Raw genomic sequence first — 56,989 nt, forward strand, 5'->3', positions numbered from 1 at the left:
CGGCTCCGCCCTAACTGTGGCGCAGGCCAACTATTAATAAGGAATCAAAACATCTGCTGAGTCGGCCGAAATCGGCGCCCCCGGCTCGTCGACGAACTCGACGGTCACGCCGGGGCTGACCATCTTGCCGAGCTCGGTCGCGTCCCAGTTGGTCAGCCGGATGCAGCCGTGGCTCTGGGTCTTGCCGATCTTCGATGGGTCCGGGGTTCCGTGGATACCGTAGGTCGGCCGCGAAAGCGCAATCCAGACCGTACCAACCGGACCGTTCGGTCCCGGCTGCAGTTGCAGGATCTTGTCGTTTGCGCCCTGCTTGAAATTGATCTTCGGATTGTAGGTGTAACCCGGATCGAAGGCTATCCGCTCGACCGCAACTGTACCCGACGGTGAAGGCGTATCGGCCGAACCGATGGTCGATGGGTAGGCGGCGATGAGCTTGCCTGTGTCGTCATAGGCGAAGACCTGCTTGCGACCCTTGTCGGCGATGATCCGCGCCACCTTGCCCGCTTTGTTCGGGCCGGGGTTGATGACCTTGATCGTGGTGCCCGGGATGGAGAAGTCGACGCCCGGGTTGAGCTCGCGCAAATAGCCCTCGTCCATGTGGAATTTCTCGCCGAGCATCTCGGCGGTGGACGTGAAGGAAAGATGCGGAAGCTGCGCCTTGTGGGCATAGTCTTCAGGGATCGAGGCGACGTAAGGCCCGGCCGCGTCGGCGGCGGTGATCGTATAGGTGGTGATCGGCAGTCCGCCATTGAAGCGCAGCCGCTCGAGAATGTCCTCGGTATTGTTCGGGTCGAGCTTCTCTCCGGTCGCCTGCTGCCAGGCCTCGATCGCCTTGGTGACGTTCGAGCCCATCTTGCCATCGATGACGCCGGGCGAGAAACCTTCGCGGTCGAGGAAGACCTGAAGCGCGGTAATTTCGGCGCGCGACTTGCCCTTCATCTCGATCGCCGGCGGCATCGGCTGGCCCAGCGGGTCCTGGGACTGCGGATCATAGGCGGCCTGCTCTTCGCCGAGCGTCGGCAGGCTGTTCGGAAGTTCTTCGCGCTCCACCGGGGCAGGCGTAGCGTCACGGTAACCCGGAACAGTGCCGGTGAATTCGCCGGGCTCGGAATAGCCGTAGCCGCGCTCGCGGCGCTTGGAATAGCTGTCGTCCTCGTATTCGCGGCGGCGCACGCCATAGCCTTCGTTCGGCACGACCATGGCGACGACATTGCCCCACGGATCCACGAGCACCGTCCGGCCACGGCGGTCGCGCACCGCGTGAACCTCGTCCGGTCCGGGCATATAATCGAGAATATCGCCCTCGGGAGTAACCAGCATCACATCGCCGTCTCCCCAATAGCCTCCATAGCCCTCCTGGGCGCGTGCGGGCGCGAGCTCCACGGAGAAAAGGCCGAGTGCGGCGAGAAGCGAAAGTCCGGTGCGGGTCGCTGACACGAGAGAACCTGTTTTCATGGTGGCTGCCTTGCGGCGGTACATACCGATTTCGACGTTAATGTGGAAAAAATGAATTCATTATGAACGATCCCTTAAAATCTCGCTAGGCGAGCTTCCGAGCCGTTGCAACACCTACCCCTGGAAGACGGGAACTGCCTTTCCACTCCTTGAATCATAACGCTTTTCTTTCCGGATGGTTCAATTCGGAGGATCGTGTCCCAGGGGAAGGGGCTGCGCTATCATACCCTCGCGATCCGTGATTCTGGGGGCGAACTGGAGACGAGAATGCAGACCTTCCTAGGCCCCGATAGTGGCGTGGAGAGCCATCTTCTGTTTGACCGTTCCTCGGCGCTCGACATTGCCGCCTTCGTCACGGCGGGCATTGACCTGTCCCCGGGGGACGCGATCCCCTCCGACGGCGACGCACGGATCGATCGTGCGCTGGCGGGGTTTCTTTTCACCTGTGGTCCCGACCATATCCGCCATCCGGAGCCGGTGGAGGGGCGTGGCGATCACGTGTGCTATCCATTGCACGGTTCCCTTTCGGGTACGCCGGTCACTCGGGCGGAGATGTCCCCTGATGGTTTGCGCTGCTCGGCGTTCACGGAAGTCGATCTCGCATGCGGCGGCAGGGCGGCGATCGAGCGGGTTTGGCAAGTCGACGAGAATGGGCATGGCGTGATGCTCAAGGACCGCGTCGTCAACATCGGCGCTTCCGCCTTCGCGCCGATGATGATGTATCACATGAACATCGCCGGCCGACTGGTCGGCGATGAAACACGGATCGAAAGCCTTTCGCTTGAAGACGGATCGCTTGCCTGGCGCTTTGGCGAGGGGCAGAGCGCACATTTCTGCCTTCCAGCCTTCGCCGGCGCCGACCGATGGTCGGAGGTTTCGCTTTGCTCGCTGCCGGGCCTTCGGGGACGCTCCCTCCATGTCCGGTTCCGAGCCGACACGCTGCCGTTCCTGCAGATGTGGCGCTGCCAGCGCGGCGGTGCGGACGTCATCAGCATCGAGCCGGCATCGCATCGCCTGGCGCGGCGGACGGAGCTTTCCGCGAGAGGCGAGCTCGATTTCATGGAGCCCGGTCAGTCACGCAATTACGCGCTCGCCTTCCAGGCCGCCTGAAGTGCTCGGCAATTGACGTGGCCGGGCGTGCGGCCTACACCAAGACAAAGTTACTCGTGAGGAAACGTCACCATGGACATTCGCCAGATCAACGATGAGTACTCGGTCTCCGGCCAGATCACGGTCGAAGACCTCGACGAGATCAAGGCGCTCGGCTTCAAGTCCATCGTCTGCCACCGTCCGGATTTCGAGGCTCCCGACCAGCCGACTTTCGACGCGATCGCCGCACGCGCCGAGGAACTCGGCCTGGATATTGCTCATATCCCGGTCGGCCCCATGGGTGTGACGGCCGACGCCGTTACCCGCATGGTCGACGCACTCGACGAATTCCAGCGCCCGATGCTCGGCTATTGCCGTTCCGGCGCTCGCTCCACTGCCGTCTACCAGCAGACACAGCACATTCGCAGCTAGGCCCGCCCGGCGATCGATCGTTCGTTTGGCGGCAAAAGTCGGACAGGCGAATGGCCGCTTTTCACTGTCTCCCACCCATATTTGGTGCTATATTGAATCTGTTCGATCGAGGGCGCCGGCGCCCTGTGAAGATCGTTCGCTTGGAGCGCGCTTGGCCCAAACAAGCGCGCTTTCGCATTTCAGACGCCGTTCCCGCTTGTCGCGCAAATGTTTGACGTCGCCGTCCCGTCGGAGGTGCGAGCTCTCGGCGGGCAGCTTTTGAGGACATCGGCCATGGATCCCTTCAATAGCTTCAGAGACTATCCGATCCTTCCCGGCCACGTAGCGATGCTTGAGGGCCTTTTGAACAGGGCGCTGGCAGAGCGCAATGTGTCGATCGGCAGCGAGGAGGCCGACCAACTCGCCAGGAAGATCGTCAAGCTTTATCAGATCGGGGTCAAAGAGCCGGACCAGCTTTGGGAGATGATCCGGACAGTCTAAAAGCGCCAGGAAGTGCCGGCGCCCGCTCCGCGCCGGGCTCCATTTTTGGACCCCCGTCTTTTCCCCTCAGCCCTTGCGTATTTCACTCAGCGTCCGCGTCGGCGTGATCGCCTCCCGGTCGAGCTTGATCTCGACGATCGCCGGTTTGCCGCTGGCACGCGCTCTCAGGAAAGCGTCCGCGAACTCTTCCGTGCGCTCGACTGTCTCGCCATGGCCGCCATAGGCGCGGGCAAGCGACGCAAAATCTGGATTTGTCAGGTCCGTGGCGCTGACGCGGCCGGGATATTCCCGCTCCTGATGCATGCGGATCGTGCCGTAGATGCCGTTGTTGATGACGAGCACGATGATCGGCAGGTTGTAGCGGATTGCTGTGGCGAATTCCTGGCCATGCATGAGGAAACAGCCGTCACCGGCAAAGCAGATGACTTCACGGTCTCGGTGGAGGTGTTTCGCCGCGACCGCGGCCGGCAGGCCGTAGCCCATCGAGCCGGATGCAGGCGCGGCTTGCGTGCCGTAGCGGCGGAAGCGGTGGAAGCGATGCAGCCATGTGGCGTAATTGCCGGCGCCGTTGGTAAAGATCGTGTCCGGTGCGGTATGGGCCTCGATCCAGTTCATGATCGGTCCCATCTGCACCTCGCCCGGTCCCGTCTCCGGCGGTGTCGACCACTTGACATAGGTTTCGTGCATGGCGGCCGTGCGTTGCGCCCAGACCGGCTTGGCGGCGGGCTCTACGTCGGCCAGCGCCGCGACGAAATCGCGCGGGCTCGCGACGATCGCCAGGTCCGGCCGATAGACGCGGCCGAGTTCCGACGGATCGGGATGAACATGCACCAGCGTCTGCTTCGGATAGGGCACGTCGAGGAGGGTGTAGGAGGAGGAGGGCATCTCCGAGAAGCGCCCGCCCAGAAGCAGGACGAGATCGGCCTCCGTGATTTCCTTCGCCAGCGCTGGATTGACGCCGATGCCGACATCGCCGGCATACATCGGATGCAGGTGGTCGAAGAGCATTTGGCGGCGGAAGGAGCAGCCGACCGGAAGATGCCAGCGTTCGGCGAAACGCTGGAGATCGGCAACGCTTTCGACCGACCAGCGCGTGCCGCCGAGAATCGCGATCGGCCGTTTGGCGTCCGAGAGGAGCGCCGCAAAGCGGGCGATCTGGCTTGGCCCCGGATGGCCTTCGACGGGCTGGTAGGGGCGTGCGGCGGGGGCTTCCGTGTTCTCGGTGAGCATGTCCTCTGGCAGCGTCAGCACCACCGGGCCGGGACGGCCGGAGGTCGCGACGGCAAAGGCACGTGTCACGAATTCAGGGATCCGGGCCGGATCGTCGATCTCGCCCATCCATTTTGCCACCTCGGTCAGGGCGCGGCGATATTCGATCTCCTGAAAAGCCTCGCGTTCGCGGGCGTCGCGCTGCACCTGGCCGATGAAGAGGATCATCGGCACCGAATCCTGGCGGGCAACATGGAGCCCGGCCGAGGCATTGGTGGCGCCGGGGCCACGCGTGACCATGCAGATACCCGGTTCGCCCGTCAGCCGGCCCCAGGTATCCGCCATCATCGCCGCACCGCCTTCCTGGCGGCAGACGACGATGTCGATGTCGGTGTCGTAGAGCGCATCGAGAACGGCCAGATAGCTTTCGCCCGGCACGCAGGAGATGCGCCTCACACCGTTTGCGACCAGCGCCTCGACCACCAGTTGCCCACCCGTTTTCATGCCGGCACCTCCCAATGCTTATCCGCGTTTCGGAATTCAGATCGCCCCCGGCACCAGTGCTTGCCGTGTTCGCGAGGCGGCCATTCCGCAACTCCACTCCGTCATGATCGTTCGCTTGCGCGACTTTCGGCCCCGATCGCTTTCAGGCACCAGCGGGCGAAATCGTCCGTCGCCATCTCGCGACCGATCTCGTTCAGGGTTTCGTGGCGCATTCCCTGATAGATTGTCACGGTCACATCAGTCATGCCACGCGCCTTCATCCGCCGGCCGAGCCAACTGATCGCGTCCCCATTCTCAGTCGAAGGATCGGCGCTGCCACCGACCAGATGGACCGGCAATTTGGCGGGCAGGCGGGCAAGCCGCTCTGGGCGGGCGCCGGCAAAGGCAAATTCGAAAACATCGGTCCAGAGCGACACGCTGGCATCGAAGCCGCAAAGCGGATCGGCGATATATTTGGCGACTTCATCCTCGTCGCGCGAAAGCCAGTCGAAATCGGTCTTCCGAGCGGCAACGGCCTTGCACCAGGCGCCGAAGGTGAGCTTCGACAGCAGCGGGCTCGGTACGTCCGAGCCCTTCAGCATTCGTTCGATCGCGAGGATGACCTGGCCGCCCCGGCCGGCAAGTCCGGGGCGGAAGTTGGAGTTCCAGACGGCCAGCGCGTCATAGAGTTCGGGATCCGCCTCGGCGGCATTGAGGGCGATCAGTCCGCCCATCGAGTGGCCGAAGAGCAGGACCGGCAGGCCGGGATGATTGGCGACGGCCATCTCGCGAATGCAGCGCAGGTCGGCGATCACCTTCTCGAAGCCGCCGCGCGGGGAGAATTGGCCGAGCAGCGCATCCGGCGCGCGGCTTACCCCGTGGCCGCGATGGTCGTGTGCGTAGACATGGAAACCATGCTTGGCCATGGCTTCGGCAAAGCGGGCGTAGCGGCCGGAATGCTCGGCAAGCCCATGGCTGATCAGCAGAATGCCTCGCGCAGCATCTGGCGCCGGCCAGTGGCGCCAGGCGAGCGTCGCGCCCGTCGGGCTCTGCAGCGTCCTTACCTCACCGAACATGCCTCGCTCCAACATATCCTCAGATCCAAAATGCACTCGCCAACCCGGCATTTGCGGTGGACGGGCGACTCTCATCCGCTCAACAGACCGCGAGATTTCAAATCGATTTGGCTGACAAAGGCAATCGCTGCTTGTTGCTTCTTGCGCATGAGATCAGAACGAATCCGGACAGGCATATTAGGGGTTGCAAGTTTCCCGCTTTTGTTATTAGTTTGTTCCTGTTTTGTTTTGACGGAGGCCATTATGGCAGTGCGGTCTATGGTGCAGGTGCTGAGAGTTGCGACGCTTGCCGTGGGGTTGGGGCTGTCGTCCCTCGCCGCGGCAGAGGAGGCGCCGGGTGAAGAGGCGACGACAGCTTCGGAAATCGGAACGACGCAATATGTGCTGGCGGTCAGCTGGCAGCCAGGCTTTTGCGAGACGCGTCCGACGCGCAAGGAGTGCGTGGACCAGACTTCCGACCGGTTCGACGCGACGCATTTCTCGCTCCACGGCCTTTGGCCCTTGAAGAAGAGCTATTGCGGCGTCGAGGCGGAGTTGAAGACCCAGGACCGCAAGGGCGCCTGGCTCGATCTGCCGAAGCTTGCCATGGCCGACGAGACCGCCGCGCGTCTCATCGTCGCCATGCCGGGTGTGAAGTCCGGCCTCGACCGGCACCAATGGCTGCGCAGCGGCACCTGCCAGACCGACAACGCCGAGGACTATTTCACGCTGCAGCTTCGTCTTCTCGACGAGCTGAACGCATCGGCGGTGAGAGCGCTCTTTGCCGACAAGATCGGTTCGGAGATTGGCGAGCAGCAGATCAAGGCGGCCTTCGACCGGAGCTTCGGGGCAGGGGCCGGTGATCGGGTGCGCATGCGCTGCCAGACCGTCGGCGGCCGCAGCGTGATCACCGGACTGACCATCGGACTTTCCGGCGACCTCTCGGGCAAGGCTGATCTCGCGGGCCTCATAAAGGCGGCTGGGCCGACCGAGTTCAAATGTGCCAAGGGGATCGCCGACGCAGCCGGGCGAGGCTAAACGGGAGGCTTATCGCAGCGAAGGGACGGCGCGGGCGAGGCCTTTGGCGATTGCCCCGCCACCATAATTCGCCTACATAGCGGGCAAATTTTCCCTTCCGATGCGGAGCATTCCTTTATGGCACGTCAGTTTATCTACCACATGGCCGGGCTCAACAAGGCCTACGGCAACAAGAAGGTGCTGGAGAACATCCATCTGTCGTTCTACCCGGACGCCAAGATCGGCATTCTCGGCCCCAACGGCGCCGGTAAGTCGACCGTTCTCAGGATCATGGCCGGGCTCGACCACGAATATACCGGCGAAGCCTGGGTCGCCGAAGGCGCGACCGTCGGCTATCTGCCGCAGGAGCCGCAGCTCGATGCGCAGAAGAACGTGCTCGAGAACGTCATGGAAGGGGTTGCCGCGAAAAAGGCGATCATCGACCGCTACAACGAACTGATGATGAACTATTCCGACGAGACGGCGGAAGAGGGCGCGAAGCTCCAGGACATCATCGACAGCCAGAACCTCTGGGACCTTGACAGCCAGGTCGAGATGGCGATGGACGCGCTACGCTGCCCGCCGGGCGACGCCGAGGTCACCAATCTGTCGGGCGGTGAGAAGCGCCGCGTCGCCCTCTGCAAGCTGCTCTTGTCGCAGCCGGACCTGCTGCTCCTCGACGAACCGACCAACCATCTCGATGCCGAGACGATCGCGTGGCTCGAAAAGCACCTGCGCGAATATCCGGGCGCCGTGCTGATGATCACGCACGACCGCTACTTCCTCGACAACGTCACGGGCTGGATTCTCGAGCTCGACCGCGGCCGCGGCATTCCCTATGAGGGCAACTATTCCGCCTACCTGCAGGCAAAAGCCAAGCGCATGGCTCAGGAGGGCCGGGAAGAGGCGACCCGCCAGAAAGCCATCAGCCGCGAGCAGGAGTGGATCGCCTCGAGCCCCAAGGCCCGTCAGGCGAAGTCGAAGGCGCGTATCCGCGCCTATGACGAGCTGGTCAAGGCGGCGGCCGACCGGCGTCCGGGCGACGCGCAGATCATCATTCCGGTCGGCGAGCGGCTCGGCCAGGTGGTCATCGAAGCGGACAACATCTCCAAGGGCTATGACGATCAGTTGCTGATCGAGGGGCTGAGCTTCAAGCTGCCGCCGGGCGGCATCGTCGGCGTCATCGGCCCGAACGGCGCCGGCAAGACGACGCTTTTCCGGATGATCACCGGCCAGGAGCAGCCGGAAGAGGGCGCGTTCCGCATCGGCGAGAGCGTGCAGCTCGGCTATGTCGACCAGAGCCGCGATGCGCTCGATGGCAACAAGACGGTGTGGGAGGAGATCTCCGGCGGCAACGACGTCATCAAGCTCGGCAAGCACGAGGTCAATTCGCGGGCCTACTGCTCGTCCTTCAATTTCAAGGGCGGTGACCAGCAGCAGAAGGTCGGCACGCTCTCCGGCGGTCAGCGCAACCGCGTGCACCTCGCCAAGATGCTGAAGTCCGGCGGAAACGTCATCCTGCTCGACGAGCCGACCAACGACCTCGACACCGAGACGCTGGCCGCGCTCGAGGATGCGCTCGAAAACTTCGCCGGATGCGCGGTGATCATCAGCCACGACCGCATGTTCCTCGATCGGCTCGCGACCCACATCCTCTCCTTCGAGGGCGACAGCCACGTCGAGTGGTTCGAAGGCAACTTCGAGGACTACGAGAAGGACAAGATCCGCCGCCTCGGCCCGGACTCGGTCAACCCGAAGCGGGTGACGTACAAGCGCCTCACGCGGTAAGGCGGCCGCGGGGGCCTGCCGTCGCCATGGGGCGGGTCTTGACTGCGCAGCCGACCTTGCGCTTCATCCGCCCTCATTCCTGTGCCTGTCACAGGAATCCAGCGCGCCCAAGTCCTTGGGTGCAGGAAACGTGTTGCGCTCCGTACAGCACTCTCATTTCCCCGAGTCATTCACGGCGCCGACGCGCCGTGGTTGGATTCCTGTGACAAGCACAGGAATGAGGGCGAAAGGCGTACCTTCGGCCCCGAGAACCAGACGTGCGCCTCGCAGTCTTCGGCGACGCCTGAAATTTTCCGGCCGCCTATCTTCTCTCCGCCATCTCCTTGCCCTCCCGCGCAAATCCCGCTTGCGTGTCTTTCGCAAATCACATAAACATATCTTTATGTGTTGATGAGGATCGGCAATGACTACCCTGGGACTGCTTGGCTTGGATGCGCTGGTCGACGTCTTGAAGGCGGCGGGCGAGCCGACGCGGATGCGTCTTCTGGCGCTGCTTTCCGCCGGCGACCTCACCGTTACCGATCTGACCGAAATTCTCGGCCAGTCGCAGCCACGCATTTCGCGGCACTTGAAGCTGCTTGCCGAAGTGGGGCTGATCGATCGCTACCAGGAAGGCGCCTGGGCCTACTTCCGTCTGCGGCAGGAGGGCGGGCGGGTCGCGCTCGTGCGTGAACTGCTCGCTGCCGCGACGCCGGACGATGCGATCCTGGCGCGGGATTCGACCCGGCTTGCGGCCTTGAAGAAGGCGCGTGCCGAGAAAGCCCAGGCCTATTTCAGCCGCAATGCCGCCGAGTGGGACGAACTCAGGCGCCTTCACGTCAGCGAAGGCGATGTCGAGACGGCCTTGAAGGCGATGGTCGGCGACGAGCCGGTCGACAGCCTGCTCGATCTCGGCACCGGAACGGGTCGCATCCTGCAGCTCTTCGAGGGGCTTTATCGGCGCGGCATCGGTGTCGACGCCAGCCGCGACATGCTGGCGGTGGCGCGTTCCAATCTCGACAGGGCGGGCATCACCAAGGCTTCGATCCGCCACGGCGACATCTTCAACCTGCCGCTCGATGGCCAGTCCTTCGATCTCGTCACGATCCACCAGGTACTTCACTTCCTCGAGGATCCCGAGGCGGCGATTACTGAGGCGGCGCGCATGCTGGTGCCGGGAGGGCGGCTCGTGATCATCGACTTCGCCCCGCACGGCCTCGAATATCTGCGCAACGAGCATGCGCACGCCCGCCTCGGTTTCTCGCACCAGACGATGGCCGATTGGCTGCAGAAGGCCGGCCTGATGCTCGAGAAGACAACCGATCTAGCGCCGGAAGGCGAGGAGGAGGGGAAACTGACGGTTACGATATGGCTGGCGCGCGACCAGCGGGTTGCCGATACGGCCGACTTGCCGCGCCGGCGGCTGCAGGCAGGGGGAGTTTGAGTATGAACGCACGGACGCTTTATCCCGCCGAGCGCGGCAATCTCAGGCTTTCGTTCGAATATTTCCCGCCGAAAAACGAAGAGATGGAAACCCAACTCTTCCAGACCGTTGCGGATCTCTCGAGCTTTGCGCCGGCATTCCAGACGGTGACCTATGGTGCCGGCGGTTCGACCAAGGCGCGCTCGCTGACGACCGTCAAGCGCATGATCGGAGAGATGGGACTGAAGAACACGGCAGCGCACCTGACCTGCGTCGGCGCACCGAAGGCCGAGGTCGAGGCGGTGGTCGACGAATTCGTCGCCTGTGGCGTCCGGCATTTCGTAGCGCTCAGGGGCGATCCGCAGGGCGGCATCGGCAGCGCTTACGAGCCGTTTCCCGGCGGCTACGAGAATGCTGCTGCACTCGTCAAGGCGCTCCGTGCCCGTGGCGATTTCGAGATTTCCGTCTCCGCCTATCCGGAAAAGCACCCGGAGAGCCCTGATGTCGCGGCCGATATCGACATGCTGAAGCGCAAGGTCGACAGCGGCGCCACCCGCGCGATCACCCAGTTCTTCTTCGACAATGACGATTTCGAACGCTATCTCGAGCGGGTGCGGCGCGCCGGCGTGCAGATTCCTGTCGTGCCGGGCATCCTCCCGATCAACAATCTCACGCAGGTGATACGGTTTGCCGGACTCTGCGGTTCAAAGGTGCCGGAGGCGATCATCTCGCGGCTCGCTCATCTCGACGACCAGCCGGAGGAGCGCTTCAAGGAAGCAAGCCATATTGCGGCCGAACAGATCGTCGATCTTGCGCGTCGGGGCATACGCGACTTCCATCTCTACACGATGAACCGCTCGCCGCTCATCGCCGCCGTCTGCGACCTGGTCGGCTATGCGCGCCGACCGACCCAGCGTCGGGCCGCACCGTCCTATCAGGCGGTAGCCACGGCTTAGAGCCTTTCCTGGTTAAATGGAAGCATTCTGTTGACTCAAGCGGAGCGGAATGTTTGCTCGGCTGGCGCGCGACGTAGCCAAAGCTACGACGAAGCCAGCCGAGCAAACAGGCCGCCCGCTTCAGCCAACCCGAAGGGCCGGGCATCTTTCCGCCAGGATCAGAGGCGATCGCCTCGGCCGTACATTCGTGTACGACACTCGGCAATCGCCTCCGCCCTGTCGAAAACCTGCTCCGGCAGAATGCTTCCATTTATCCAGGAAAGGCTCTAGACCGGGCAACCTCGGACCCAAGAAAAGGGAAAGCCCACGAACGGCTCGTCGTTCATGGGCTTTTCTGATGTCGCAGCACAAGACCGGGTGTCGTACTGCATGTCTCCTTAAATCGACCTCGATATAAGGACAAAGACATGCAGCATTCACAGTACTACAGCGACCTTTGCGCGCCTGATAAGGCGCGCGGCGCTGTAGGAGCGGCCTGCCCTACCTGTTCTGCTGCAAATTGGACTTTTCCGGAATTTAAGTCCCTCGGTTTGGACTTTCAGCGGCTTCTCGTCAGACGAAGAGCATAACGGCCACGAATGCGAACGCTGCACCGATCATGAGGACATTCAACGAATGTGTAAGTCCCATGGGATCCTCCCTGCGTTGACGGGTAAAACATAGGGCGAAAAGGCGGCGCGTGAAAGCGAATCTTGTGCTGCAGCGCGAAAAGCGTGTCGCCTCGTTGGAATATTCACAGGCGTAACGGTCTGATTCTGCGGCAGAATTCAATGTGCCACATTTTTTTCACAATTGCTTCTGGGAGGTTAATATAAACGCCTGTAACGCTCCGTGAGCGGTCTCGGAGCCGTGCCGGAGGCTCTTGTTGATTCTCCGTCACGCCTATGAGCGCGGCCGCAGCACCCGCCCGTCAAGGACGGCGAGGCCTGCTGCGATCAAGGTCATGCCGGCAATGTCCATCGCGTTCAGCGTCTCGCCGAGGAAGAGATAGCCGAGGAGAATGGCGCTTGGCGGGACCAGCAGCGTGACCAGCGACGTGTTGGTTGCGCCGGCTTCCGCCATGATCCGGAAGAAGAGAATATAGGCATAGGCGGTGGAGACGAGCGCCAGCCCGAGGATCGCCAGCACGGCGGGGAGGGGCGGCATCGGCAAGGTCCAGGGCATGTCCGCGAAGGCCGCTACCGGCAGCATCACGATGGTCGATGCCGTTAGTTGTCCGGCGGCCGTCACTGGCGGTGCCAGGGCGCGAAAACGCTTCCCGTAGGTGGCGGAGAAGCCATAGCTGACTGCCGCCAGAACCGGCAGGACGAGCGCCCAGAGCGGAACATCGTCTGTGGCGCCGAAAAGACCGTCGAGCGCGCTCGGCCCGATGAGCACCACCGTGCCGGCAAGCCCGAGCAGACAGCCGCTGATCTTGGCTGTAGTCAGTTTCTCGTCTTCCGTCGCGATATTGGCAATGAGCACCGTCCAGACCGGCGTCGTCGCGTTGAGGATGGCAGCAAGCCCGGCGCCGATATGCGTCTGGCCAAGGAAGATGAAAGCATGCGGAATGGCGTTGTTGATGAGCCCCATGACGAGGAACTCCCGCCAGCGCCCGGCGAGGGCCGGATAGAGGCCGTGGTTGCCGCGCAAGTAGATATGCAGGGCGATCGCGGCAAGGCTCAGGCGCAAGAGCACCAGCGTGAAGGGCGGCACATGCGCAACCGCCACGCGGGCGAAAAAAAAAGAGCCGCCCCAGATCAGACCGAGCAGCATCAGCAGCAGCCAGAGGCGCAAAGTCATGTGCGGGGTGGCGGTTCTGGCGGATGAAAGCATTGGGCCCTGCTGCGATCGATGCCGCATTGGAATCGCGCGGCGTATCCAATCCAGCAATTTGCGATTGCACAAGCGTTAATGCGAAGAAGCGGGCTTTGCCACCCGCTTCTTGCAAAATTGCCCGGCCGTTTCCGAATTCGCGTCAGAGGGCCTGTAGCAGATCCGGCGTCGCCCAACCGTCTGCCGGCAAGCCGAGCTTCAACTGCTCTTTCTGCAGCGCCGTGCGCGTGCCGGAGCCGAGGATGCCGTCGATCTTTCCGACGTCGTGGCCGAGCGCCTGCAGCTTGGTCTGCAGGGCCCTCATTTCCGCGTCGCCAAGGCCGGGCTCCGGATTGCCGGCCTGGTAGGGCGGGGCACCGGCGAGGCGGGTCGCGAAATAAGCGGCCGACGTCGTATAGATGAACGACTGGTTCCATTCGAGATAAATCTTGAAATTTGGATAGGTCAGGAAGGCAACGCCCTTACGTCCCTGCGGCAGCACGAGCGAGGCTTCAAGCGCATTGTGTGAGGTGTTGCCATCGCGCGGCGTAACACCAAGAGCGAACCAGTCGCCAGCCGTCATACCGGGCTGAAGCCCGGTTTTTTCCCAGGGCAGTTGATCCGGCACGCTGACTTCCTGGATCCAGGGCTGCTCCGCGGTGAAGCCGAGGCTCTGGATGAACTTCGCCGCGGTGAGGATTGCGTCCGGTGCGCTCTTCTTCAGGTTGACGTGACCGTCGCCATCGCCGTCGACGCCATAGGCGATGATATCCTCCGGCAGCATCTGCACCTGGCCGATCTCGCCGGCCCAGGCGCCGGCGGTCGTCGCCGGGTCGAGGTCGCCGTGCTTCACCATTTCGATGGCGGCTAGCAGCTGCGGCCGGAACATTTCCGGCCGGCGGCAGTCATGCGCCAGCGTCACCAGAGCGTTGCGGGTGTTGAAATCGCCCTGAACGGCGCCGAAATCCGTTTCCATGGCCCAGAAAGCGGTGATTACCGGCGCCGGCACACCGAACTCGCTTTCGGCGCGGCCGAAGACGTCGGCATATTCCTTCATCTTCTGGGCACCGATATCGAGCCGTGCCTTGCTGACGGTGCGCTTCGAGAATTCGGTGAAGGTCTGCTTGAAGACTCCCTGGGCGCGGTCGCGGCTCAGGACCTTCTGGTCAATTGCAGCACCGGCGAGCGCCTGGTCCACGATATCGGCTGGGATGCCCTTGCCGACCGCCTCGGTCTTGACACCTTCCAGGAAAGCCGCGAGGTCGCCGCCGCAGGCAACCGACGGGCTCTGCGTCTGAGCCAGTGCGGAGGGGCTGGAGAGTGCGAGCAAGCCGAGAGTGAGAAGGGCGTTGCGGGCCTTGCCAATCATCATAAGTCCTTTCCATGGCCCGAGCGGCCTAGCTCGGGCTTGCGAGATGTCGCAGATCAATATGCCGGTGCTTTCTCAGAGCATTATGACCGAATGAAGAAATCGGTCCGCCACGCGTCGATGCGCGCGTCCTTCCCGCCTATTGCGAAACGGCCGCCACCCATTTCTTCCAATTCTTGGCGGAGCCCGCGAAGGCGTTGATGTCGGTGTGGCCTTCGATGCCCGGAATGACCCCGGTACTGGTGTATTGCCAGAAGGCCCAGCGCCGGTCGACGTAAATGTCCTTGGGATGCTTGGCGACGGAGCGCACCCAGAAGTGATAGTCGTTGAAAGCGCCGACGAGATTGTCGCGGTGGAAATCGACGGACGTGTAGATGATCGGCCGCTTGCCATAATGCGCTTCCAGGCGGTCCATGAACCGCTTCATCTCGAAGCGCACCGTCTCCGGCGACGGGCGGTAACGGCAGGTCTTCGATTCGCCGTTCCACTCGACGTCGAGAACAGGCGGCAGATGGACGGCGCTCTTCGGCACATTGGCGATGAACCAGTCGGCCTGTGCGTCGGCGCTCGAGCAGAAATAGTAGAAATGATAGGGGGCGTAGGCGATCCCGGCGGCGCGCGCCCGCGGCCAATATTCCGGGAAACGCGAATCGATCCGGTCCTTGCCTTCGGTCGCCTTGATGAAGGCGAAGGAGACGCCGGAGTTCTTGACCTTCATCCAGTCGATGTTGCCGTTCCATTTGGAAACGTCGATGCCGTGGATGCTGTGGTTGTGCGGCGTGCGGCCGCCGAAATCCTGCGGGTCGGTGTCCTGGAAACGCGGCGGTATCGAAGCCGTCCGCACGAGGTCGTAGTCGGTCGACGTGCAGGCGGAGAGAATGGTGGCGATGGGCAGCAAAGCCAGGAGAAGCCGGCGCATGAGGGTTCCGTTTGGAGACGAACGACGATCCTGCCTCACGCGGTGGTTTCCATGTGGTGATTTCCCCCAGGGAGGCGTTACCTCCTTTTCACCATATCATCGTAAAAATTGAGTTAGCTCAAGCGGCAATTGCATCGGCGCTGCGTCTGCGGATTACGGCACTCGCCCTGCGGCCGGGCGGCTATACACGGCGATCCATGCATAGCCCCGGACGATCGACTTGAGCTCGAGCGCTGCACCGTCGCGGTCGGCCCTGGCATGCACGACATCGAACAGCGATTCGCGTGGCGTCACGTGAAAGTGCTTCAGCCAGGCCTGGAGGAGGCGACGGAATCCTCCCGGCCATCCCTCCTGCTGGCCGAAATCCGCGATATGCAGCGAGCCGCCCGGGTTAAGCGCGTCGATCGCCGCGTCGATCGCCTTCTGCCAGTCGGGGATCATCGACAGCGCATAGGAGATGACGATGCGGTCAAAGCCTTTCTCACCGAAGGAAGCGGCAGTGAAGTTTGTGGCGTCGGCGATGCGCAGATTTGCATCAGCCCTGCCGCGGCGCCGGAGCTTCGCCCTTGCGGTTGCGAGCATTTCGGCGGATATGTCCAGACCGAAAAGCCGGGCGTCGGGGTAAAGCTCACCGATCATAGCCAGGTTGCGACCCGTGCCGCAGCCGACCTCGAGCACAGAACTGCCTGGCGGTGCGTCCAGTTCGCGGATCAGCGTGTCGCGCCCGAAGAGATAGTATTTTCGGGTGAAGTCGTAGATGTAACGCTGGTAGCGATACATCCGGTCCATGAGCCGGGCGTGGCTGTTGCCTGCGGACTGTGCGGCACTCATGCTTTCTTCCGGTAGACGTGGAAGCCACCGTAGATGGCCGACCGGTCCCTGGCGCCGAGTCTCGACGAGGTCTCGGCGTCGTAATGCCACTGGTCGAGCAGGGCCGGAGATAGGCGCCCGGGCAGAATGCTTGCTTCTGCCGCGGTGCGGAAGATCACCACGGCGTCCGACGCGGCGGTGCGGGTAATTTCGCTCCAGAGGTCGTTCAACTGCCGCTCGGTCATCCAGTCCTGCGCATCGAGGAGCACGTAGCGGTCAACGGAAGACGCCGGCTTGCGGCCGAGCAGGTCCGTGAAGCTTTCGTGGTGGACTGCGACGCGGTCGGTGTGGTTGCGGATCGCGTCGTAGGTCGATGCCTGCAGATAAGGCGGCAATTCGCCCTCGTGCGGGAGTGGGTAGCGGCGGCCGAAAGCCTGCCAGGCGAAGTAGTTCTCGCGCAGCGGAAAATGGCATGTCAGCTTCTCGAGGCGGTGGCGCAGCACCGCGGCGAGCGACTTCTCATCGCTCAGGCTGGCGAGTTCGTCGAATTGCTGCGGCGGGATGCCGAGCCCGAAAAGCGAACTCTTGCGGCCGGTGATCCAGCGGATGATGGGCCGGTCGAAGAGCGGCGCGAGCTTGTCGTCGAAGAACTGCCGCTGCTCGCGCATGGAGCGCGCCTGGACGAAGTCGGCGGGATTGACACCGTGGAGCCGCGCCAGAAGATGGCTGGCGGCGATGAAGCGGCCGAGTAGGCCAGTGCGATAGATATTGCGGCCGAACACGCCGATGCGGCGGCGGCCCGTCAGGTCGCGGCCGCTCCAGTAGGCGCGGGTGGCTTCATCCAACTTGGTCGCGATGAAGAGATCGAAGGCCTTTACGTTCGAGCGCGTGTCGCCACTGCCCAGGAACCGTACGACATCCTTATGGCTCGGCAGGTGACGGAAGACGGCGAGCTTCAGCCGGTTCAAGGCGATGTGGTGGGGATTGAGGTCGACGACGTCGATGCGCGCAGGGCTGGCGGAGAGATAGGCCAGCATGTTGCACCCGCCCGAGCCGATCGTCACGATGGTGTGGCCGGGCTCGATCTGCATTGCCTCCATGTCGACGACCGGATCTTCCCAGATCTGGGGGTAGACGAGTCCGGAGAAGAGGAGCCCGAACAGGCGCTCCGATAAGCCGGCAAAGGACAGGGCCTTGTGCTGGAGGAGCGCGCTCTTCAGCTTGGCATTCTTTCCGCCGAAGCCGGCATCGGGGGCGAGTTCTGTCATAGTCTGCCATCCAGTTGAAACTGGAGGCGCTTCTAGAGTGACTCGACTACACTTTGATGACGGGTTCCCACAGGTTTCCCGAGCACGGAAGAGGCTTTTCCTTTCTCTGGAAACCTGTTTTCCTGTCGTCGGCAGGAGGCGGCTATGAAGGCTTTGTTGCGGAAATCCGGTGGCTTGGCCGTTGCGATCGCGGCGGCGGTCGCCGGCTGGCTGGCCTTCTTTCCACCGGAGTTGCTCAAGGTCGGCGATGGCTATGCCGCCAAGATCGTCTGCTCCAACGTCTTCCTGGCGGGGCGTGACCCTGAGGTGGTACTCGCCGAGGACGTACAGGCGCCGGGTCATCCGCTGCTCAAGTTCGTCAGCGTGTCCGTCGATCCGGATCAGCAGGCGGTGACGGCGCGCATCTTCGGCTTTGCCGCGCCCGTCCGGGCAGTCTATCGCCCGGGAGTTGGCTGCACTGTCACCGCGGGCCGCACCATGCAGGCGCTCGCCGCGCCGGCACCCGAGAACGCGGCTGGCGGCACAGCGGCCGCTCCGCAGAGCCCGGACATTGCCTGGCCCGAGGGAAGCAAGGCGGAGATCGACCCGGCCTTCCAGAAACTGGCGGATGATCCAGGACTGGCCGGCCCAGGCATGCGGGCAGTTCTCGTCATCAAGAACGGCCGCCTGATAGCGGAGGCCTATGGCCGCGGTTTCGATCGCGGTACGCCTCTGCTCGGCTGGTCGATGACGAAATCCGTCACGGCGGTACTCGTAGGTCTGCGGATTGCCGACGGTCAGATGGATCCGGAAAAGGCCAATCTCGTTCCAGAATGGAGCGGCGATGAACGTGCGCGGATCAAGCTTGCCGATCTCCTGGCGATGCAGAGCGGGCTTTCATTCAACGAGGACTACGGTGACGTCACCGACGTCACGCGGATGCTCTTCCTCGAAAGCGACATGGCAAGTTTCGCCGCAGCTAAGCCGCTCGAATCGGCACCGGGCTCCCGGTTCAACTATTCGACCGGCACGACGAACCTTTTGTCACGCCTGTGGATGCAGACTTTCGACGGCCCCGCTGCCGCGCTCGCCTATCCGCGCCAGGCGCTCTTCGGTCCGCTCGGCATGAGCAGTGCCGTTATGGAGACGGATGCGAGCGGCACCTTCGTCGGCTCCTCATACATGTACGCCACGGCACAGGATTGGGGGCGCTTTGCGCAGTTTCTACTGTATGACGGCCATTGGAAAGGCAGGGCGCTCCTGCCGAAGGGGTTCGTGGAATACATGCGAACCCCGACTGCCGCTTCAGGCGGGGACTATGGGTCTGCCCAGGTCTGGCTCACGGAGAACGGCGTTCGCCCGGGAACGGGCAACTTCCCCCACGATACGTTCTGGATGCTCGGGCATGACGGGCAGTCGATCATGGTCGCTCCCTCGCTCCGCCTCGCGGTCGTCCGGCTGGGGCTCACGCCGGGAGGCAGCGGCTACGATGTCCTGAAGCTGCACACGGAAGTGATTGCAGCGCTCGACTGAGCGCCGCACCGTCCCGTGACGCTTGTGCGTTTCGGACGGCAGGACTCGCTTTTACTGCATGTCCAGCATGTCGAGCATGCCCTTGCGCTTGGCGTGATAATAATAGCCGCTGGCATAGAGCTTCACGGCGCCGTCGTGCTGGTTGTCGGCGACCATCCACGCACCGCGCAGATACTTGGTCGCGTATTTGAGGTTGGTCTCCGCATCGAAGAGGCCCTCGGCCGGTCCGTCATAGCCAAGGCCCCGCGCGGTGTTGTACCTGATCTGCATCAGGCCGTAATTGCCCCTGCTGTAGGCGTGAGGATTATAGTTGCTTTCGCGCTTTACGACCCGATGCACGAGTTCGATGGGGAGGCCGTTGAGCTCGGCATAGTGCTTGATCAGCCGGTCGAGTTCCGGCTTGGAACTGGTCGGGGCTTTCGTCAGCTTCAGCGAATCGGGAATGACGCTGGCGACCGCGCCGACGGCCGAGCCGATGACGCCGGTTTTCGGCCGCTCGGTCGGAACGATCATTCGCTTGGCCACCAGCGTTTCAAGGCCGACCGGTTCGCCGGTGTCGAAATCCGATTCCCACGAGGCGGCGATTGCGAGGGACGACGCGGCGGGCGGCTCGGCGCTTTCAACGGTGGTTGAAGTCGCGGCCGGCGAGGGGGCCGCCGAGGCGGGCGTCGCCATGGCCACTTCGAAGGCCTGGCCCGGCTTGGCGGCGGGCACTGCAACCGTCTGAGGAGCCGCGAAGGCGAGCGTCGCATCCGTCGCCGGCGTGATTCCGGCCTGGGTGATGGGTACGGTAGCGAGCGTGGCCGGTGCGGCTGTTGCGGCATCGGCCGGGGCGGTCGCGGCCGACGCCGTTTGCGTGTTGAGTGCGGCAGAGGTGCTTGATGCGACGCCGATTGGTGCCGGCAGAGCGTAAGCCGTCATCTCCGTTCCGGGTTTCGCGATGGGGGTGACCGTTTGCACGGCCGTCAGCTCTTCGAGAGAGGTACGCTCGACCGTGGAGCACCCCGAAGCAAGTGCCGATGTCAGTGCGATGGCGGTAAATACCTGTTTCGAAAGGGAGATACGGATCTTTGCCATGCGGTCACTTTCGTGCTTCTGGGCCCCGTAGCCCCCTTGCAAATCAGCGGCTGCCAACCGCTGCGCTTGAATCTCCATTAACCTATGCCGCCGGTTGCGGCAAGCGCGCGGCCGAATTTCACTTCGGTGGTCGCAAGAGACGAGAGAGGCTTCGCGCTTGAACAGCTCCAGCCGAGAGGTCGGGAGGAGCCATTCCAGCGCGAAGCCGTCAACGCTTTGGGCCCCTGGGAACGCCGGTCAGATCAGTCCGCGGCCTGCCACTTCTGGCCGATCACGTCCATCACTTCGCCGAACCACTTGACGGAGGTGTCGAAGTGCTTGCCGCCCTTGATGCGGGGGAACTCGATCGTGCGCAGCTTGCCGCCCTGGTCTTCGTCATGGCCGGTGACACCGGAGACCTTGTTCAGCGCGCTCTCGACCGCAAGGTCGACCATGCTCTGGATCAGGCGCAGGTCGTCGCCGTTCGCCGGCGCGGATCGGGCATAGTAGCCGGACTTCTGCACCATCGAACGCTCGGCGCCGAGCAGGGCGGCGAATTGCTTCGAGAACCAGTTGCCGACATTGATCGTATCGATCTTCACATGGCCGAAGGCGTCGCGCTTGATGGTTTCTCCCGCGGCCTCGCGCTCGGCGACGATCGCGTCAAGGCAGGCACCTTCGCTGACGAACAGCGAGACATAGCCATTCCGGTCCATGGTCTCGCGCAGACGTTCGGCCTCGGCTTCGAGATCGAACTTTACCTCAGGCACATAGAGGCCGTCGATGTTCTTCAACTGCGCGTCCATCATGAAGCCGTCGACATAGTCTTTGCCTGCGGCCAACTGAATGTAAGCGCGCGCTGTCGCTGCCGTCAGCCAGCCGCAGTGGCGGCCCATCACCTCGTGGACGACGAGCGTGCGCGGCGCAGCGCTCTGCTCGTTGCTGACATTGTCGAAAAAGCGTGCGCCGTATTCGGCCGCCGTCCAGGCGCCAAGAGTCTGGCGGATCGGCACCACGTCGTTGTCGACTGTCTTCGGCAGGCCGACAACGGTGAGGTCATAGCCGTTCGCGCCGAGATAGGCGGCCAGATCGGCGGCGGTCGTGTTGGTGTCGTCGCCGCCGATCGTGTGCAGGATGCTGATCCCATCGGCAGCGAGCCTTTCGGCGGCGACGCGAAGCGGATTTTCGCCTTCCTTCACAAGGCCGCGCTTGACGCAGTCGGCTGCGTTGGTGAGCTTCACGCGGCTGTTGCCGATCGGCGATCCGCCGTGGCGGTGAAGAACATGGGCCCGCTCGCGCATGTCTTTGGTGATCTCGATGCGATCGGCGAGAAGCAGGCCCTGATAGCCGGAACGGTAGGCCACGAGTTCGTAGTCGGGGGCGATATCCGTATAGCGTTCGATGAGTCCGCCGACAGCGGATGAAAGGCAGGGCGCGAGCCCGCCCGCCGTCAGCATTGCGACTTTCTTCTTGGCCATGTTTCCTCCTCGGATTTCGGCATCAGGCGATCGTTCGGGAGATCGCCCGCATTCTCAAATTTGCGCAGGTCAAAGACCGCGGGTGGTCTAACGCAATTCCGATGGAAATAAAATGACAGGGCTGTGGATGTCTGAAAAGGAGGGATCAGCCCGGCAAAACGCAGGATGAGTGTAATTCACTTGAGATTTGCGGCCACCTGATTTATTGAGGGGCCATCACAATTCCGTCATCCATGACGTTTGGCCCCCTCGGCCGCTTGCAATATGCCACCACATCGGGCCATGCTCGGTTGTGGGACAGGGAAAAATCGCACTTATGTCGTTCTGGGACAGCCTGCTGAAGATCGTGACGACCACCGGCAATGCGCTCGCCGGTGTGGTCGAGGCGGTCCGTACACTCTTCGAAGGGGATCCGGAAACGCGCCGCAAGGTGGCTTTCTCGGTGGCCATGATCGCCTTGTCGGCCAAGATGGCGAAGGCTGATGGCATCGTCAACGAAGCCGAAGTCGCGGCTTTCCGCGATATCTTCAAGTTCCCCCCGGACCAGGCGAAGAACGTCGCCCGGCTTTACAACCTCGCACGCCAGGACGTGGCGGGCTACGAGGCCTACGCGGAGAAGATGGCGTCGCTCTGCTCGTCCTGCGAGCGCAACTGCCCTATACTCGAAGACATCATCGACGGGCTCTTCCATATCGCGAAATCCGACGGTGCGGTTCACGACAAGGAACTCGCCTTCCTGATGCGTGTTGCGGAAATCTTCAACATGGACGAGGCACATTTCGAGCGCATCATGGCACGGCATGTCCAGGGCGACGACCGCGATCCCTATCAGGTTCTCGGCGTGTCGCCGAAGGACGATTTCTCCGATATTCGAAGGCGCTACCGGGTGCTCGTTTCCGAAAACCACCCTGACATGCTGGTTGCGCGCGGCGTGCCGGAGGAATTCCATGCGATCGCCAACGACCGCATGGCCGCCTTGAACGCAGCCTACGAGGCGATCGAGAGAGAACGCCGCGCCGCATGACCTCGAGGAGTTGCGACTTTCCGGGCGCAGTTTTCGTACCGTCGCCCAACCACGGCGAGCGAGCCGGCGGGCGCCGGCCGGACATGATCCTGCTTCACTATACCGGAATGGAAACATCGCTTGCAGCGCTCGATTGGCTCTGCCGCGAGGAAAGCCAGGTTTCCAGCCACTACTTCGTTCACGAGGACGGCAGCATCGACCAACTCGTGCCTGAAGAAAGACGTGCCTGGCACGCCGGCAAGAGCTTCTGGAAAGGCGAGACCGATATCAACTCCTGCTCCATCGGCATTGAAATCGCCAATGCGGGTCACCCCTTCGGGCTGCCGGACTTTCCTGAAGCACAGATCGAGGCCGTCGCCGAATTGTGTCGGGACTGTGGCGAGCGCTGGCAAATCGCCCCCGAAAGGGTGCTCGCGCACAGCGATGTGGCGCCGATTCGCAAGGTCGATCCGGGAGAAAAATTTCCCTGGAATGTGCTATTTCGCCGCGGGGTCGGCCACTGGGTCGAGCCGACGCCTGTCGGCGGCGGCCGCTTTTTTCAGCGTGGCGACCGCGGGCAGCCGGTCGAAGCCCTCCAGTCGATGCTTTTCCTCTATGGCTACAACATTGAAGTCACTGGCGATTTCTGCGAGAGGACGGAAGGCGTGGTGGCCGCTTTCCAGCGGCATTTCCGTCAATCGCGGGTAGACGGCATCGCCGACGTTTCCACCATCGATACGCTCCACCGACTGCTCTCGGCACTGCCGAATTTCGGTGCTTAGGCGGCAGTTTTCAAGCGCTCTGTTTTAGTGCCGCCGACGCTTTGCTGCGCGATTTTTTTGCGTTTGCCACATGTTTACCATGATAGGCCCTTCATTTCCGGTGCATCAACGCAGGAGATGCGGCGTCTAGTGCCCGTGCTCCTGTCAATGAAAACGATCGGGAAATCGACCGTGACGGTGGGGTGCGCCGTCCAGCCAGTTCCCCAGACCGGAGACTTCAAACTACATGAGAATATCGTTTGCTGCTGCGGTGGCGGCATGCCTTGGCATGTCCATCGCCGGGACGGGTACGTCGTATGCAGGGGGTGTCGACAAGACCATCAAGACTTCGGCGTTACCGACGGTAACCAGAACGACGGGCTATCCTGCTCCCCAATTTGACCTCACGCGCGGTTCCCAATTCACAATCCTCATCCAGTCCTACGCCAAGCAATACGGCGTTGCTGCCGATCTTGCGCATGCCATCGTCCAGGTCGAAAGCAATTTCAACTCAAAGGCCCGGGGCAAGGCCGGTGAAATCGGTCTCATGCAGATCAAACCGGCCACGGCACGCATGATGGGCTATTCCGGTCCCGCCAAGGGCCTCTACGATCCCGAAACCAACATCAAGTTCGGCATGATGTATCTGGCGAAGGCGCAGGAACTCTCAGACGGAACGACCTGCGGCACCATCCTCAAATACAATGCCGGCCATGGTGCCAAGCGCATGAACCCGGTGTCGAAGCGCTATTGCGGCAAGGTGCAGAGCATTATCGACTAAAATCGAAACGAGCCGCGGCGGGTGGGCGGCCGTCAAGCGACCCGTCCTGGAACTCCTGCGGGTTCGAGGACAGAGCCGGATTAGGTCTCGCGTTCCGGCAGCAACTTGAATTTTGCAATGGTTCGATGTCATTGCCCGGGCGGCATGCTATTCCCGAAACCAAGCGCGAGGGGATATCCATGTCGGAAGGCTATGACTTCGTTATCGTGGGCAAGGGCATGATGGGCGCTGCGGCGGCGCGCCACTTGAGCCAGGCAGGTGCCCGCGTCGCTCTTGTCGGGCCGGACGAGCCGGAGGACTGGGCGAGCCACCGCGGCGTTTTCGCCAGCCATTACGACAATGCCCGCATCACCCGCACGATCGACACCGATTCGGTTTGGGCGAGCCTGGCCCGCCGATCGATCGCGCGATATCGGGAGATCGCAGAGGCGAGCGGAATCGAATTCTACTACGAAGTGGGCTGCCTGATCGTCGCGCCTGCGCCAGGCGGCAGCTTCGACTATCTCGATAGAGTTGCACTCGCTCGTGACAGGCTCGGCGTCGAAGCACCGTTGATCGTCGCAGAGCAGCTCGTCGAGCGCTTTCCATGGTTCGCCTTTCCACACCACTATGCCGGCATTCATGAGCAGCGCGGCGCCGGCTACATCAATCCCCGTGCGCTTGTCCGCGCCCAGGCCACCGCTGCAGAGAGATCGGGTGCGAGAGTGGTCAGCGCCGAGGTCGTTTCCGTCGAAGAGACGAGCGGTTCAGTCGGCGTCTCGACCATTGACGGACACGTGTTTCGCGCCGGGCGCCTCCTGGTGGCGGCCGGCGGCTTCTCGCTCTCCGAAGCGCTCCTTCCGCGACCGATCGATTTGACGGTGAAAGCCCGCACCGTGCTCTTCGCAGAGGTCAGCGCTGACGATCTCGCCGGGTTTGACGGCATGCCGTCGCTGATCGGCGCTGCACCCGATCAGGACCAAAGCTATTATCTGCTGCCGCCGGTTGCCTACGCCGACGGCAAACATTACATCAAGATCGGCGGTGACCCGACAGACCGGAACCTTGACGACGAAGCGGCGGTCCGCGAATGGTTCCGCGGCAGGGCAAGCGCCGAGGCGGCAGGCCACATGCGTGGCTTGCTGGGTCGCGTAATGGCGAGCTTCGAGCCGGTATCAACGCATTTTTCGCCATGCGTCACGGCGTTCACGCGGCACGGTTATCCCTATATCGGATTTGCCAGCGACCGCATTGCCGTGCTCACCGGTGGCAATGGCCAGGCGGCAAAGAGTTCCGACGAGATCGGGCGCCTGGGTGCGGCGCTGGTGATGAACGGCCAGCTCGATGCCGGGGAATATGGGACCGATTTCGCCGTCGCCTACCGATAGGCGTACCGCTCCAGCCGAGGTGTAAGCGTCGATTTCTCTAGCGCTTCCCGCCCCGGTCGGTTATTGAGCCTCTGCCAGTTGGCCGGGCAGCCGCGCCCCGCAAGTGCCGAAAGGCCGCGGGGTGAGGAAAGTCCGGGCTCCACGGAAACACGGTGCCGGATAACGTCCGGCGGGGGCGACCCCAGGGAAAGTGCCACAGAAAGCAAACCGCTCCGCCTCGCGGAGTAAGGGTGAAAGGGTGGGGTAAGAGCCCACCGCGGACATGGCGACATGGACGGCACGGTAAACCCCACCGGGAGCAAAACCGAATAGGGATGACACGGGCGCGCGAGCGCCCAGCCGGTTTCCAGGCCGGTCATCCGGGTGGGTTGCACGAGGCTGCGCGCAAGCGCAGTCCCAGATGAATGGCTGCCACGTTCCGCTTCCTCGGAGGCGGAGCCATACAGAACCCGGCTTACAGGCCAACTGGCGATTCTTCTCTGAACCAATTCGGCGCATGATTTCGGCCGTCCAGCCGCGTCCCCAAAGCGGCTGGCCGCGTTCTTTTTTGCGGGATTCCAAGACCTTGGGCGTGCGATCGTAACCCTTCGTTAAACTTAACAACCTATCAATAATTGATCATCCGCGAGGCTGTTTACGAGCTTCTCCCATTGACGCCCATATGGTCCCATGTTATCCCATAATGGTACTGCGCAAGGGCCGCGTCGTGGCCCATCATCGCGAAATTCCAGGGAATCTTCCTCGGAAGGCTCAGGTGGACATGCTCGTGTCCGGTGGGGTTCTTTTGCGCGCGCAGGCAGGTGTTTGCGCGGGCCGATGACTATGGCCCGCCAGTCGGGGGCGGCCGTTTCGCGTCATGAACCGCTTCTTGTCACATGCTACGAACCGGATCGATGCCAAGGGGCGGGTTTCCGTGCCTTCGGCGTTTCGTGCCGCGCTTTTGGAGGCGGGTGTGCGGGAGCTATACTGTTTCCAGGACTTCGTCTTCCCGGCGATAAGCGTCGGCGGGCCGGAGCTTCTGGACCGGTTCGAAAAGCAGATGGCGGCCGAGGATCCGTTTTCGGATGCGGCCAATCAGATGTCGCTCCTCGTGCATGGGGGCGGCGTCTTCGTGAAGCTCGACCCGGAGGGCCGGCTGATGGTGACGGATTTCATCCGCGACTTCACCGGCATCTCGACCGACGTGACCTTCGTCGGGCGGGGCGATCATTTTCAGCTCTGGGAGCCGCAGGCGTTTGCGAGGGCGCAGGCGGAGGCCCGGGAAGGGCGCAGGCAACGGGGGCCGCGTTCTCAATAGTGTGGAGAGGCGGAATGGTGACGGATCAAGGCGACAGAGCTTCTGCAGCCGACGGCGGACCGGTTCGTCACATTCCCGTCATGCTCGCCGAGGTGCTTGAGGCTCTCGATCCGGCCCCCGGCAAGGTCGTGCTCGACGGCACTTTCGGCGCCGGGGGCTATACTTCCGCGATCCTGGACAGGGGTGCCGACGTGATAGCGCTCGACCGGGATCCGACGGCGATCGCTGCGGGCCGGCCGATGGCTGCCGCCGCTGGCGGAAGGCTCAAGCTCATCCATTCGCGTTTTTCGGAGCTGGCGGATCATGCGCCGGACGGCGGGCTCGACGGCATCGTGCTCGACATCGGTGTTTCGTCCATGCAGATCGATGAGGCGGAGCGCGGCTTCTCCTTCCAGAAGCAGGGGCCGCTCGATATGCGCATGTCCGGTGCCGGCGTTTCGGCCGCCGATGTCGTCAATCGGGCCAAGGTCTCCGATCTCATTCGCATCTTCGGCTTCCTGGGCGAGGAGAAACAGGCGGGTGGCATCGCGCGTGCGATCGAGAAGCGGCGTGCAGGGGCGCCTTTCGAAACCACCCGCGATCTCGCCAACCTCATCGAGACGGTGACGCCGCGCAAGGCGAAGGACAAGATCCATCCGGCGACGCGCGTCTTCCAGGCGCTGCGCATCTTCGTCAACGACGAGCTCGGCGAACTCGCCAATGCACTTTTTGCCGCCGAACGGGTCCTGAAGCCTGGCGGACGGCTCGTCGTCGTCACCTTTCACTCGCTCGAGGACAGGATCGTCAAGACGTTCTTCCAGGACCGCTCGGGCAAGGCGGGCGGTTCGCGCCACCTTCCGCTGGTGACGGCACGCGACGCAACCTTCACGCCAGTCGGCAAGCCTATGGTTGCAGCAAGCGAGGAAGAATCGTCCCGCAATCCGCGTGCCCGGTCGGCGAAACTCAGGGCCGGTATCCGTACCGAGGCTCGGTCTCCGGGAAACGATCTGTCCATTTTCAACCTGCCGGAGCTGGCGAGCCTTGCCAGACTAGGAGGCTAAGAGGCGATGCTCAGAACGCTCGACATCGTGCTGATTGTCATCATGACGGGGGCCGCCACGGTCACCTACACGATCAAGCACCAGGCAGAGAACAAGCTCGAGGAGGTCCGCAGGCTCGATGCCGCGATCAAGCTCGAGGAGGACACGATCGACCTGCTCAAGGCCGACTGGGCGCTGCTCACTCAGCCCAACCGGCTGGAGCGGCTCGTCGGCGCATTCGCCGCCGACCTGCAGCTCGCGCCGACGCCCTCGACGCAACTGGCCAGACCCGAGGAGCTGCCGATGCTGAAGGCGGATGTGCCGCCTCCGGAGGAGGACAAGGACAAGAAGGGGAAAGGCAAGAAGGAAGACGGCGTCGCCGCCGTCATCAATGCCGATAACATCGCAACAGGTTCGGTGGCGCGCTGATGTCGTTTCTCTCCCGTATCATGGTGTTGAAGAGCAAGGCGCATTTTTCGGCCGGCGGCAACAACCGCCCCGCGGAGGCGGGCGCCAATGTTACCTTCCAGGGGACGCGCAAGAAGAGCGCTAGCCAGGCGAAGAGCCGCGTCGCGATCGTAATCGCAAGCTTCGGCATCGCCTATGCGGTGATCGGCGGTCGGCTGGTGCAATACGGCGTGGCGCAGCCGGAGACGGTGTCGTCGATCGGGCGCGCCGACAACCTGATGGCCTCGCGCCCCGACATCCTCGATCGCAACGGCGAGATTCTCGCGACCGACATCCGTACGGTCTCGCTCTATGCCGAGCCGCACAAGATCGTCGACGCGGACGAGGCGGTGGAGCGGCTGGCGACGGTTCTGCCCGATCTCAACGCGCGCGAGATCTACAACAAGCTCAAGTCGAACTCGCGTTTCCAGTGGTTGCGCCGGCAGTTGACGCCGAAGCAGCAGAGCGAAATCCTGGCGCTCGGCATTCCCGGGATCGGCTTCCGTCCCGAGAAGCGCCGCTTCTATCCCGGCGGACCGACCGCCGCGCATATTTTAGGCCATGTCAACATCGACAACCGCGGCGTTGCCGGCATGGAGCGCTATATCGACAGCCAGGGACTTGCCGATCTGGCGGCGATCGGCATGACGAGCGACGCGAAGCTCGAGCCGGTGAAGCTCTCGATCGACGTGCGCGTCCAGAACATCGTGCGCGACGTCATCGATTCCGGCATGAAGAACTTTCAGGCGATCGCCGCCGGTGCCGTCGTCATGGACGTCCACACCGGCGAAGTGCTGGCGATGGCCTCAGTTCCGGACTATGACCCCAACAAGCCTGCGGAGGGGGCCGAGGAAGGCTGGATGAACCGCATGTCGAACGGCACGTTCGAGATGGGTTCCACCTTCAAGACCTTCACCATCGCCATGGGCCTCGATTCCGGCAAGGTGACGCTCAACGACAGCTTCGACGCGACGGCGCCGATCCGCATCGGCGGCTTCACCATCAAGGACTTCCATGGCAAGCGGCGGGTCCTGACCGTGCCGGAAATCTTCCAGTATTCCTCCAACATCGGCACGGCGAAGATCGCCGACCTTGTCGGCATCCCGGGACACAAGGAATTCCTCACGCGCCTGGGTCTGCTCACGAAGCTGCCGACGGAGCTTCCGGAGGTCAAAGCGCCAAGCCAGCCGCGTGAGTGGAAGAAGATCAGTTCGATTACCATTTCCTTCGGTCACGGCGTCTCGACGACGCCGTTGCAGACGGCGGTAGCCGGCGCCGCCCTCGTCAATGGCGGCAAGCTCATCCCCCCCACCTTCCTGCCGCGCACCGAGGAGCAGGCGAGCGAACTCGCCACCGCGGTCGTCAAGAAGAGCACGAGCGATGACATGCGCTACCTGCTTCGCCGGAACGGTATCGCAGGGTCGGGCAAGCGGGCGCTCGTTCCGGGCTTCAATGTCGGCGGCAAGACCGGGACGGCCGATAAAGTCGTCAACGGCCGCTATGCCAATGACCTGAACTTCAACGCCTTCCTGGCGGCGTTTCCGATCGACGATCCAAAGTACATCGTGCTGACCTTCATCGACGCGCCGAAGACCGGCGAGGGCGGCGGACGCACCGCCGGCTCCAATGCCGCGCCGATGGTCCGCGACATCATCAGCCGTTCGGCGCCGCTGCTCGGGGTCGAACCGAAATTCGGAGAAGACGGTTCTGCCTTGCTTGTGTCTTATTGACCGTGAAATGAGAATGCGGACGATTCGCGATTTCGGTGGATCGATATCGGTGTGAGACGTGCAGTTCATGAAGATCAAGGACCTGGCGGGAACCAATTTCCCGGAACTTTCGGCGCAACTGAAGGGCAATGCCTCGGAGATCGACATTTCAGGCATCACCGCCGACAGTCGGCAGGTCAAGCCGGGTGATCTCTTCGTCGCCGTCGCCGGTACGAAGGCGAATGGCAGCGCCTATATCGCCGACGCTTTGTCGCGCGGCGCCGCGGCGGTGATCGCCGCAAAGGGGTCCGGCCTGGAGGCCGGCGCATCGGTATTCGAGCTTTCCGAACCGCGCCGTTTCCTCGCACAGGCCGCGGCTCGCCTCTACGGGCGCCAGCCCGAGACGATGGTGGCGGTGACCGGAACTGCGGGGAAGACGTCGGTCGCCTCGTTTACGCGCCAGATCTGGGCTCATTCCGGGCTTTCGGCAGCGATGATCGGTACGACCGGCGTCACTGCCCCGGGCCGCAATGACTATGGCTCGCTGACGACACCGGACCCGGTGACGCTGCATAAGCTGCTTGCCGACCTCGCTGAAGAGGGCGTGACCCATGCGGCGATGGAGGCCTCCAGCCACGGTCTCGACCAGAATCGGCTCGACGGTGTCCGGCTCGCCGCGGCCGCCTTCACCAATCTCGGCCGCGACCACATGGACTACCATCCGACCGTCGAGCACTACATGGCTTCCAAGATGCGTCTCTTCGGCGCGTTGCTCCCCAAGGGCTCGCCGGCCGTGATCTTTGCCGACGACCAATGGTCCGCCGAAGCGATCGCCGCGGCGCGCAAGGCCGGGCACGACGTGCGCACCGTCGGGCGCAACGGCGATTTCATCAGCTTGAAGCGGGTCGAGCATTTCCGCCACAAGCAGTCGGCGGAAGTCCATGTCGGAGACGACATCTTCGAAATCCACGTGCCGCTCGCCGGGGATTTCCAGGTGGCGAATGCGCTGGTCGCCGCCGGTCTTGCCATGTCCACGGGGATCGAAGCCAAGGCAGCCTTCTCGGCGCTCGAGAAATTGCAGGGCGCCTCCGGCCGGCTGGAACTGGTTGGTCAGACGAAGGATGGCGCGCTTGCGTATGTGGACTATGCCCACAAGCCCGACGCGCTCGAAAACGTGCTCGAATCCGTCCGCCCGTTCACGACCGGCCGGGTGATCGTCGTCTTCGGCTGCGGCGGCGACCGGGACAAGGGCAAACGCCCGATCATGGGCGAAGTTGCCGCGCGGCTGGCCGATGTCGTGATCGTCACCGACGACAATCCGCGCTCGGAAATCCCCGAAGTGATCCGCTCCGAGATCATGGCCGGTGCCAAGGGGGCCACCGAGATCGCCGACCGCGCCGAGGCGATCCGCACCGCCGTCGGCATGCTGAAGGCTGGCGATACGCTGATCGTTGCCGGCAAGGGACATGAGGAGGGGCAGACGATCGGCTCCGTTACGTTGCCGTTCTCCGATCACGCGGAAGTACGCAAGGCGCTGGGAGGGCTGTGACTTGAACTGGCTCTGGACAAGCAGCGATCTGCTGGCGGCCATGAACGGCCGCCCGGTCGGAAACCTGCCCGAAGGGATCATCGGCATCTCGATCGACAGTCGCACGATCGCCAAGGGCGAGGCCTTCTTTGCGATCCGCGGGGATCGTGTCGACGGCCACGACTATGCCGGCATCGCGCTCGCCAATGGGGCCTCTCTGCTCGTCGTCAGCGAAGGAAAGCTGCCGGCACTCGGGCGGCTGATCGCGCCGATGATCGTCGTCGACGACGTGCTGGAGGCGATGGTCCGCCTCGGCTGCGCGGCGCGCGACCGGAGTGCCGCGAAGATCATCGCCGTTACCGGCTCGGTCGGCAAGACGACCACGAAGGAGATGCTGCGGCACGTTCTGGGTCCGCTCGGTCGCGTCCACGCCTCCGTGGCATCGTTCAACAATCATTGGGGTGTGCCGCTGACGCTTGCCCGCATGCCGGAGACGACCGATTTCGGCATCTTCGAGATCGGCATGAACCATCCGGGCGAGATCCGGCCGCTGACCGCGATGGTGCGTCCGCATGTGGCCGTCATCACCAGCATTGCTGCCGCCCATCTCGGCAATTTCGCCAGCCTTGACGAGATCGCTTCGGCGAAGGCGGAAATTTTCGAGGGTGTCGTCAAGGGCGGCCACGCGGTGGTCAATCGCGACAGCCCGCAGTTCGATCTCCTCGAAAGGGCTGCCGCGGCGGCGGGCGTCGGCCACATCCATTCCTTCGGCGCCAATCCGAAATCGGAATATCGGCTGATCGAGTTCGCCGGCGGCGCCGACCGATCCGTCCTATGGGCGGGCATCGGCGGCCGGACGCTGGAGGTGACGATCGGCGCACCGGGCAGGCATATTGCAGAGAACGCCCTGGCGGTGATTGCCGCCGCACAACTTGCGGGCGCGGACCTCGACCACGTCATTGCCTCGCTCGTCACCATGCAGCCGGAAAAGGGCAGGGGATTGCGGCACCGCCTGAAGATCGGTGCGGGCAGCCTCACACTGATCGACGAAAGCTACAATGCCAACCCGGCATCGATGCGGGCGGCGATAGCCCTCTTGCGCGACGCCGAGCCGTCGGCAGGCGGCCGCCGGATCGCGATCCTCGGTGACATGCTGGAGATGGGCGAGCACGCCGCGGCCGTACATGCCGCCTTGGCGGAGCCGATCGTGCAAGCAGGCATTGCCGACGTCTGGCTTGCCGGGCCCGACATGGCGCATCTGCGTGACGCGCTGCCGGCCGAGGTTTCAGTCGTCCACCGCGAGGCGATCGGTGATCTTACCTCCTACGCACTCGGCGCGGTTGCTGCCGGTGACGTGGTGATGGTCAAATCGTCGAAGGGCACCGGCTGCGCCAGGATCGTTCAGGCTCTTCTCGATGCCTATCCCGGAGAGACGGCCGAAGCGGGAGAAGTATAGGGGGCAGTGCCACCAATGCTGGTGGATAAGGCCTCGGCCAGGGGAATTGGCCTAACGTAGAGAAACGCAAGTGGGTATCGTTCATCAGATGATTCTGTTGGACGATGTCCGATTCTAAACCTTTGGGGAAAGGTCCCTTATGCTGATCTGGCTCGTGGAACTGGCGGACCACTTTCAATTCTTCAACCTGTTCCGCTACATCACCTTCCGCACGGGTGCAGCTCTCTTCACCTCCGCGCTGATCGTGTTCCTGTTCGGCCCGGCCATCATCTCCTCGCTGCGCATCCGCCAGGGCAAGGGTCAGCCGATCCGCGCCGACGGGCCGCAGACGCACTTCAAGAAGGCCGGCACGCCCACCATGGGCGGGCTGATGATACTCGCCGGCATCGTAGGTTCGGCGTTGCTCTGGGCCGATCTCTCGAGCATCTATGTCGTATCGACGCTGCTGGTGACGCTCGGCTTCGGCGCGATCGGCTTCTACGACGATTATCTCAAGGTCACCAAGCAGTCGGACAAGGGCTTTTCCGGCAAGGCACGTCTCGGCATAGAATTCGTGATCGCCGCCATCGCCGTCTTCTTCATGATGCGGGCAGCGCTTTCGGCAGGTACGGCGGGCTCGACATTCGGCTCATCGGTGACCTTCCCCTTCTTCAAGGACCTGATGCTCAATCTCGGCTATTTCTTCGTGCTCTTCGGCGGTTTCGTCATCGTGGGCGCCGGCAATGCCGTGAACCTGACCGACGGTCTCGATGGTCTTGCGATCGTACCGGTGATGATCGCTTCCGCGGCCTTCGGACTGATCGCCTATCTCGCCGGTAACGCCGTATTCGCCAACTACCTGCAGATCCATTTCGTGCCCGGCACCGGCGAGCTCGCGGTGATCCTCGGCGCCGTGATCGGCGCCGGCCTCGGCTTCCTCTGGTTCAACGCGCCGCCGGCGGCGATCTTCATGGGCGATACGGGTTCCCTTGCGCTGGGCGGCCTGATCGGCACCGTTGCCGTCGCCACCAAGCACGAGATCGTCATGGTCATCATCGGCGGCCTCTTCGTCATCGAGACGCTGTCGGTCATCATCCAGGTCTTCTGGTTCAAGCGCACCGGCCGGCGCGTCTTTCTGATGGCGCCGATCCATCACCACTTCGAAAAGATGGGCTGGACGGAGAGCCAGGTGGTGATCCGCTTCTGGATCATCGCGGTCATTCTGGCGATGATCGGTCTCTCGACCCTCAAGCTGCGGTAAGCGAGATGATCCCGGTCACCACATTCAACGGCAAAAAGGTCGCACTCTTCGGCCTTGGCGGTTCGGGGCTGGCGACAGCCGAGGCGCTGGTCGCGGGCGGCGCGGAGGTCACCGCCTGGGACGACAATCCCGACAGCGTCGCCAAGGCCGATGCGGCAGGTATCGCAACGGCGGATTTGCGCCACGTCGACTGGAACGCTTTCGCCGCTTTCGTGCTTTCGCCGGGCGTGCCGCTGACGCATCCGAAGCCGCATTGGACCGTCGATCTCGCCCATCAGGCGGGCGTCGAGATCATCGGCGACGTCGAGCTTTTCGTGCGCGAGCGCCGCGCCCATGCTCCCGATTGCCCATTCATCGCCATCACCGGCACCAACGGCAAATCGACGACGACGGCGCTGATCGCTTATATTCTCAAGACGAGCGGGCGGGACACGCAGCTCGGCGGCAACATCGGCACGGCCGTGCTGACGCTCGATCCGCCGAAGGCAGGACGATTCTATGTTGTCGAATGCTCGTCCTACCAGATCGACCTTGCGCCGACGCTCGACCCCACGGCCGGAATTCTTCTCAACCTGACGCCCGACCATTTGGACCGGCACGGTACCATGCAGCACTATGCCGACATCAAGGAACGATTGGTGGCGGGAAGCCGCACGGCCGTCGTCGGCGTCGACGACAGCTTCTCCAGCCTGATCGCCGACCGGGTGGAGAGGGCCGGGACCAAGGTCGTGCGCATCTCGCGCCGTCATGTGCTGGCCGACGGGGTCTACGCAGAAGGATCGTCTCTCGTGCGTGCCGAGGCCGGGACGTCGGCGCTCTTCACCGATCTCGCCGGCATCCAGACGCTGCGGGGCGGACACAATGCCCAGAATGCGGCTGCGGCCGTCGGGGCCTGCCTTGCAGTCGGCGTCGACGAGAACGACATCATCAAAGGGCTTGATAGTTTTCCGGGTCTCAAGCACCGGATGCAGCCGATCGCGAAAAGGGACGACATCGTCTTCGTCAATGACAGTAAGGCGACCAACGCCGATGCGGCGGCGCCCGCACTTTCGAGCTACGAGCGGATCTATTGGATCGCCGGCGGGCTGCCGAAGGAAGGCGGGATTAGCTCACTGACGCCGTTCTTCCCGAGGATTGTCAAGGCCTATCTGATCGGCGAGGCGGCATCCGCCTTCGCGGCGACGCTCGGTGAGGCGGTGCCTTACGAAATTTCCGGCACCTTGGAAAAGGCGGTCGCGCATGCGGCGGCGGATGCGGCGCGGGATCACCAAGGTCCGGCCGCGGTGATGCTTTCCCCGGCTTGCGCAAGCTTCGACCAGTACAAGAATTTCGAGGTGCGGGGCGATGCCTTCGTCGGCCATGTGGCGGCGCTCGAAGGCGTTACGATGCTCATCTGAGGGCGCGAATTCCAGGGTCGGATCGGCGCGGTGGAGCCAGGATTTCGGAAGTTGGCGTATAGTGCGCCGGAAAAGGGGACAGACAGATGGTAAGCCGAGCCGAACGTGGCCCCGTGGCCGACTGGTTCTGGACGATAGACAGGTTCTTCCTGGCGACCTTCATCTTCCTGATGGGCGTCGGCTTCATGCTGTCCTTCGCGGCGAGCCCGCCGGTCGCGGAGCGACTCGGGCTCGACAGCTTCCACTTCGTCAAGCGGCACGCGGTCTTCCTGTTGCCCTCGCTCGTTGTGATGGTGGGTATATCCTTTCTGTCACCGCGACAGGTCAGGCGCGCCGCGATCATCCTGCTCGGTGCATCGCTCGGCATGATGGTTCTCGTCCTCTTCGTCGGCGAGGAGGTCAAGGGGTCGCTCCGCTGGATTTCGATAGCCGGGATCTCGGTCCAGCCTTCCGAGTTCATGAAACCGGCCTTCGTCGTTGTCTGTGCCTGGCTGTTTGCCGAACACGCCAAGCAGCCGGAGATCCCCGGCAACCTGTTGTCGATCCTGCTCTTCGGCATCGTCGGCGCGCTGCTCGTCGCCCAGCCGGATCTTGGGCAGACGATCCTCACTGCGGCGGTCTGGGGCGGCATGTTCTTCATGGCCGGCATGCCTTGGCTGTGGATCATCGTGCTTGCCGGGGCGGCAGCGGGCGGCTTCTTCGTCGCCTATACGATGCTGCCGCATGTCGCCGGCCGTATCGACCGGTTCATGACCGGCGAGGGCGATACATTCCAGGTGGATACGGCGCGCGACGCCATCATCCGCGGCGATTGGTTCGGCCGCGGGCCGGGCGAGGGCATCGTCAAGCGCATCATTCCCGACAGCCACACCGACTTCGTCTTCTCAGTGGCGGCGGAAGAGTTCGGCATCGTTTTCTGCATGGTGATCGTGCTGATCTTCGCTTTCCTGGTCATGCGCGGACTTAACCACGCCTTCCGCGAACGCAACGATTTCAACCGCTTTGCCGTCGCCGGCCTGGTGCTGCAGATCGGTATCCAGTCGATGATCAATATCGGCGTAAATCTCGAACTGCTTCCGGCCAAGGGCATGACCCTGCCGCTGATCTCCTATGGCGGCTCGTCGATGGTGGCGATCTGCGTGACCGCCGGTTTCGTTCTGGCGCTCACCCGTCATCGGCCGGAAAAGCGCGCGGTCGAGCGCAGCCTCTTTCGATCCGGGGTCGGCGTGCCGGCGGAGTAAGACATGGACAAAGGCATCATCTTTCTTGCCGCCGGCGGGACCGGCGGGCACCTCTTTCCCGCGGAGGCGCTAGCGCATGAGCTGAAGGCGTCCGGCCATGCCGTGCATCTCGTGACCGATAGCCGTGCCGAGCGCTATGCCGGGAAATTCCCGGCCGACGAGGTGCATGTCGTGCCTTCCGCCACCATCGGCTCGAAGAACCCGATCAAGTTGGCGCAATCGGTCGGGAAACTCTGGACGGGGTTGCGCGCCGCGCGGCGCCTGATTGCCCGGCACAAGCCCCGGGCCGTCGTCGGCTTTGGCGGCTACCCCACGGTGCCCCCGCTCCTCGCTGCGACCGGCATGGGTGTTCCGTCGCTCATTCACGAGCAGAATGCCGTCATGGGCCGCGCCAACAAGATGCTGGCGTCGCGGGTACAGGCGATTGCCGGCGGCTTTCTCCCCGAAGGCGTCGGGACCTTCGCGGCGAAGACCGTGACGACGGGGAACCCGGTCCGCCCCGCCGTGTTGGAGGCAGCCAGCGTCGCCTATGCGGCGCCGGACGGCGGGCCGTTCCATCTCGTCGTCTTCGGCGGCAGCCAGGGCGCGCAATTCTTCTCGAAGGCGGTGCCGCAGGCGGTCTGCCGTCTCGACGATGCATTGCGCAAGCGGCTCAAGGTGACGCAGCAGGCGCGGCCGGAGGACCGGGAAGGCGTCTCTGCAGCCTACGACAAGCTTGGCATCCCGGCGGAGGTCTCGCCCTTCTTCACCGATATGGCGGCCCGCATCGCTTCGGCGCATCTGGTCGTCTGCCGCTCCGGTGCCTCGACCGTTTCCGAGGTCTCGGTGATCGGCCGTCCTGCCATTCTCGTTCCCTATCCCTACGCGCTCGATCACGATCAGGCAGCGAATGCCGCGGCACTTGCCGCCAGGGGCGGAGCGCGGGTCATCGCGCAAGCCGAGCTCAGCGCCGAACGGCTCGCCGGCATCCTTTCCGACGCCATGAACACCCCGGAAGCGCTGGCACAGATGGCGGCGAACGCCCGCGAAACCGGCAGGCCGGATGCCGCGCGCTTGCTTGCGTCCCTGGTAGAGGCTATTGCGAGCGGCTCGACAGTCGCCAAATTCAAGGAAACACGCTCATGAAAATGCCGAAGACGATCGGGCTCGTACATTTCATCGGGATCGGCGGCATCGGAATGAGCGGCATCGCCGAGGTGCTGCACAATCTCGGCCATCGGGTGCAAGGCTCGGACCAGTCCGACAGCGCCAATGTACAGCGCCTGCGCGAAAAGGGCATCAAGATCTCGGTCGGTCACAGGGCGGAAAACCTCGGCGATGCCGAGGTGGTGGTCGTCTCGACGGCAATCAAGAAGGACAATCCCGAACTGATCGCGGCGCGCGAGAAGTTCCTGCCGGTGGTGCGCCGCGCCGAAATGCTGGCCGAACTGATGCGCTTCCGCAATGCGATCGCCATCGGCGGCACGCACGGCAAGACGACGACGACCTCGATGGTGGCCGCGCTTCTCGACGCGGGCGGCCTCGACCCGACGGTCATCAATGGCGGCATCATCAATGCCTATGGCACCAATGCGCGGATGGGCGCCGGCGAGTGGATGGTCGTCGAGGCGGACGAATCGGACGGCACCTTCCTGAAGCTCCCGGCCGATATCGCCGTCGTCACCAACATCGACCCGGAGCACCTCGATCACTACGGCAATTTCGAAGCTGTGCGCGCTGCCTTCCGGCAGTTCGTCGAGAACGTGCCTTTCTACGGATTCGGTGTTCTCTGCCTCGATCATCCGGAAGTACAGTCCATGGTCGGCAAGATCGAGGACCGCAAGGTCGTGACCTATGGCGAGAACCCGCAGGCCGACGTTCGCTATCACAATGTCCGGATGGACGGCACAACCTCTGTCTTCGATATCGAGATCCGCCGCCGTCGCACCGGCCAGGTGATCCAGCTCAAGGACCTGCGCCTGCCTATGCCCGGCCGGCACAATGTCTCGAACGCCACGGCGGCCGTCGCGGTCGCCCAGCGTCTCGGTATCGAGCCGGAGGCGATCGCCAAGGGGCTTGCCTCCTTCGGCGGCGTCAAGCGCCGCTTCACGCTCACCGGCGAGTGGAACGGGGCGCGCATCTTCGACGACTACGGCCACCATCCGGTCGAGATCAAGGCGGTGCTGAAAGCGGCGCGGGAGGCCTGCCAAGGGCGCATCGTCGCCGTCCACCAGCCGCACCGCTATTCCCGCCTGTCGAGCCTGTTCGAGGATTTCTCCGCCTGCTTCAACGATGCGGATACTATCCTGATCGCGCCGGTCTATGCGGCAGGCGAGGACGCGATCGATGGCGCCAATTCCGAGGCGCTCGTCAACAGCATCAAGGCCGCCGGCCATCGCGATGCCCGCTACCTCACCGGTCAGGAAGCACTCGCGCCGGCCGTCTCGAAGATTGCGCAGCCGGGCGACTTTGTGGTTCTCTTGGGGGCTGGCAGCATCACCTATTGGGCCGCGGCGCTTCCCAAGGAACTCGCGGAAATTTCAGGAAGTTGAAGCATGAAGCAGGTTAACGGTCAGAAACTCCTGGACGCGCTCGGAAGCGGCATCAGTGCAATCCGCGGCCGCATCACGCCCGATGCCCCGATGGACCGGGTGACCTGGTTTCGTGCAGGCGGGCTCGCCGAGCTCATGTTCCAGCCGCACGACACCGATGATCTAATAGCGTTCCTCAAGCTGGTGCCGGAACAGGTGCCGGTCATGGTGATCGGCGTCGGATCGAACCTGCTCGTGCGCGACGGGGGTATTCCGGGGATCGTGATCCGCCTCTCCGCCAAGGGCTTCGGCGATCTGGAGATCGTCGGGGAAAACCGCATCAAGGCGGGAGCGATCTGCCCGGACAAGAACATCGCGGCCATGGCGCTCGACCATGGCATCGGCGGCTTCTACTTCTATTACGGCATCCCAGGATCGATCGGCGGCGCGCTGAGGATGAATGCCGGCGCCAATGGCGGCGAGACGCGGGAACGTGTCGTTGAGGTCCACGCGGTCGACCGCAAGGGCAACAGGCATGTGCTGAGCAATGCCGACATGGGCTACGCCTATCGGCACACGGCCGCCGCCAAGGACCTGATCTTCACGCATGCGATCTTCGAGGGTTTTGCTGAGGACAAGGCAAAGATCCGCCACGACATGGATGCGGTGCGCCAGCATCGCGAGACGGTGCAGCCGATCCGCGAGAAGACCGGCGGGTCCACGTTCAAGAATCCGGAAGGCCATTCCGCCTGGAAGCTGATCGACGAAGCCGGCTGCCGCGGAATGATGATCGGCGGCGCCCAGATGTCGCCGCTTCACTGCAACTTCATGATCAATACCGGCCAGGCGAGCGGCTACGAGCTCGAATATCTCGGCGAGACGGTGCGCGCCCGCGTGCTCGAACATTCCGGCATCAAGCTGGAATGGGAGATCAAGCGGATCGGCAATTTCATGCCGGGCTACGAGATCAGGGAATTCCTCGGCCGCGCCGCGGACTGAGGCGAGAAGAACGGAATGAACAGGGCCGCGACGGAGAACCGCCGCGGCTTTTTTATTGTGTCCCAACCCTCAGCCGGGCCTCGCCGGCCTGACGGGCCATTTCTCTCGCGCCCGCCTTACAAAGCGCCGATTCAGGTGGAAGCGCTGTGTATCGGTCGATTCTGGCTGACGGCGACTACGGTCACCGCAACAAGAGTTAACCAAAGTAAACGATTCATTAACCATAATGTCGTTGTAGTGGCCTGACGCGGAGATCTCGCGACTCGGGCTGTCGGAAACAGCCAGACGCAAGCAAGCTTTGCGATAGTGGCGTACTGTTTGGGGGTCTGAATGAGCGGCAGGCATGTTGCTGTCCTGATGGGCGGATTTTCCTCGGAAAGGCCGGTGAGCCTGTCTTCCGGGGCGGCTTGCGCGGATGCCTTGGAAGCCGAGGGTTACCGCGTCACGCGGGTCGATGTCGGGCGTGATGTTGCCGCTGTGCTCGCCGATCTGCGCCCCGATGTCGTCTTCAACGCTCTGCACGGGCCCTTCGGCGAGGACGGGACCATCCAGGGCATTCTGGAATATCTGGAGATTCCCTACACCCATTCCGGCGTGCTCGCCTCGGCGCTCGCCATGGACAAGGCGCAGGCCAAGCACGTCGCCAAGGCCGCCGGCATCCCGGTTGCCGATGCTTTGATCATGGACCGCCGCGAGTTCTCCAATGTTCATCCGATGAAGCCGCCTTACGTGGTGAAACCGGTTCGGGAAGGTTCCAGCTTCGGCGTCGTCATCGTCAAGGAAGACCAGTCGCATCCACCGCAGGTCATTACCTCCAGCGAATGGCGCTACGGCGACCGCGTGATGGTCGAGCGCTACGTTGCAGGCCGCGAACTCACCTGCGGCGTCATGGGCGACGTGGCGCTCGGCGTCACCGAGATCATCCCGCAGGGGCATGCCTTCTACGACTATGATTCGAAATATGTAAAAGGTGGTTCGAGGCACGTCATTCCGGCGCAGATTTCACCAAATATTTACCAAAAAATACAATCCTTGGCGGTGAAGGCGCATCAGGCGATCGGGTGCCGCGGCGTCAGCCGATCCGACTTCCGTTTCGATGACCGTGGAGATGGCGAGGGCGAGTTGATCTGGCTGGAGATCAACACGCAGCCCGGCATGACCCCGACCTCCCTGGTGCCCGAAATGGCGCAGCATGCGGGCCTTCAGTTTGGTGAGTTTCTAAGGTGGATGGTGGAGGACGCATCGTGCTTGCGTTGAGGGGCAGAAGGGGCAGAAGGGTTCGTCACCCGCTCGGCGTCGCCGCCGAGAGCGACGATGCGTTCGTATTGCCGCGCCCGCTTCGCAAAGGCGTGCGTTTTCTGGTCAGCCTCGGCACCGGCCGTGTCCGCTTTCCCGCCCATACCGGCACGTTCTCCGCTGCTGCCTTTTTGCTGGCGACCGGCCTCTACGGCATGTCGCTCGGCGGCCACACCCAGAATTTCGCGCAGGCTTCGACAACGGCTGCCGGCTTTGCCATTGAAGACGTCCGGGTCTCCGGCAATGAGCAGACCTCCGAAATCGACATTCTCCAGCAGCTCGGCCTCGACGGGACGACTTCGCTCGTGGCGCTCGACATCGCCGAGGCGCGGCGCCTGATCGGCGAATTGCCATGGGTGGAAAGTGTCACCGTGCGCAAGGTCTATCCGGCGACCATCGAGGTAAGCCTCAAGGAGCGCCAGGCCTTCGGCATTTGGCAGCACGGTTCCGATCTGTCGCTCATCGAACGCAGCGGCAGCGTGATTGCACCTTTGCGTGACAATAAGTTTGCCGCCCTGCCGCTCTTTGTCGGTCGCGATGCCGAGACCGCCGCCGCTGCCTTCTATGACGAGTTTTCCCGCTGGTCGGAATTCCGCTCGCGCGTCAAGGCCTTCGTGCGCGTGGCCGGTCGGCGCTGGGACCTTCGCCTCGACAACGGCATCGTCGTCAAGCTTCCGGAGAAGGACGTCGCCCGGGCGATGCGGGTTCTCGCGGAGATGGAAGACGGTCATCAGCTTCTCGAGCGCGATATCGCCGCCGTCGATCTGAGGCTTGAGGACCGCACGACCGTACAACTCACACCGGAAGCGGTTGCGCGCCGGGAAGTGGCGCTGAAGGCGAGGGAGAAGATGCTGAAGGAGCAGGAGAAGCGGATATGAGTCTGTTCGGTTCCGCCAGTTTCGGCCTGCCGCGCCTGAAGCCGCTCTCCTCGAAGCGGTCGCATGTCGTTTCGGTGCTTGACATCGGCTCGACCAAGGTCGTTTGCATGATCGGCCGGCTGACGCCGCGCGCCGAGAGCCAGATCCTGCCCGGCCGCACCCACAATATCGAGATCATCGGCATCGGCCATCAGAAGTCGCGTGGCGTGAAGAACGGCGTCATCGCCGACCTCGATGCCGCCGAAAGTGTCGTGCGGCTCGCCGTCGACGCGGCGGAGCGGATGGCTGGGCTGACGATCGACAGCCTCATTGTCAACGTCTCGGCCGGCCGCCTGCAGAGCGACGTCTACACGGCGACGATCGATCTCGGGGGCCAGGAAGTCGACGCGAACGACCTCAAGAAGGTGCTCGCCGCCGCCGGCCAGCAGTCACTCAGGACCGACCGGGCTATCCTGCATTCGCTGCCGACCGGCTTCTCGCTCGACGGTGAGCGCGGCATTCGCGACCCGCTGGCGATGTTCGGCGACGTGCTCGGCGTCGACATGCATGTGCTGACCGCCGAACGGGCAGCGCTGAGGAACCTCGAGCTTTGCGTCAACCGCGCCCATCTCTCGGTCGAAGGCATTGTTGCTACGCCCTATGCCAGCGGTCTTGCCGCACTCGTCGACGACGAGGTCGAGCTCGGCTGCGCGGCGATCGACATGGGCGGCGGCACGACGACCATCTCGGTCTTCGCCGAAGGCAAGCTCGTCCATGCGGATGCCGTCAGCCTCGGCGGCCATCATGTGACGACCGATCTGGCGCGCGGACTTTCAACGCGAATCGAGGATGCGGAGCGCCTGAAGGTCGTGCATGGCTCGGCGCTGCCGAACAGCGCCGACGAGCGCGACATCGTCTCGGTTCCGCCGATCGGCGAGGACGACCGCGACCAGCCGACCCATGTGCCGCGCGCGCTTGTCTCCCGCATCGTACGCGCCCGCATCGAGGAAACGCTGGAGCTCATCCGCGACCGCATCCAGCGCTCCGGCTTCAGCCCGATCGTCGGCAAGCGGATCGTGCTGACGGGCGGCGCCAGCCAGCTGACCGGCCTGCCGGAAGCGGCGCGGCGGATTTTGGCGCGCAACGTCCGCATCGGTCGCCCGCTCGGTGTTTCCGGCCTGCCGGCTGCCGCGAAGGGTCCGGCATTCTCCACGGCCGTCGGGTTGATGATCTATCCGCAGGTCGCCGATCTCGAGACGCATGCCAGCCAGGGCGGGATGTTCTCCGCCTTCGGCGGCGGCAACAGCCGTATCGCCCGGATGGGCCAGTGGTTGAAAGAGAGTTTCTGAGTTCCACCGGCGCAAGTCAGGCACCGGGCACAATGGGTTTTGAGTTTCAAGGATTTGGCCGGCTCGGCAAGGCGGCCAGAAAAAGAGAAGGAACGGTACTATGGCCATCAACTTGCAAAAGCCGGACATTACCGAGCTGAAGCCCCGCATCACGGTCTTCGGCGTCGGCGGCGGCGGCGGCAACGCCGTCAACAACATGATCACTGCGGGCCTGCAGGGCGTCGATTTCGTCGTCGCCAACACGGATGCGCAGGCGCTCACCATGACCAAGGCCGAGCGGATCATCCAGATGGGTGTCGCCGTCACCGAGGGTCTCGGCGCCGGCTCGCAGCCGGAAGTGGGCCGCGCGGCTGCCGAAGAGTGCATCGATGAGATCATCGATCACCTGCAGGGTACGCATATGTGCTTCGTCACCGCCGGCATGGGCGGCGGCACCGGCACGGGTGCTGCGCCGATCGTCGCCCAGGCGGCCCGCAACAAGGGCATCCTGACGGTCGGCGTCGTGACCAAGCCCTTCCACTTCGAAGGCGGGCGCCGCATGCGCATCGCCGACCAGGGCATTGCCGACTTGCAGAAGTCGGTCGATACGCTGATCGTCATCCCGAACCAGAACCTGTTCCGGATCGCCAACGACAAGACGACCTTCGCGGACGCCTTCGCCATGGCCGACCAGGTTCTCTATTCGGGCGTTGCCTGCATCACCGACCTCATGGTCAAGGAAGGCCTCATCAACCTCGACTTCGCCGACGTCCGCTCGGTGATGCGCGAGATGGGCCGCGCCATGATGGGCACCGGCGAGGCATCCGGCGAAGGCCGCGCCATGGCCGCCGCGGAAGCAGCAATCGCCAATCCGCTGCTCGACGAAACATCGATGAAGGGCGCGCAAGGATTGCTCATCTCGATCACCGGCGGCCGCGACCTCACCCTGTTCGAGGTGGACGAGGCGGCAACGCGCATCCGCGAGGAAGTGGATCCGGACGCCAACATCATTCTCGGCGCGACCTTCGACGAAGAGCTCGAAGGCTTGATCCGGGTTTCGGTGGTTGCAACCGGTATCGACCGTGGAGCCGCGGAGGTATCCGGCCGCTCCGCCGACTTTCGTCCGGTAGCGCCGAAGCCGATCGTCCGTCCGTCCGCTGCCATTCCGGCCCAGCCGCAGCCTGTCGCTATCCAGCAGCCGGCACCGCAGCCGCAGCCGGTGCAGCAGGCCGCACCGCAACCGGTCCAGCAGGTCGACCAGATCGCGCTTGCGATCCGCGAAGCCGAGATGGAGCGTGAGCTCGACATCGCCACCCGGGCCCAGGTCGCTGCGCCTGCTCCGCAGGTGCAGGAAGAGGCCTTTCGCCCGCAGAGCAAGCTCTTTGCCGGCGCCGCTCCGGTGGAAGCCGCTCCCGTAGCACGCCCGCCGCAGCCGATGGCACGACCCGTCGAAGCGCCGGTGCAGGCTCAGGTCCAACCGCAGCCGGTTCGCCAGGAGCCTGCTCCGGTCATTCGCCAGCACGCCGAGACGGTGCGCATGCCGAAGGTCGAGGACTTTCCGCCCGTCGTCCAGGCCGAGATGGACCACCGCGCACAACCCGCGGCGGCGCTTCAGGAAGAGCGTGGTCCGATGGGCCTCCTCAATCGGATCACCAGCTCGCTTGGGCTGCGCGAGCGGGAAAGCCAGAACGTCTCGTCCGATATGACCTCGGCGGCGCCGAGTGCCGCTTCCCAGCAGCGCCGTCCCCTCTCGCCTGAGGCGAGCCTCTATGCTCCGCGCCGCGGTCAGCTCGATGATCACGGCCGTGCCACGCCGCAGGTGCGCTCGCATGAAGACGATCAGCTCGAGATTCCTGCGTTCCTGCGCCGTCAGTCGAACTGATTCGCAGGCGTTCCTTCGCCTTGCCGGTGCCCGGGTGAAAGCCCGGGCATTTTCGCTTTCGCCTTACATTTCAACCTGTTAGAGGTTCAATTGTGCGCATATGAATTGCGTAACAAAGCGAAACGAACAGTGATTTGGAATGGTGCCTCCGAACTCTTATTTTCACCATCGGATAGGGACGCATGCGATTCGATCGGACGCTGTCAGTTCGAACGTGGCTTCGGCCGAGCCGCCGGGTCACGAGGGGCAGCTCTGCGCTGATAATCGCCCGCGCCCCGCAAGAGTTGGCTTCGGCCGTATTTGATTGAAAGTGACCAGACAATGGGAATCGAACTGCTCGGGTTTCAGACGACGATTGCAAACCCGATAGCCCTCAAGGGAATAGGCGTCCACTCCGGCGCCGAGGTGGAGATCACCTTCCATCCTGCCGAGGCGGATGCCGGCATTGTCTTTCAGCGGGTTCTCGCCGGCGGGCGGGTGAGCGAGTTCCGGGCCGTTTCGTCGCAGGTCGGCAATACGGATCTATGCACCGTTCTCGGACTTTCGCCTGCGACCTCGATCGCCACCATCGAGCATGTCATGGCGGCGATCTATGCGCTTGGACTGGACAACCTTCTCATCGAAGTGCATGGCGCGGAAATGCCGATCATGGATGGCAGTTCCGAGCCTTTCATCGACGCCATCGAACAGGTGGGGATCCGGGCGCTCGCCGTGAAGCGCCGCTACATCCGCATCCTCAAGCCGGTTCGTATCGAATCGGGCGGTTCCTGGTCTGAATTCACGCCCTATGACGGCATGCGCTTCGAGGTCGAGATCGACTTCGACTGCCCTCTGATCGGACGTCAGGCCTGGAAGGGCGACATGACCCCGGCGGTGTTCAAGCGGGAACTGTCGCGGGCGCGGACCTTCGGCTTCATGCGCGACGTCGAGCGGCTGTGGGCTGCCGGCTTTGCGCTCGGCTCGTCGCTCGAAAACTCGGTGGTGATCTCCGACGACGACACTGTCGTCAATGTCGAAGGCCTTCGCTACGCGGACGAGTTCGTCCGCCACAAGACCCTCGACGCTGTGGGCGACCTTTCGCTCGCGGGCGCGCCGTTCCTCGGCTGCTATCGCTCCTATCGTGGCGGCCACAAGATGAATGCCAATGCGCTGAAGGCTCTCTTGAACGACCCGACTGCCTATGAGGTGGTGGAAACCACATCCCAGCGCCAGCGCACCCGCTCCCGCGAATTGGTCGCGGTCGCCGCTCCGGGCTTTGCGCCCTGGTCGGCATAAGAAAACAGCTCACTTCTCTCCAGTCGCCGGCCGAAAGGCCGGCGTTTTTCATGGTAGATTGGGGTGAAGTGTGGCCGATTTGCGGGTGGAAAAGAGCGCACACTCCGCGGAAACCCGCCCATGGCGCCACAAATTTGCATGAATCGCCGATCATGACGTTGCGGTCTTGAGGCAACTTGCTCTAAAACGCGCAAGTCCGGCGGATGCCAACCGCTACTGCATGTCTCCTTAAATCGACGTCGATCCAAGGAGACATGCAGCAATTTAAAGTGCTACAGCGACCTTTGTGCGTCTGGTAAGACGCGCGGCGCTGTAGGTGAAACGGGAATATCCGATGGTCCTTGCAGTTTCTGTTGACATGAGAAAATCGGTGCGCGTCGTCGCCGTGGTCCTTGCGGCTGTCGCCGGCTCGAGCCTGATCACCGCCTGCCAGAATGACCCGGATATCGATATTACCAAGCTCACTGCGGAGACCGATCCGCCGGAGGTGCTCTATAACCAGGGCCTCGCCAACCTGAATGCCGGCAAGACGACGGAAGCGGGGCGCAAGTTCGAAGCGATCGACCGGCAGCACCCGTTCTCCGAATATGCCCGCAAGGCGCTGGTGATGAACGCCTTCGTCGCTTATCGCAACGGTCAGTATCAGGACGCCATCAACGCCACCAACCGCTATTTGAACCTCTACCCGCAGTCGGAGGACGCGGCCTACGCACAATATATCCAGGGCCTCGCCTATACGAAGCAGATCCCGTCGGTGACGCAGGACCAGAAGCCGGCCACCAGGGCGATCGAGGCGATGCAAGCGGTGGTCGACAAGTATCCGGACTCGGAATATGTCGACGACGCGCAGTCCAAGATCCGCTTTGCTCGAGACCAGCTCGCCGGCAAGGAAATGCAGGTCGGCCGCTACTATCTCGAGCGCAAGGAATATCTTGCCGCCATCTCGCGTTTCCGCGTCGTCGTCGAGCAGTATCCGAACACCAACCAGGTCGAGGAAGCGCTGGCGCGTCTCGTCGAGGCCTATTTCTCCATGGGCGTGACGGCGGAGGCGCAGACTGCCGCGGCGGTTCTCGGACACAACTACCCGGACAGCCAGTGGTACGCCGATTCCTACAAGCTGCTGCAGTCGGGCGGTCTCGAACCGCGCGAAAGCGGCACGTCCTGGATTGCGCGCGCGGGCAAGAAACTCATCGGCGCCTGATAGCCTCGGCGCTCCCAACGAAGATATGACACCGGATGCTCGCCCAGCTATCGATCCGCGATATCGTCCTGATCGAACGGCTTGACCTCAGCTTCGACGCGGGGCTCTCGGTGCTGACCGGCGAAACCGGCGCGGGCAAATCCATTCTTCTCGACAGCCTGTCGCTGGCGCTCGGCGGCCGCGGCGACGGTTCGCTCGTGCGCCATGGCGAGGACAAGGGGCAGGTGACTGCGGTCTTCGACGTTCCGCCCGGCCATGCGGCGCGGCTTCTCTTGCGCGAAAACGGCATCGACGACGACGGCGACCTGATTTTCCGCCGGGTGCAATCGGCCGATGGCCGTACCAAGGCCTTCATCAACGACCAGCCGGTGAGCGTGCAGCTGATGCGCCAGGCCGGGCAGGTGCTCGTCGAAATTCACGGGCAGCACGACGACCGGGCGCTCGTCGACATCGACGCGCACCGCGCTCTGCTCGACGCCTTCGGCGGCACCACCGAGGCGGCGGCAGAGATAGGGGTGCTCTATCGCGCCTGGCGGGACGCCGAGCGGGGGCTGAAGAAACACCGCGAGCGGGTGGAGGCGGCAGCGCGCGAGGCGGACTACCTGCGCTCCTCCGTCGAGGAACTCGAGGCACTGGCACCGCGGGACGGCGAGGAGGAAGAACTCGCCGAAAGCCGGGCGCGCATGATGAAGGTCGAGCGCATTGCCGGCGACATCAGCGAGGCGTCGGAGTTCCTGAACGGCAATGCTTCGCCTGTGCCATTGATCGCCTCGCTGGTGCGACGGCTCGAGCGCAAGAGCCACGAGGCGCCGGGTCTGCTGGAAGAGACGGTGGAGCTTCTGGACGGGGCGCTCAACCACCTCTCAGACGCGCAGATGGCCGTGGAGCGGGCGCTGCGCAACACCGAATTCGACCCAAAGGAACTGGAGCGCGTCGAGGAGCGGCTCTTCGCGCTGCGTGCCGCCAGCCGCAAATATTCGGTTCCCGTGACCGAACTGCCGGCGCTTGCCGTCCGGATGATCGCCGATCTCGCCGATCTCGACGCCGGCGAGGAGAGACTGAAGCAGCTCGAAATGCAGGTGGCCGAGGCGAGGGTGGCATTCGACGCCGCAGCGCGCGCGCTATCGGAAAAGCGCCACAACACGGCGACCGCGCTGTCGGCGGCCGTCATGGAAGAACTGCCGGCGCTGAAGCTCGAGCGGGCCCGCTTCATGGTCGAGGTCGCCAGCGATCCGAATTCGCCGTCGGCCGAGGGCATCGACGTCGTCGAGTTCCATGTGCAGACCAATCCCGGCACCCGGCCGGGACCGATCATGAAGGTCGCCTCGGGCGGCGAACTTTCCCGCTTCCTGCTGGCCCTGAAAGTGGCGCTCGCCGACCGCGGTTCGGCGCCAACGCTGGTCTTCGATGAAATCGACACGGGCGTCGGGGGCGCCGTGGCGGATGCCATCGGCCAGCGGCTGAAGCGGCTTTCCAAGACCGTCCAGGTGCTTTCCGTCACGCACGCACCGCAGGTCGCCGCGCGTGCCGCGACTCATCTCCTAATCTCGAAGGGGCCATCGGCACAAAGAGCCGAAATGATCGCGACCCGCGTCGCCCGCATGGACGACGAGGCGCGCACCGAAGAAATCGCCCGTATGCTCGCCGGCGCCTCGATCACCGAGGAGGCGAGGGCGGCGGCGGCGCGGTTGCTGGCGGGCAACGGCTGATCGCACCACTTTTCTTTCTCGCCGGTTGTTCTACAAAACGACTCCCAATCCGGAGTCGCCATCCATGCTGAACGAGAAGAAACCCGTCGAGCAACTGACAGAAACGGAAGCGGCCGAGGAGCTCGCCTTCCTCGCCACGGAGCTCGCCCGCCATGATGCGCTCTATCACGGGCAGGATGCGCCGGAGATCTCGGATGCGGACTATGACGCCCTGAAGCGCCGCAATGATCTGATCGAGGAGCAGTTTCCCGCGCTGATCCGTGAGGATAGCCCTTCGAGGAAGGTCGGTGCTGCACCGTCGCTGACCTTTCAGCCGGTTGTCCATGCCCGGCCGATGCTGTCGCTCGACAACACCTTTTCCGACGAGGACGCCCGCGATTTCGTCGCCGGCGTTTACCGCTTCCTGGGCAAACTCCCTGACCACTCGATCGCCTTTACCGCCGAGCCGAAGATCGATGGGCTTTCGATGTCGCTGCGCTACGAAAACCGCAGGCTGGTCACGGCGGCGACGCGCGGCGACGGGACGACGGGCGAGAATGTCACCGCCAATATCCGCACGATCCGCATGATCCCGCAGACCTTGCCGGCCGATGCGCCCGATGTCGTCGAAATCCGCGGCGAGATCTATATGGCGAAATCCGATTTCGCCGCGCTCAATGCCGAAATGGCGGCGCAGGGCAGGCCGCTCTACGTCAACCCGCGCAACACGGCATCCGGTTCGCTGCGGCAGCTCGATCCCAAGGTGACGGCGAGCCGCAAGCTGCGGTTCTTCGCCTATGCGTGGGGCGAGATTTCCGCCATGCCGTCGGAAACGCAGTTCGGCATGGTCGAGACCTTCAAGGCCTGGGGATTCCCGGTCAATCCGCTGATGCAGCGTTTGTCGTCCGCAGACGAACTGCTTGAGCATTATCACCATATCGAGCGCGCGCGCCCGGATCTCGACTACGATATCGACGGCGTCGTCTACAAGGTCGACCGCCTCGACCTGCAGGCGCGGCTGGGCTTCCGCTCGCGTAGCCCGCGCTGGGCGACGGCGCACAAGTTCCCCGCCGAGCAGGCCTTCACGCGCCTGAAGGGCATCGACATCCAGGTCGGTCGCACCGGCGCGCTGACACCGGTCGCGCGGCTGGAGCCGATCACTGTGGGGGGTGTGGTCGTCACCAATGCGACGCTGCACAACGAGGACTATATCCGCGGCGTAGGCAACAGCGGCGAGCCGATCCGCGAAGGGCGGGACATCCGCATCGGCGACATGGTCATCGTCCAGCGGGCGGGCGACGTTATCCCGCAGATCGTCGATGTGGTGATCGACGAGCGGCCGGCGGGGGCGGAGCCCTACAGGTTCCCCGCCACCTGCCCGGTCTGCGGCAGCCATGCGGTTCGCGACATCAACGAGAAGACCGGCAAGGTGGACGCGGTGCGCCGCTGCACGGGCGGCTTCGTCTGCCGGGCCCAGGCGGTCGAGCACCTGAAGCATTTCGTTTCGCGCCACGCCTTCGATATCGAAGGGCTCGGTTCGAAGCAGATCGAGTTCTTCTTCGAGAGCGACGACCCGACGCTGTCGATCCGCACGGCGCCCGACATCTTCACGCTCGAGCGCCGGCAGGAAGCGTCGCTCACCAAGCTCGAGAATATCGACGGCTTCGGCAAGGTCAGTGTGCGCAAGCTCTATGAGGCGATCAATGCCCGCCGTACGATCGCGCTCCATCGCTTCATCTATGCGCTCGGCATCCGCCATGTCGGCGAGACGACGGCTAAGCTGCTGGCGCGGTCCTATGGCACCTATCAACACTTTGGCGCGGCGATGGTCGAGGCAGGAAGCCTTGCCGGCGACGCCTGGAACGAGCTCAACAGCATCGAGGGTATCGGCGAAGTCGTGGCCCGTGCCATCGTCGAGTTCTACAAGGAGCCCCGCAACCTCAAGGTTGTTTCCGACCTTCTCGGAGAAGTGACGCCGGAGAGCGCCGAAGTGCGGGTCGCGGCGGACAGTCCCGTCGCCGGCAAGACGGTGGTCTTCACCGGTTCGCTCGAAAAGATGACGCGCGACGAGGCGAAGGCGAAGGCGGAGAGCCTCGGGGCCAAAGTGGCGGGCTCGGTCTCCAAGAAGACCGATATCGTCGTCGCCGGTCCGGGCGCCGGCTCGAAGCTCGACAAGGCCCGCGAGCTCGGCGTTCAGACCATGGACGAGGACGAGTGGCTGGCGCTGATCGGCGGGTAACGACTGGAAGACGCTAGAACCGAGCGGCCACTTCCGTTCGCCACTGCATGGTTTCCTCCTTAAATCAAAGGCGATTTAAGGAGGAAACCATGCAGCTATTCAAAGAGCTACAGCGACTTTTGCGCGTCTGATCACCGTGCACGACAATAGCCTGATCGGGCTTGGCGGATGCTTTTCCGCCCTCATCCCTGTGCTTTTCACAGGGATCCAGCAGCGTCCGCGGCGCGGAAGAGTCTTTACAGCCCAAGGACTTGGGCTGGCTGGATTCCTGCGACAAGCACAGGAATGGGGCCCAAAGAGAGGCCCAGCCGCTGTAGGCGGTGGCGCGTCGGCCTGTGCATGGATTCTCTGGTCAAGCCCGAGGATGACCCGATAGGGGAAACCCGCGTGGCAAACAGCAACGTGGGCAATCAAGTCCCGGGAGCGCCGACTGATCAGCCCTGTTGCGCCGACATGTCCATCCACATGAACTCCCAGACATGGCCGTCGAGATCCTGGAAGCTCACGCCATACATGGAGCCGTAGTCGATCGCCGGCTTCCACGGCTTGCCGCCGGCGGCGATCGCCTTGTCGAACATCTCGTCGCATTCGGCCCGGCTCCCAGCTGAGAGGGCAGTGATGACTTCCGTGGTCCTCGCCGTGTCGCTGATCTCGCCGACAATAAAGCTGCGGAATTTCGGCTCCGTCAGAAGCATGGCGAAAATATTGTCGTCGATGACCATGCAGGCCGCGGTGTCGTCCGAGAACTGCTCGTTGAAGGTGAAGCCGAGAGAGGAGAAGAAGGCCCGGGAGGCTTTCAGATCCTTGACGGGCAGGTTGACGAAAATCATGCGCATGGGGTGCTCCTCGGAGTTGTTGATGCGCCAAGGACGAAGGCAAGTGGCCTCTGCCGACAGGTATGCGATTTTTTATCTGGCGTCGGGAATGCGGCTTTCAAGTGTTAGGTCACCTGAGTCTGCCTGTAACTGGTGGGCCGCCCTGCACACCATTTCCGTTTGTGTTTTTGCGCTGCACAAGATAGACCTTGCAGCCAAAATTTATGCAATTGCCTTTTCGCGGGGCTGGCTGCTCGCCATATCAGCGAAACGGGACGTTTCTTTCCCGTCCCGGCGGATTGGAGGGTCCGGAGATGAAGACGATAAGCACCATCGCCGGGTTGCGCGCAGCCCTTGCCGAGCACCGGCGCGGCGGTAAATCGATCGGCCTGGTTCCCACGATGGGCTATCTCCATGTCGGTCATATGGAACTCGTACGGCGCGCCCGCAGCGAGAATGACGTGGTCGTGGCCAGCATTTTCGTCAATCCGCTGCAGTTCGGCCCGAACGAGGACCTCGCCAAATATCCGCGCGACCTTGCCCGCGACGAGAAGATGCTTGCCGAAGGCGGCGTCGATTTTCTCTTCGCGCCGGGGGTTTCGGACATGTACCCGCATCCGATGGAGACCGTGGTCGACCTGCCGAAGCTCGGCTCCGAGCTCGAAGGCTCGGTGAGGCCCGGGCATTTTGCCGGTGTCGCGACGGTCGTCACCAAGCTCTTCAATATCGTCCAGCCGGATCGGGCCTATTTCGGCGAGAAGGATTTCCAGCAGCTCCAGATCATCCGCCGTATGGTCGAGGACCTCGCCCAACCCGTGAGCGTCGTCGGTGTGCCGACGGTGCGGGAAGCCGACGGGCTCGCCTGCTCTTCACGCAACGTCTATCTGACGGCGGACGAGCGCCGGGCCGCCGCGATCGTGCCGAAGGCACTGGACGAGGCCCAGCGGCTGGTCGCGAGCGGCGTCACCGAGCCGGCTGCTCTTGAGAAAGGCGTCACCGAATTCCTTTCGAGCGAACCGCTGGCGCGACCGGAGGTCGTGGCGCTGCGCGATCCGGAAACGCTCGAGCCGATCAGCGAGGTCGGCGAGAAGCCGGTGCTGCTCTTGCTCTTCGTCCGCTTCGGTACGACGAAGCTGCTCGACAATCGCGTCATCGCTCCAAAATCCGTCCGTTTTGCAAAGGTTGCCTGAGAATGAGCGTCCAGACCACGAAGCGGCGGCTGAGCCCCGCCAGTATCGAAGCCTTGAAGGGCGACCGTCCGATCGTCAGCCTCACCGCTTATACGACGCCGATCGCTCGGCTGCTCGATCCGCACGTCGACTTCCTGCTCGTCGGCGATTCGCTCGGCATGGTGCTTTACGGCCTCGACACGACGGTCGGCGTCACCCTCGATATGATGATCGCCCATGGCCAGGCGGTGATGCGCGGCTCCGAGCGATCCTGCATCGTCATCGATCTTCCCTTCGGCTCCTATCAGGAATCGAAGGAACAGGCCTTCCGCAGCGCGGCGCGCATTCTGAAGGAAACCGGCTGTAGCGCTGTGAAGCTCGAGGGCGGGGCAGAAATGGCCGAGACGGTCGATTTCCTCGTCAGCCGCGGCATTCCGGTGCTAGGCCATGTCGGCCTGATGCCGCAACTGGTCAACACCACCGGCGGCTATCGCTCCGTCGGGCGCAACGAGAAGGAAGTGGCGAAGATCCGCCGCGACGCCAAGGCGATCGATGACGCCGGAGCCTTTGCGATCGTCGTCGAAGGCACGGTCGAACCGGTCGCCCGGGAGATTACCACGACCCTGCGTTGCCCGACCATCGGCATCGGCGCATCGCCCGCTTGTGACGGCCAGATCCTCGTCTCCGACGACATGCTCGGCATCTTCAACGACTTCAAGCCGCGCTTCGTGAAGCATTTCGCCGAGCTCGCCCCGGCGATCTCAAAGGCAGTTGAAGATTACGCCAACGAGGTCAAGGCCCGCACGTTCCCCGGGATCGAGCATACGTTCCAGGTAAAGCGTTGAAGGAGAGTGAAGCGTCCTCTCTTTTTTCGAAGCGTCGAACTTCGTTGTCGCTTTCACTCCCGAGCGGACGATTCCGCAATCTGACCTAAGTGTTAGCTGTTCAGCTTCCGCAATGTTTCTTCATTGTACATCCCGTCGAACTCCCAATGGAAATATCTTCGGAGATTTACCGTGCATTCGTACCAGGTGCTCGCCTCGCTGTTCTGAAGGATGCGATTGAGCTCCTCTTTGAGCGCGAGGAAAGAGTACCTATGGAAGAACAGAACCTTCGTTTGGGTTACGAACACACTGTCGTTGGTGGAGACAACGCACGAGAACCAATCGAACGATGCGCTTCCAGCAACACCTATCTCGATGGAAAATTCAAAGATGACGTTGAACGGGTCCGTTGCCTCGAATCCCTTCTGCTTATCAAAATCAAAAACCCAATCTGATCCAGGAATGTCGCCGGAGGTTCCGCTTCCCAATACGAGACTCAATTTCTTTCCGCTCGAACTCGACATATGTGTTCCCATTAAATCACCGCCTCGTGTGCGGCCAGATTTCGGCGATCCGGAAGCCATCATAAAATTCAATCAGAGCATCAGTGCAATTGAATTGTCCCGGCGCCTCGCAAGTCCTATCTGTCCGGCGGGCGTCTATCGGATGTAGCACGCGCACAGCGAGCTTGCCGCGGGAGAGTATTCATGAACAGAGACGAGTTCCGCGAGGGCGTGCGCGGTGGCTTTCCGATCATGGTAGCGGCGTCGCCGTTCGGCGCTTTGTTCGGGGCGCTGGCCGTCGACAACGGCTTTAGTATCGCCGATGCGGTGTTCATGAGCGCCGCGGTCTATGCCGGTGCAAGCCAGATGGTCGGCATCGAGCTGTTCGGCAACAATGTCCAGCCCTGGCTGGTGGTGCTCTCGGTTTTCGCCGTCAACTTCCGCCACGTGCTCTATTCGGCCTCGATCGCCAAACACATCCGTCACTTCACGCTGGTCCAGAAGTTCTTCGCCTTCTTCCTGCTGATCGATCCGCAATATGCGGAGAGCGAGAGGCGGGCCGAGCGCGGACTTCCAGTCAGCTTCTCCTGGTATCTCGGCTTCGGCCTGATCATCTATTTCCCCTGGCTCGTCAACACGGCAATCGGCGCAGTCTTCGGGCAGTTGATCGGCGATCCGAAGGCGATCGGTCTCGACGTGCTCTTGCCGATCTATTTCCTTGGGCTGGTGCTCGGCTTCCGCAAGCGCGACCGCTTTCTGCCTGTTGTCGCGGTCAGTGCGTTCGCCTCGGTTGCGGCCATGCATTTCGTCGGTTCGCCATGGCATGTCAGTATCGGCGCGCTCGCCGGCGTCCTGCTTGCGGCCTGCCTGCCGCAGGAACCGGGGCGAAGTGAAATGCCTGCCGTGGAAAAGGAGGCCTGAGCCTTGGACGCCCAGCAGCTCAATCTGATCTATCTGATCATCGCCGCCGCAATCGCTACTTTCGCCACCCGCGTCGGCGGCTACGTGTTGATCACCCAGTTGAAGCACATCCCCCCACGCGTCGAGGCGGCGCTGAACGCGGTTCCTGCGGCCGTGCTGACGACACTTGTCGCGCCCGCCTTCGTCTATGGCGGTTACGACGTCGCCGCCTCGATGCTTGTCGCCTTCGCGGTCGGCCTGCGCTTCTCCACACTTCGAATGCTGCTCGTCGGCTGGGTTGCCGTGATGACGATCCGTCACCTGATCCTGTAGGTAAGTTGCTGCGAGCAGACATCCTATTGGTTGCGAGTGCGGTGCATTGGCGCGGGCACAGTCCTGGACTATCATTCCGTCAATGCCGGAGAGGCATCTGCCCCTCCGGGCATGGAGGAGCGACAATGATTACCAGGATCTCGATTGCCCTTATGCTGGCGCTCGCGCCTCTCTCCGCCTTTGCCAATTCCTGCCCCAGTCAGATGGCCGCGATCGACGCGGCTATTCCGAACGCCTCTCTTTCCGAGGCAGACATGGCCAAGGTCAAGGAGTTGCGGGCAAAGGGCGAGCAACTGCACCAGTCCGGCGATCACGCCGGTTCGGAGGCAGCACTCGGCGAAGCCAAGAAAAT

The 56,989-nt window shown here is 63.2% G+C and carries 49 protein-coding genes and 1 other RNA gene (1 of these 50 cut by a window edge); 38 read left to right on the forward strand and 12 right to left on the reverse strand.

All coding sequences use genetic code 11. From position 1 onward, the window contains the following. Positions 1–33 precede the first annotated feature (33 nt). On the reverse strand, positions 34–1,479 hold the full coding sequence (locus AU381_RS16905; RefSeq protein ID WP_064242898.1) for a L,D-transpeptidase family protein: 1,446 nt from the start codon (positions 1,477–1,479) through the stop codon (positions 34–36). 243 nt (positions 1,480–1,722) lie between these two features. On the opposite strand from AU381_RS16905, the gene AU381_RS16910 reads away from it, so the two are divergent. The 3 genes from AU381_RS16910 to AU381_RS16920 all read left to right on the forward strand — a co-directional run bounded on the left by AU381_RS16910 (position 1,723) and on the right by AU381_RS16920 (position 3,456). Next, positions 1,723–2,565: a DUF4432 family protein gene (locus tag AU381_RS16910; protein WP_064242899.1), complete on the forward strand. Its 843-nt coding sequence runs from the start codon at positions 1,723–1,725 to the stop codon at positions 2,563–2,565. Between the two features lie 72 nt (positions 2,566–2,637). Continuing rightward, complete coding sequence (locus tag AU381_RS16915) at positions 2,638–2,976, forward strand: protein tyrosine phosphatase family protein (protein ID WP_064242900.1); 339 nt, start codon at positions 2,638–2,640, stop codon at positions 2,974–2,976. 273 nt (positions 2,977–3,249) lie between these two features. Continuing rightward, positions 3,250–3,456 carry a hypothetical protein gene (locus AU381_RS16920; protein WP_064242901.1) on the forward strand — a complete coding sequence of 69 codons (207 nt, stop codon included), beginning with the start codon at positions 3,250–3,252 and terminating at the stop codon, positions 3,454–3,456. Between the two features lie 66 nt (positions 3,457–3,522). On the opposite strand, the gene AU381_RS16925 is transcribed toward AU381_RS16920, so the two are convergent. Together AU381_RS16925 and AU381_RS16930 are read right to left on the reverse strand one after the other, a co-directional pair. Next, positions 3,523–5,169, reverse strand: a complete 1,647-nt coding sequence (locus AU381_RS16925; protein ID WP_064242902.1) for a thiamine pyrophosphate-binding protein — start codon at positions 5,167–5,169, stop codon at positions 3,523–3,525. A gap of 101 nt (positions 5,170–5,270) precedes the next feature. After that, positions 5,271–6,224: an alpha/beta hydrolase gene (locus AU381_RS16930; protein ID WP_064242903.1), complete on the reverse strand. Its 954-nt coding sequence runs from the start codon at positions 6,222–6,224 to the stop codon at positions 5,271–5,273. 243 nt (positions 6,225–6,467) lie between these two features. Here AU381_RS16930 and AU381_RS16935 point away from each other — a divergent pair, with 243 nt between their 5' ends. The 4 genes from AU381_RS16935 (at position 6,468) to metF (ending at position 11,366) form a co-directional block, all read left to right on the forward strand. Next, a complete protein-coding gene (locus AU381_RS16935; RefSeq protein WP_064242904.1) occupies positions 6,468–7,241 on the forward strand; it encodes a ribonuclease T2 in 774 nt (257 codons plus the stop codon). Positions 7,242–7,358: 117 nt separating this feature from the next. Next, on the forward strand, positions 7,359–9,008 hold the full coding sequence (gene ettA, locus AU381_RS16940) for an energy-dependent translational throttle protein EttA (RefSeq protein WP_064242905.1): 1,650 nt from the start codon (positions 7,359–7,361) through the stop codon (positions 9,006–9,008). Between the two features lie 403 nt (positions 9,009–9,411). Next, positions 9,412–10,431, forward strand: a complete 1,020-nt coding sequence (locus AU381_RS16945) for an ArsR/SmtB family transcription factor (protein ID WP_064242906.1) — start codon at positions 9,412–9,414, stop codon at positions 10,429–10,431. Positions 10,432–10,433: 2 nt separating this feature from the next. Then, positions 10,434–11,366: a methylenetetrahydrofolate reductase [NAD(P)H] gene (metF, locus tag AU381_RS16950; protein ID WP_064242907.1), complete on the forward strand. Its 933-nt coding sequence runs from the start codon at positions 10,434–10,436 to the stop codon at positions 11,364–11,366. Between the two features lie 882 nt (positions 11,367–12,248). On the opposite strand, the gene AU381_RS16955 is transcribed toward metF, so the two are convergent. The 5 genes from AU381_RS16955 to AU381_RS16975 all read right to left on the reverse strand — a co-directional run bounded on the left by AU381_RS16955 (position 12,249) and on the right by AU381_RS16975 (position 17,526). After that, positions 12,249–13,181: a DMT family transporter gene (locus tag AU381_RS16955; RefSeq protein WP_064242908.1), complete on the reverse strand. Its 933-nt coding sequence runs from the start codon at positions 13,179–13,181 to the stop codon at positions 12,249–12,251. A 142-nt stretch (positions 13,182–13,323) separates the two neighbouring features. Continuing rightward, positions 13,324–14,529, reverse strand: coding sequence for a lytic murein transglycosylase (locus AU381_RS16960; protein WP_064243132.1), 1,206 nt, complete (start codon positions 14,527–14,529; stop codon positions 13,324–13,326). Between the two features lie 139 nt (positions 14,530–14,668). After that, complete coding sequence (locus tag AU381_RS16965; protein WP_064242909.1) at positions 14,669–15,448, reverse strand: glycoside hydrolase family 25 protein; 780 nt, start codon at positions 15,446–15,448, stop codon at positions 14,669–14,671. Between the two features lie 153 nt (positions 15,449–15,601). Beyond that, positions 15,602–16,279 carry a class I SAM-dependent methyltransferase gene (locus tag AU381_RS16970; protein ID WP_064242910.1) on the reverse strand — a complete coding sequence of 226 codons (678 nt, stop codon included), beginning with the start codon at positions 16,277–16,279 and terminating at the stop codon, positions 15,602–15,604. Further along, positions 16,276–17,526, reverse strand: coding sequence for a BtaA family protein (locus AU381_RS16975; RefSeq protein WP_064242911.1), 1,251 nt, complete (start codon positions 17,524–17,526; stop codon positions 16,276–16,278). Before AU381_RS16975 ends, AU381_RS16970 begins: the two co-directional genes overlap by 4 nt. Positions 17,527–17,670: 144 nt before the next feature. On the opposite strand from AU381_RS16975, the gene AU381_RS16980 reads away from it, so the two are divergent. Further along, the gene (locus tag AU381_RS16980; RefSeq protein ID WP_064242912.1) at positions 17,671–19,038 is read left to right on the forward strand and encodes a serine hydrolase domain-containing protein; all 1,368 of its coding nucleotides are present in this window, start codon (positions 17,671–17,673) and stop codon (positions 19,036–19,038) included. Positions 19,039–19,089: 51 nt separating this feature from the next. Here AU381_RS16980 and AU381_RS16985 read toward each other — a convergent pair whose 3' ends face one another. Beyond that, on the reverse strand, positions 19,090–20,115 hold the full coding sequence (locus tag AU381_RS16985) for a lytic transglycosylase domain-containing protein (RefSeq protein WP_064242913.1): 1,026 nt from the start codon (positions 20,113–20,115) through the stop codon (positions 19,090–19,092). Between the two features lie 242 nt (positions 20,116–20,357). Beyond that, positions 20,358–21,572 carry a pyrophosphate--fructose-6-phosphate 1-phosphotransferase gene (locus AU381_RS16990; protein ID WP_064242914.1) on the reverse strand — a complete coding sequence of 405 codons (1,215 nt, stop codon included), beginning with the start codon at positions 21,570–21,572 and terminating at the stop codon, positions 20,358–20,360. 316 nt (positions 21,573–21,888) lie between these two features. Here AU381_RS16990 and AU381_RS16995 point away from each other — a divergent pair, with 316 nt between their 5' ends. The 25 genes from AU381_RS16995 (at position 21,889) to ligA (ending at position 52,093) form a co-directional block, all read left to right on the forward strand. Continuing rightward, positions 21,889–22,596 carry a J domain-containing protein gene (locus AU381_RS16995; RefSeq protein ID WP_064242915.1) on the forward strand — a complete coding sequence of 236 codons (708 nt, stop codon included), beginning with the start codon at positions 21,889–21,891 and terminating at the stop codon, positions 22,594–22,596. After that, positions 22,593–23,357 (forward strand): peptidoglycan recognition protein family protein, encoded by a 765-nt coding sequence (locus AU381_RS17000; protein WP_064242916.1) that lies wholly within the window; start codon positions 22,593–22,595, stop codon positions 23,355–23,357. The genes AU381_RS16995 and AU381_RS17000 overlap by 4 nt, the downstream gene beginning before the upstream one ends. Positions 23,358–23,583: 226 nt before the next feature. After that, positions 23,584–24,117, forward strand: a complete 534-nt coding sequence (locus AU381_RS17005) for a lytic transglycosylase domain-containing protein (protein WP_064242917.1) — start codon at positions 23,584–23,586, stop codon at positions 24,115–24,117. Positions 24,118–24,296: 179 nt separating this feature from the next. Further along, on the forward strand, positions 24,297–25,484 hold the full coding sequence (locus tag AU381_RS17010; protein WP_064242918.1) for an NAD(P)/FAD-dependent oxidoreductase: 1,188 nt from the start codon (positions 24,297–24,299) through the stop codon (positions 25,482–25,484). Positions 25,485–25,558: 74 nt separating this feature from the next. After that, positions 25,559–25,957: RNase P RNA component class A (gene rnpB, locus AU381_RS17015), an RNA gene on the forward strand. 383 nt (positions 25,958–26,340) lie between these two features. Further along, positions 26,341–26,781, forward strand: coding sequence for a division/cell wall cluster transcriptional repressor MraZ (gene mraZ / locus AU381_RS17020; RefSeq protein WP_064242919.1), 441 nt, complete (start codon positions 26,341–26,343; stop codon positions 26,779–26,781). A gap of 14 nt (positions 26,782–26,795) precedes the next feature. Continuing rightward, on the forward strand, positions 26,796–27,821 hold the full coding sequence (rsmH, locus tag AU381_RS17025; RefSeq protein ID WP_064242920.1) for a 16S rRNA (cytosine(1402)-N(4))-methyltransferase RsmH: 1,026 nt from the start codon (positions 26,796–26,798) through the stop codon (positions 27,819–27,821). 6 nt (positions 27,822–27,827) lie between these two features. After that, positions 27,828–28,229: a cell division protein FtsL gene (gene ftsL / locus AU381_RS17030; RefSeq protein ID WP_064242921.1), complete on the forward strand. Its 402-nt coding sequence runs from the start codon at positions 27,828–27,830 to the stop codon at positions 28,227–28,229. Continuing rightward, entirely contained in the window at positions 28,229–29,977 is a 1,749-nt protein-coding gene (locus AU381_RS17035) for a peptidoglycan D,D-transpeptidase FtsI family protein (protein WP_064242922.1), read from the forward strand. Before ftsL ends, AU381_RS17035 begins: the two co-directional genes overlap by 1 nt. 67 nt (positions 29,978–30,044) lie before the next feature. After that, positions 30,045–31,505: a UDP-N-acetylmuramoyl-L-alanyl-D-glutamate--2,6-diaminopimelate ligase gene (locus AU381_RS17040; RefSeq protein WP_064242923.1), complete on the forward strand. Its 1,461-nt coding sequence runs from the start codon at positions 30,045–30,047 to the stop codon at positions 31,503–31,505. Position 31,506: 1 nt separating this feature from the next. Continuing rightward, a complete protein-coding gene (locus AU381_RS17045) occupies positions 31,507–32,940 on the forward strand; it encodes a UDP-N-acetylmuramoylalanyl-D-glutamyl-2,6-diaminopimelate--D-alanyl-D-alanine ligase (RefSeq protein WP_064242924.1) in 1,434 nt (477 codons plus the stop codon). A gap of 139 nt (positions 32,941–33,079) precedes the next feature. Further along, positions 33,080–34,180 (forward strand): phospho-N-acetylmuramoyl-pentapeptide-transferase, encoded by a 1,101-nt coding sequence (gene mraY / locus AU381_RS17050; protein ID WP_064242925.1) that lies wholly within the window; start codon positions 33,080–33,082, stop codon positions 34,178–34,180. 5 nt (positions 34,181–34,185) lie between these two features. Then, positions 34,186–35,577 carry a UDP-N-acetylmuramoyl-L-alanine--D-glutamate ligase gene (gene murD / locus AU381_RS17055; RefSeq protein WP_064242926.1) on the forward strand — a complete coding sequence of 464 codons (1,392 nt, stop codon included), beginning with the start codon at positions 34,186–34,188 and terminating at the stop codon, positions 35,575–35,577. Positions 35,578–35,663: 86 nt separating this feature from the next. Continuing rightward, positions 35,664–36,818 (forward strand): putative lipid II flippase FtsW, encoded by a 1,155-nt coding sequence (ftsW, locus tag AU381_RS17060; RefSeq protein WP_064242927.1) that lies wholly within the window; start codon positions 35,664–35,666, stop codon positions 36,816–36,818. A gap of 3 nt (positions 36,819–36,821) precedes the next feature. After that, entirely contained in the window at positions 36,822–37,943 is a 1,122-nt protein-coding gene (murG, locus tag AU381_RS17065; protein WP_064242928.1) for an undecaprenyldiphospho-muramoylpentapeptide beta-N-acetylglucosaminyltransferase, read from the forward strand. After that, entirely contained in the window at positions 37,940–39,349 is a 1,410-nt protein-coding gene (gene murC, locus AU381_RS17070) for a UDP-N-acetylmuramate--L-alanine ligase (protein ID WP_064242929.1), read from the forward strand. Before murG ends, murC begins: the two co-directional genes overlap by 4 nt. Before the next feature lie 3 nt (positions 39,350–39,352). Beyond that, on the forward strand, positions 39,353–40,327 hold the full coding sequence (murB, locus tag AU381_RS17075; RefSeq protein WP_064242930.1) for a UDP-N-acetylmuramate dehydrogenase: 975 nt from the start codon (positions 39,353–39,355) through the stop codon (positions 40,325–40,327). Positions 40,328–40,657: 330 nt separating this feature from the next. Continuing rightward, positions 40,658–41,584, forward strand: coding sequence for a D-alanine--D-alanine ligase (locus AU381_RS17080; protein WP_064242931.1), 927 nt, complete (start codon positions 40,658–40,660; stop codon positions 41,582–41,584). After that, positions 41,572–42,501 carry a cell division protein FtsQ gene (gene ftsQ / locus AU381_RS17085; RefSeq protein WP_064242932.1) on the forward strand — a complete coding sequence of 310 codons (930 nt, stop codon included), beginning with the start codon at positions 41,572–41,574 and terminating at the stop codon, positions 42,499–42,501. Before AU381_RS17080 ends, ftsQ begins: the two co-directional genes overlap by 13 nt. Next, entirely contained in the window at positions 42,498–43,829 is a 1,332-nt protein-coding gene (gene ftsA, locus AU381_RS17090; RefSeq protein WP_064242933.1) for a cell division protein FtsA, read from the forward strand. The genes ftsQ and ftsA overlap by 4 nt, the downstream gene beginning before the upstream one ends. A gap of 100 nt (positions 43,830–43,929) precedes the next feature. Beyond that, entirely contained in the window at positions 43,930–45,690 is a 1,761-nt protein-coding gene (gene ftsZ / locus AU381_RS17095) for a cell division protein FtsZ (RefSeq protein ID WP_064242934.1), read from the forward strand. A gap of 321 nt (positions 45,691–46,011) precedes the next feature. Next, on the forward strand, positions 46,012–46,965 hold the full coding sequence (gene lpxC / locus AU381_RS17100; protein WP_064242935.1) for a UDP-3-O-acyl-N-acetylglucosamine deacetylase: 954 nt from the start codon (positions 46,012–46,014) through the stop codon (positions 46,963–46,965). Between the two features lie 334 nt (positions 46,966–47,299). Next, complete coding sequence (locus AU381_RS17105) at positions 47,300–48,166, forward strand: outer membrane protein assembly factor BamD (protein WP_064242936.1); 867 nt, start codon at positions 47,300–47,302, stop codon at positions 48,164–48,166. 35 nt (positions 48,167–48,201) lie between these two features. Beyond that, positions 48,202–49,875, forward strand: a complete 1,674-nt coding sequence (gene recN, locus AU381_RS17110) for a DNA repair protein RecN (protein ID WP_064242937.1) — start codon at positions 48,202–48,204, stop codon at positions 49,873–49,875. Positions 49,876–49,939: 64 nt separating this feature from the next. Next, positions 49,940–52,093: an NAD-dependent DNA ligase LigA gene (gene ligA, locus AU381_RS17115; RefSeq protein WP_064242938.1), complete on the forward strand. Its 2,154-nt coding sequence runs from the start codon at positions 49,940–49,942 to the stop codon at positions 52,091–52,093. Between the two features lie 434 nt (positions 52,094–52,527). Here the strand turns inward: ligA and AU381_RS17120 are convergent, their stop codons facing one another. Further along, entirely contained in the window at positions 52,528–52,929 is a 402-nt protein-coding gene (locus AU381_RS17120; RefSeq protein WP_064242939.1) for a VOC family protein, read from the reverse strand. 293 nt (positions 52,930–53,222) lie between these two features. Between AU381_RS17120 and panC the strand changes: the two genes are divergently transcribed. Beyond that, positions 53,223–54,098: a pantoate--beta-alanine ligase gene (gene panC, locus AU381_RS17125; protein ID WP_064242940.1), complete on the forward strand. Its 876-nt coding sequence runs from the start codon at positions 53,223–53,225 to the stop codon at positions 54,096–54,098. Between the two features lie 2 nt (positions 54,099–54,100). Then, positions 54,101–54,922 (forward strand): 3-methyl-2-oxobutanoate hydroxymethyltransferase, encoded by an 822-nt coding sequence (gene panB, locus AU381_RS17130; protein WP_064242941.1) that lies wholly within the window; start codon positions 54,101–54,103, stop codon positions 54,920–54,922. Between the two features lie 92 nt (positions 54,923–55,014). On the opposite strand, the gene AU381_RS17135 is transcribed toward panB, so the two are convergent. Continuing rightward, complete coding sequence (locus AU381_RS17135; protein WP_206743868.1) at positions 55,015–55,485, reverse strand: Imm8 family immunity protein; 471 nt, start codon at positions 55,483–55,485, stop codon at positions 55,015–55,017. A 123-nt stretch (positions 55,486–55,608) separates the two neighbouring features. Between AU381_RS17135 and AU381_RS17140 the strand changes: the two genes are divergently transcribed. From AU381_RS17140 to AU381_RS17150, 3 genes are all read left to right on the forward strand, one after another. After that, positions 55,609–56,325 carry an AzlC family ABC transporter permease gene (locus AU381_RS17140; protein ID WP_064242943.1) on the forward strand — a complete coding sequence of 239 codons (717 nt, stop codon included), beginning with the start codon at positions 55,609–55,611 and terminating at the stop codon, positions 56,323–56,325. A gap of 3 nt (positions 56,326–56,328) precedes the next feature. Beyond that, a complete protein-coding gene (locus AU381_RS17145; RefSeq protein ID WP_064242944.1) occupies positions 56,329–56,637 on the forward strand; it encodes an AzlD family protein in 309 nt (102 codons plus the stop codon). 125 nt (positions 56,638–56,762) lie between these two features. Further along, positions 56,763–56,989: the 5' portion of a hypothetical protein gene (locus AU381_RS17150; RefSeq protein ID WP_064242945.1), read on the forward strand. Its footprint extends 13 nt past the window's final position; only the first 227 of its 240 coding nucleotides appear in the window; its start codon is at positions 56,763–56,765; its stop codon lies beyond the right edge, outside the window.

Source organism: Sinorhizobium glycinis, from assembly GCF_001651865.1.
GTDB classification, from domain to species: Bacteria; Pseudomonadota; Alphaproteobacteria; order Rhizobiales; family Rhizobiaceae; genus Sinorhizobium; species Sinorhizobium glycinis.

What these genes read in the sequence shown, in the direction of transcription:
- AU381_RS16905 (WP_064242898.1), bottom strand. Translation starts at nt 1,479, where the DNA reads ATGTACCGCCGCAAGGCAGCCACCATGAAAACAGGTTCTCTCGTGTCA.
- AU381_RS16910 (WP_064242899.1), top strand. Translation starts at nt 1,723, where the DNA reads ATGCAGACCTTCCTAGGCCCCGATAGTGGCGTGGAGAGCCATCTTCTG.
- AU381_RS16915 (WP_064242900.1), top strand. Translation starts at nt 2,638, where the DNA reads ATGGACATTCGCCAGATCAACGATGAGTACTCGGTCTCCGGCCAGATC.
- AU381_RS16920 (WP_064242901.1), top strand. Translation starts at nt 3,250, where the DNA reads ATGGATCCCTTCAATAGCTTCAGAGACTATCCGATCCTTCCCGGCCAC.
- AU381_RS16925 (WP_064242902.1), bottom strand. Translation starts at nt 5,169, where the DNA reads ATGAAAACGGGTGGGCAACTGGTGGTCGAGGCGCTGGTCGCAAACGGT.
- AU381_RS16930 (WP_064242903.1), bottom strand. Translation starts at nt 6,224, where the DNA reads ATGTTCGGTGAGGTAAGGACGCTGCAGAGCCCGACGGGCGCGACGCTC.
- AU381_RS16935 (WP_064242904.1), top strand. Translation starts at nt 6,468, where the DNA reads ATGGCAGTGCGGTCTATGGTGCAGGTGCTGAGAGTTGCGACGCTTGCC.
- ettA (WP_064242905.1), top strand. Translation starts at nt 7,359, where the DNA reads ATGGCACGTCAGTTTATCTACCACATGGCCGGGCTCAACAAGGCCTAC.
- AU381_RS16945 (WP_064242906.1), top strand. Translation starts at nt 9,412, where the DNA reads ATGACTACCCTGGGACTGCTTGGCTTGGATGCGCTGGTCGACGTCTTG.
- metF (WP_064242907.1), top strand. Translation starts at nt 10,434, where the DNA reads ATGAACGCACGGACGCTTTATCCCGCCGAGCGCGGCAATCTCAGGCTT.
- AU381_RS16955 (WP_064242908.1), bottom strand. Translation starts at nt 13,181, where the DNA reads ATGCTTTCATCCGCCAGAACCGCCACCCCGCACATGACTTTGCGCCTC.
- AU381_RS16960 (WP_064243132.1), bottom strand. Translation starts at nt 14,529, where the DNA reads ATGATTGGCAAGGCCCGCAACGCCCTTCTCACTCTCGGCTTGCTCGCA.
- AU381_RS16965 (WP_064242909.1), bottom strand. Translation starts at nt 15,448, where the DNA reads ATGCGCCGGCTTCTCCTGGCTTTGCTGCCCATCGCCACCATTCTCTCC.
- AU381_RS16970 (WP_064242910.1), bottom strand. Translation starts at nt 16,279, where the DNA reads ATGAGTGCCGCACAGTCCGCAGGCAACAGCCACGCCCGGCTCATGGAC.
- AU381_RS16975 (WP_064242911.1), bottom strand. Translation starts at nt 17,526, where the DNA reads ATGACAGAACTCGCCCCCGATGCCGGCTTCGGCGGAAAGAATGCCAAG.
- AU381_RS16980 (WP_064242912.1), top strand. Translation starts at nt 17,671, where the DNA reads ATGAAGGCTTTGTTGCGGAAATCCGGTGGCTTGGCCGTTGCGATCGCG.
- AU381_RS16985 (WP_064242913.1), bottom strand. Translation starts at nt 20,115, where the DNA reads ATGGCAAAGATCCGTATCTCCCTTTCGAAACAGGTATTTACCGCCATC.
- AU381_RS16990 (WP_064242914.1), bottom strand. Translation starts at nt 21,572, where the DNA reads ATGGCCAAGAAGAAAGTCGCAATGCTGACGGCGGGCGGGCTCGCGCCC.
- AU381_RS16995 (WP_064242915.1), top strand. Translation starts at nt 21,889, where the DNA reads ATGTCGTTCTGGGACAGCCTGCTGAAGATCGTGACGACCACCGGCAAT.
- AU381_RS17000 (WP_064242916.1), top strand. Translation starts at nt 22,593, where the DNA reads ATGACCTCGAGGAGTTGCGACTTTCCGGGCGCAGTTTTCGTACCGTCG.
- AU381_RS17005 (WP_064242917.1), top strand. Translation starts at nt 23,584, where the DNA reads ATGAGAATATCGTTTGCTGCTGCGGTGGCGGCATGCCTTGGCATGTCC.
- AU381_RS17010 (WP_064242918.1), top strand. Translation starts at nt 24,297, where the DNA reads ATGTCGGAAGGCTATGACTTCGTTATCGTGGGCAAGGGCATGATGGGC.
- mraZ (WP_064242919.1), top strand. Translation starts at nt 26,341, where the DNA reads ATGAACCGCTTCTTGTCACATGCTACGAACCGGATCGATGCCAAGGGG.
- rsmH (WP_064242920.1), top strand. Translation starts at nt 26,796, where the DNA reads ATGGTGACGGATCAAGGCGACAGAGCTTCTGCAGCCGACGGCGGACCG.
- ftsL (WP_064242921.1), top strand. Translation starts at nt 27,828, where the DNA reads ATGCTCAGAACGCTCGACATCGTGCTGATTGTCATCATGACGGGGGCC.
- AU381_RS17035 (WP_064242922.1), top strand. Translation starts at nt 28,229, where the DNA reads ATGTCGTTTCTCTCCCGTATCATGGTGTTGAAGAGCAAGGCGCATTTT.
- AU381_RS17040 (WP_064242923.1), top strand. Translation starts at nt 30,045, where the DNA reads ATGAAGATCAAGGACCTGGCGGGAACCAATTTCCCGGAACTTTCGGCG.
- mraY (WP_064242925.1), top strand. Translation starts at nt 33,080, where the DNA reads ATGCTGATCTGGCTCGTGGAACTGGCGGACCACTTTCAATTCTTCAAC.
- murD (WP_064242926.1), top strand. Translation starts at nt 34,186, where the DNA reads ATGATCCCGGTCACCACATTCAACGGCAAAAAGGTCGCACTCTTCGGC.
- ftsW (WP_064242927.1), top strand. Translation starts at nt 35,664, where the DNA reads ATGGTAAGCCGAGCCGAACGTGGCCCCGTGGCCGACTGGTTCTGGACG.
- murG (WP_064242928.1), top strand. Translation starts at nt 36,822, where the DNA reads ATGGACAAAGGCATCATCTTTCTTGCCGCCGGCGGGACCGGCGGGCAC.
- murC (WP_064242929.1), top strand. Translation starts at nt 37,940, where the DNA reads ATGAAAATGCCGAAGACGATCGGGCTCGTACATTTCATCGGGATCGGC.
- murB (WP_064242930.1), top strand. Translation starts at nt 39,353, where the DNA reads ATGAAGCAGGTTAACGGTCAGAAACTCCTGGACGCGCTCGGAAGCGGC.
- AU381_RS17080 (WP_064242931.1), top strand. Translation starts at nt 40,658, where the DNA reads ATGAGCGGCAGGCATGTTGCTGTCCTGATGGGCGGATTTTCCTCGGAA.
- ftsA (WP_064242933.1), top strand. Translation starts at nt 42,498, where the DNA reads ATGAGTCTGTTCGGTTCCGCCAGTTTCGGCCTGCCGCGCCTGAAGCCG.
- ftsZ (WP_064242934.1), top strand. Translation starts at nt 43,930, where the DNA reads ATGGCCATCAACTTGCAAAAGCCGGACATTACCGAGCTGAAGCCCCGC.
- lpxC (WP_064242935.1), top strand. Translation starts at nt 46,012, where the DNA reads ATGGGAATCGAACTGCTCGGGTTTCAGACGACGATTGCAAACCCGATA.
- AU381_RS17105 (WP_064242936.1), top strand. Translation starts at nt 47,300, where the DNA reads ATGGTCCTTGCAGTTTCTGTTGACATGAGAAAATCGGTGCGCGTCGTC.
- recN (WP_064242937.1), top strand. Translation starts at nt 48,202, where the DNA reads ATGCTCGCCCAGCTATCGATCCGCGATATCGTCCTGATCGAACGGCTT.
- ligA (WP_064242938.1), top strand. Translation starts at nt 49,940, where the DNA reads ATGCTGAACGAGAAGAAACCCGTCGAGCAACTGACAGAAACGGAAGCG.
- AU381_RS17120 (WP_064242939.1), bottom strand. Translation starts at nt 52,929, where the DNA reads ATGCGCATGATTTTCGTCAACCTGCCCGTCAAGGATCTGAAAGCCTCC.
- panC (WP_064242940.1), top strand. Translation starts at nt 53,223, where the DNA reads ATGAAGACGATAAGCACCATCGCCGGGTTGCGCGCAGCCCTTGCCGAG.
- panB (WP_064242941.1), top strand. Translation starts at nt 54,101, where the DNA reads ATGAGCGTCCAGACCACGAAGCGGCGGCTGAGCCCCGCCAGTATCGAA.
- AU381_RS17135 (WP_206743868.1), bottom strand. Translation starts at nt 55,485, where the DNA reads ATGGCTTCCGGATCGCCGAAATCTGGCCGCACACGAGGCGGTGATTTA.
- AU381_RS17140 (WP_064242943.1), top strand. Translation starts at nt 55,609, where the DNA reads ATGAACAGAGACGAGTTCCGCGAGGGCGTGCGCGGTGGCTTTCCGATC.